We start from the raw sequence: 55,992 nt of genomic DNA, 5'->3' as shown, positions 1-55,992 counted from the left end.
GCTCGGGCGCGGCGCTGAAGCGGCGGTTGCCCTCGCGCAGCAGGTCCAGCGCCTGCGCGGGGTCGGTGATCCGCTCGGGACGGGCGGGTGCTGCGGCCCGCGAGACGCTGCCGGCGCACCCGGTGACGGCGGCGGTCCCGCCGAGGGCCGCGGCCCAGCGGAACAGGTGGCGGCGGCTGGTGCGCACCCCCGCGGTCGCGGGTCCCGTGGTCGCGGGCCCCGTGGTGGCCGTGGCCGTCGTCGTGGTGGTGGTCGTGGTCGGCGCGGAGCCGTGCGGTGTCACGTCGTTCCCCCCTGTCGGTACCGCGCGCCCCCCCGGCTGCGCGGTGGCGCGGTCCCCCCGGACCGCGCGGCCGGGACGCTAGCGGCGCGGTCGCGGTGGCCGCGGGGAGTTTCCCGGCGGACGCGTCGCGCCGGTGCGGGTCTGGACACCCCCGGTCGTGGCGAGGACGCTGGCCGGCGTGGCGGACCTCGCGCGGCAGCGGCTGGTCGTGGAACGGGTGGTGGACGCGCCGGCGCTGGTGGTGTGGCGGTTCCTGAACGCGCCGGCGGACCTGGCGACGTGGCTGGGGGAGCTGGAGGCGCCGCTGTCGGCCGGGCAGGAGGGCCGGTTGCGGCTGACGGTCGAGGAGGGCGCACCGGTCTCGGCGCTGCGGGTGGGTGCGTGCGACCCGCCGCGATCGGTCGCGGTGGTCGTGGACGAGTGGCCCCTGGAGCTGGAGGTGGCGCCGGAGGGGTCGGGGACCCGGGTGCGGTTGACGCACCTGCTGGGGCCGGACCTGCGGCCGGAGGACGTGCGCGGCGGCTGGGAGTTCTACCTGCGGCGCCTGGCGTGGGCGGCCACCGGCCGCGCAGGGCCGGAGCCGGTGGGAGGCGTCAGGCGCGAGCGGCTGACGTGCGCGCCACCGCCCGGCGGGTGCGCTCCAGGCCGTCCAGGAGGAGGTCGAGCGTGAACTCGAACTCGGCCCGGCTGTCGCACCAGCCCAGCACGTCGCCGTCGTGGGCGTGGACCTCGGCGGCGACCATGGCGGCGGTGTGCGGCAGGACGTCGCTCATCCGCGACAGCGCGGCCAGCGCCTGCGCGGACGCGGCGGCCGGGTCGTCCCCCGCCGGGCCCGCCGCCGCGGGGGTGAACAGCTCCTGCGTGAAGCCCAGGGCGGTGCTGCCGAGGGCGTGCAGCGCCCGGTGGGCCAGGGCGTAGGAGAAACCGCCCCCGACGAGGATCGCCAGGACGGCCTCGAACCACGCGAAGGCGCTGGGCGGGACCGCGGGCCGGGAGGTGAGCAGCCCGGGCGCCCAGGGGTGGCGCACCATGACCGCCCGGGCGCTGAGGCACCGGTGCCGCAGCGCGGCGCGCCACTGCCGCGGCGGGTCGCCGGCGCGGGTGAGCTCGGCGGCGGCCTCGTCCAGGACGGCTTCGACGAGACCGTCGAGCAGGGCGTCCTTGCCGCGCACGTGGTGGTAGATCGACATGGCTTCGACGCCGAGGTCGCCGGCCACGCGGCGCATCGTCACGGCGGCGAGGCCGTCGGCGTCGGCGACGGCGAGCGCCGCGGTGAGGACCCGCTGCCTGCTGAGGGTGCCGCGGGCGGTGGGTGCGCTCACCGGTGGGTCCTCCCCGCTCGTGCTCGTGCTGCCGGCGGCGGTGCGGTCGCCGTGCCCCTTCCCCCGGGGGCCCTGACAGCGTACGGTTTCCTTACAACGTAAGGTTGTCGGGAGGAGCCCGCCGTGACCGGTCCGTCTCGTCCGTCCACCCCCGCGCCGCCGCACCCCGGGGAGGTGACCCCGGTGGGCGCCGGTCGCGCGGGACCGGGAGGTGCCGGGGAGGGCTACGCGCCGCCGTGGTCGACGCGCACCGCCCGCACCACCGGGGTCCTGTACCTGACGATGGCTCTGGCCGGGGTGCCGGCCTTCCTGCTGCTGCGCCCGCTGCTGTTCAGCCCGGGCGACCCCGGCGCGACGCTGTCGGCGGTGGTCCAGCACGAGGGGCTGGCACGGCTGGCGGTGGTCCTGGAGCTGGGGCTGGTGGTGACGCAGTCGCTGACCGCCCTGTGGTGGTGGCGCCTGTTCCGCGGGGTCGACCCGTTCGCCGCCGCGGCCACGGCCGTGTTCGGTCTGGTGAACGCGGTGGCGGTGCTGGTCAGCGCCGCCTTCCTCGCCACGGCGGTGCGCCTGGCCGGTGGTGGGGACGCCGGCCCGGTGCACCTGGCCTTCACCGCCAGCGACGCGCTGTGGGGGGTGGGCGCGGTGTTCTTCGGCCTGTGGCTGGTGCCGATGGGGGTGTGCGTGCTGCGAGCGCGCTGGCGCCCCGGGCCGCTGGGGCACCTGCTCGTGGCCGGCGGTGCGGGGTACGTGCTCAGCGTCGTCCTGGCGCAGGTGCTGCCCGGGGCGGCTGCGCTGTCGGGGGCCCTGACGGTTCCCGCGACCGTCGCGGAGTTCGCGGTCATCGCCCACCTGCTCGTGCTGGGCGGCCGTCCGGGCCGACCCGGGCGGCGGTGAGCCCGCTGGCGCCCGCACCCGCGGTCCGCCACGGTGTGCGCGGGGGCGGGGCAGCACCGCTCCGGCGACCGGAGGGGACGGGGACGTGCCGCGCTACGACCGCGACGAGGTGGCGCGCCGCGCCGGGTTCGGCGACTGGCGCGAGGCGGTGGCCGCGACGGCGGGCCTGAGCCAGCAGGAGGCCGCGCGGGTGCTGGGGGTCAGCCACCCCACGGTGCGGGCGTGGCGGGCGGCGGCGGGCGAGGCCGTCGCGGTGGCCCGCCCCACGGCCGAGCAGGCGCGGGAGGCGTTCCGCGCCGACCCCGCGGACGAGCGGCACGGCAGCGCCAACGGGTACCGCAACCTGGGCTGCCGCTGCCCGGCGTGCACGGCGGCGTGGTCGCGGTACCGGCGCGAGCGGGCGGCCGGCGGCTCCTGACGCGGGCGCAGGGTTCCACGGGCCGGTGAGTTCCGCGGGCCGGGCCGGTCACAGGGGCACCGACCCGAGGAGGACACCGTGGCCGTCCGTCTGCCGCTGGAACCCGTCACCGCCACCGCTGCCCCGCCCGTCGTGGACCGGGCCGCGTGGCCGGCCGCCTGCGAGGAGCTGCTGGTGGGCCCGGACGGGCCGGTGCCGTTCCTGGAGGTGCTGGAGGGGCGGCGGCAGCTGCTGGCGTACTTCCTCGTGCGGCACGACGGGCAGCCGCCGGAGGGCCAGTGCGAGGGGTGCACGTTCTTCGTCGCCGGCGTGCAGCGCCCGGAGCACCTGCACAGCCGCGCCGCGACCGCGGCGGTGCTGCGCTGACTGGACCGCACCGCGTACGGGCGCCAGGAGGAGCGGGAGGACTCTCCGCCCGGCTGGCCGCAGCCGTTCGACGTGCGCGGCGGGCAGTTCCGCACCGCCGGCCGCCCCACGGTGCAGTGGGCGTTCACCGACGTCCCGGCCGGCGCGGGTTCCGACGAGCACTGCACGGGCCACCGGTGAGCGGCGCGGCCCCGGACGCCCGGGGGGCGGGCGCGCAGGAAACCGCGGTGGTCGTCGCCGGATACCTCGTCGTGGACCCCGGTCGGCGCGACGACTACGTGGCCGGGTGCGCCGAGGTGGTGCGCCTGACCCGGGACGCGGACGGCTGCCTGGAGTTCGCCGTCGCGGCCGACCCGCTGCGGGTGGACCGCGTGCTGGTGCTGGAGCGGTGGGTCTCGCGGGCGGCCGCGGAGGCGTTCCGCGGCAGCGGCCCGGACGAGCAGCAGCGCGTCGCGGTCCGCGCGGCGTCCGTGGCCGAGTACGAGGTCGCCGCCGTGCGGCCGCTGACCTGAACCCGGGGGTCCGGGCAGGCCGTCAGCCGACGGCGCGGGCCAGCGGACCGCCCAGCCACCGGCGCACCTCGGCGCGCGAGCGCAACCGGACGACCGGCAGGTCGGGGCGGTCGCGGCGCAGGGCCGCCACGCGGGCGGCGGTACGGGGGTGGGTGCTCCAGGACCAGCGGACCACGTGCTCGGGGTCGGTCCAGAAGGTGCGCAGGGGTGGTTCGACGTTGCCGTTCCACAGCTCCTGCCGGCGCAGCCGTCGCACGAGGGTGCGGCGCACCACCTGGCGCAGGACGACGCGGCGCGGCGGGTCCAGGTGCACCAGCAGGTCGGCGCGCTCGGCCAGGTGCTGCAGGACCTGGTCGTACTGCCACTCGGTGACCCACGCCTCACCGGCGCTGAAGCGGTGCACGTCCTCGACGAAGGTGGGCCGCGGCACCCAGCCCGGTCCGTGGAACAGCGCGTCGATCTCCACGTGGGGCGCGCCGAGCAGCGCGGCCACCCGCGCGGCGGTGGTGGTCTTGCCCGCGCCGGAGGTGCCGGCGAGGAGGACCCGGCGGGGCCGGTGGGGCAGGGGGTCGTCGGGGCCGAGCAGCGGCACGGCCGTCACGGTAGCCGCGCCCGGCACGTGCGGGCGGCACGTGCGGGGACGCGGGTCACGCGCCGGGCCGCTGCATCCGCAGGCGCCGCTCGGGGGCGAGGGTGTAGTAGTCGCCCGGACCGCCCGCGCGCAGCAGCGGGTCGGCGGCCAGCAGGTCGAACACGCCGTCGACGAGGACCCGCTCGTCGAGGTGGACCAGGACGGCCTCGCCCAGGACCAGCCAGGTGTCGACCTCTCGGCCGGCGGCGTCCTTCAGGCGCACGACCTCGGTGAGGCGGCACTCGAACGCGGCGGGGCTGGCCGCCACCCGCGGCGGGGCCACCAGCGTGGAGGGGGCCGGTTCGAGGCCGGCGAGGGCGAACTCGTCGACGTCGGCGGGCACCGGCGCGGAGGTGGCGTTCATCTGCTCCGCGAGCGCCGCGGTGGCCAGGTTCCACACGAACTCGCCGGTCTCGCGGACGTTGGCGACGCTGTCCTTCCAGCCGGTGCTGGCGAAACCCACCACGGGCGGGGTGTAGTTGAAGAGGTTGAAGAAGCTGTACGGGGCGAGGTTGACGACCCCGGCCGCCGAGCGCGTGGACACCCAGCCGATGGGGCGCGGGGCCACGATGGAGTTCAGCGGGTCGTGGGCCAGGCCGTGCCCGTGGCGCGGTTCGTAGGAGTGCACGAGCGCGACCCTAGGCACCGGCGGGCGGGTCGGCGCGCTCACGCCCCGCCGGCGGCCTCGCGCCAGGCGGCGGTGACGGCGCGGCGCCGGTCGGGGTGGACGAGGACGTCGACGTCGTCGACCCACTGCTCCACACCGCCCACCCCGGCGGGCAGGCGCCGCACGGCCGGGTCCTGGACGGAGTCCAGCAGCAGGGGCACCAGGTCCGGGTGCACGCAGCGGTGGGGGCGGTCGTGGAACGGCAGCGTCGCGGCGGTCGGCGCCGGGGGAGCGGGCAGGCCCGTGCGGCGCTGCAGGTCCAGCAGCGCGTCCAGCGCGGTGCCCAGTGCCGCCTGCCGCTCCCGGCCGGTGCCGGCGCGCACGGCGTCCTCCAGCGCCGGGAGCACCGCCGCGGCGACGGGCAGGCGCGCGAACAGGGTCCCGGCCCACTTGGCGTACGGCGGCCAGCGCCGGTGCAGCAGGAACCCCAGGTGCACGGCGACGCGGACCAGGCGGGCGGTCAGCAGGCGCGAGCCGAGGTCGTCGCCGACGTCGGCGGTGCGCCCGACCAGGGGCAGTTCCTGGTCCAGGCGCTGCCAGTCGCACGCCAGCGCGTAGCGGTGCACGTCCTCCGGGTACGAGCGCAACCGCTCGCGCAGCCGGGTCAGGGCGCCCTCGTCGTCGCGGAACACCGGCCCGGCGGTGACCTCCAGCACGGCCTGCCCGGTCAGGGCCAGCCAGTCCAGCGGCCCGGTCGGCCCGTCCGGGCCCGTGCCCAGGTGGCGGGCGGCGAACTCCGCCAGGTTCGTCACGTCGACGCGGTGGCGCGGGCGCGGATCGCCGGTGAGCGCGAAGCGGACGGGGTGCCCGGCGAAGGTCGCGGGCAGTTCCTGCTCCAGGACCTCCTGGACGGGTCCCTCCCGCCCGGGCGGCACCAGCAGCGTCAGCCGCAGTCCCCAGTCGTGGTCGCGGCTGGTCGCGTCGTCCAGGCCGAGCACGTCCGAGCCGGTGCCCAGGCGCCCCGCCGCGCAGCCCAGGCCGGGCAGGTGCCGCTCCAGCAGGGGGTCCACGGCCTCGTGCCAGAAGCGACGCGCAAGGTCGGCCCCCGGCGGCGGGTGGCCGGCGGCGTCCATCAGCGGTTCCCGGTGCCGTCCTTGCGCTGGCCGCGCACCCACCAGGCGAGCAGGTAGTACGCGCTCAGACCTGCCATCAGCAGCACCAGCGCCCACCGCCACCACGGGGCGCCGCCGCCGGTCAGCAGGCTGGCCTGCAGCAGCGTCACCACCAGCCACAGCAGCCCGAAGGCGAGGGAGTGCCCCCGCGTGCGGGTGAGGTTCCACCAGTTCCGGCCCCGTCCGTCCACGCCGGTCAGCCGCGGCCGCGAGCGCGGGCCAGCAGGTCCTCCAGGCCACGCAGGTACTCCTCGAACGCGGTGCGCCCGACCTCGGTCAGGCGCACGGACGTCTGCCGGCGCACCGAGCGCTCCTTGCGGACCTCCACGTACCCGGCCTGCTCCAGGGCGCTCAGCTGCTTGGACAGCGCCGAGTCGCTGGTGCCGATGCTCTCGCGCAGGAAGGAGAACAGCACCCACTCCGCGGGCGCGAGCAGGGAGCAGATGTTCAGCCGCGCCGGGGTGTGCAGGAACTCGTCGATCGGGCGGGGCAGCGGCGCCCCGGCGGGGACCCCGGAGGTCTCGGGGGCCTCGGACGTCGTCCCGGTGCCGTGGGCCGGGTTCACGGGCGCAGGCTCGCGGCCAGGCGCGCCTGCACCGGGCGCACCAGCAGGACGACGACCAGGCAGGCGCCGATCGCGCCGACGGTGTTGGGCAGCGGCCAGTCCAGGGCGCGGGCCGGGAACTGGAACAGCACGTACGCGGCGAACGCGACCAGCGCGCTGGCGGCCACCGCCAGCTGCCAGCGGCGCGAGGCGGGCGTGGGCCGCAGGCGCACCCCGGTGCGCCACGCCGCGCCCACCCCCATGAGCATCAGGACGACCCACAGCCAGATCATGTCGGCGTCGGTGAGGACGCCGAGGGCCAGCACGGCGGAGCACACGCTCCAGGTGGCGCGGGCCGACCAGCCGCGCGTACCGGCCTCGATGGTCTGCCGGCGGCGCTGGGCGGCCTGCTCCAGCGCGGTCTCCGCTTCGCGTGCGTCCACGGTCCTCGTCCTCCTCCGTCGTCCTCAGGGCGTCTTGCCTGACAGGAAAGTAGCTCGGACTTTCCCGTCAGGCAAGTGCGCGGGAGGGGCGGTTCACCACCGCGGGGACGCGTGCTCCGCCACCTCCGGCGGCTGCCCGAGCGCCGCGAGCTCGCTCACGCCGGTGAAGACCGAGCGGACCCAGTGGGTGCCCTCGTGCTCCCAGCTCCACAGGCTCGTCGTCCCCACCTCCGCGGAGGTGACGGGCACGTGCAGGCTGCTGAGCAGGCCCGCGAAGCTCAGGTGCACGCCGTCCAGGTCGGCGGCCAGCGCGCTCCACGTCGGCGCCGGGCCGTTGTCCACCTCGCCGCTGTCGGCCAGGTGCGGGTCGGAGCCGGGGTGGGTGGCCGGGTCGCCGCAACGGGCGACGAGGGCGTGCCAGTCGCCGGGCGCGTGCACCTCGGCCACCCGCGCGTGCTCGGCCACCCGCAGGCGCTGCTGGCGCACCGGGTACCCCGGCTGCCAGTCGCTGCCGCCGTGGGCCAGGACGGCGTGCGCGCCCGAGCGGACCGGCGCCCCCAGCGGCACGGGCAGCTCGGTCGAGGTGATCAGCACGTGCTCACCGCGCTGCGCGTACGTCTCCCACGCGCTCAGCGGCCCCCGCGGCACCGGCACCGCGAGGGGGTCGGGCGCCCGGTCGTCGCGCCCGCGCAGGTGCAGCTGCGCCTCGCGCCGCAGCGGGGCGTCCCACCAGGCGTTGCGCTCGTCGCCCAGCACCCGGCGCACGAGGGGGCGCAGGTCCTGCACGGCTTCCACCGCGCGGGCGCGCACGCGCGCCGCCTCGCCCGTCCACGGCTCCAGCTCACCCACCGCGGTGGCCGCCACGGTGCTGGCGGTGGCCGGGTCGGCCAGGTCGTCCGCGTCCAGCCCGTCGAACCCGGCGACGACGAAGAACGCGGCCGCCAGCGGGGCGCGCAGGAACTCCTCCAGGCGGTCGGCCAGGTCGCTCACGCGGGCAGTGTGCCGCGGGCGCGCCGACGGGCGCTCTCGAGTTCTCGTGCAAGCGTTCTCACGCGCCGGGCGTCAGTTCGCGCGCCAGCGCCGCGAGCTCGTCCAGCACCAGGCGCACCACGGGGCGTTCGGCCTTGTCCGGGCGCACGAGGGCCTCCACGAGCCGGCCGGCGCGCACCCCGGTCAGCGGTACCAGGCGCACCCCGGGGTGGTGCCCGCAGGTGAACCGGGGCAGCAGCGCCAGCCCGTGCCCGGCTGCGACCAGGGCCAGCACGACGTGGAAGTCGTTGACCCGCTGGACGATCCGCGCCGGCCCGTCGCGGCCGGCGACCGCGTCCAGGACGGGTGCCACGGGGAAACCCTCGCGCACCGCGATCCACTCCTGGCCGACGAGGTCGCCCGGGTCCAGGCCGCTGCGCCCGGCCAGCGGGTGGCCCACCGCGAGCGCCACGTCGAGCGGTTCGCGCAGCAGGGGGGTGGTGCTCACCTGCGCGGGGTGGGCGGTCCAGGCCGGTGCGGTCTCGGGGCGGTGGGCGACGACGACGTCGAGGCGGTCGGTCAGCGGGGCGAACGCGTCCAGGGCGACGTCCTCGTCGGAGCACTCCACCCGCACACCGGGGAACCCCGCCACGCGGGTCAGCAGGCCGGGGAACAGCAGTTCGGCGCCGCTGGCGAACGCCGAGACCCGCACCAGCCCCGTCGGCCGCTGCTGGGAGTCGCGCGCGGCGGTGCGGGCGCGCTCGAGGGCGGCGGCCACCTCGACGGCCGCGTCGGCCAGCGCCTCACCGGCCGGTGTCAGGCGCAGGCGCCGGCCCCCGCGCTCGGTCAGGGGCGTGCCGGCGGCCCGGGTCAGCGCGGCCAGGCGCTGGGAGACCGCCGACGGGCTGACGTGCAGCACGGCGGCGGCGCGGGTGACCCCGCCCTGGCTGCGGACGGCCGCCAGGGCCGCGAGCGCGTCGACGTCCACCCGCCCAGCCTCCCACCGTTCAGCGCTGCTGAAAGGACGGTGCTGGAAGTGGTGATGGACTGCACGGTCGTCGGGGCGGGACGCTGCGCGGGTGCCCGCTCGTGACCGCGCCCTCGCCTGCCTCGTCGCCGTGCTGTGGGGGCTGAACTTCCCCGCCACCGAGCTCGCCCTCGCGCACTTCCCGCCGCTGCTGCTGGTGGCGCTGCGCTTCGCCCTGCTGGCCGTGCCCACCGTCCTGCTCGTGCCGCGCCCGCGGGTGCCGGTGCGCTGGCTGCTCGGGTACGGGCTGGGTTTCGGGGTGCTGCAGTTCCTGTTCCTGTACACCGCGATGGACGCCGGGATGCCGCCGGGCCTGGCCTCGATCGTCCTGCAGTCCTCCGCGCCGTTCACGGTGCTGCTGGGGGCGTTCCTGCTGCGCGAGAGGCTGTCCGGCCGGCAGGCGGCCGGTGTCCTCGTGGCGGTGGCCGGGCTGGGCGGCATCGCGCTGCACCGCGCCGCCGCCGACGGGGGAGCGCCGGTGGCCGCGGTGCTGCTCACCCTGGCCGGGGGTCTGGGGTGGGCGCTGGGCAACCTGTCCAGCCGGCTGGCGCGACCGCCGCGCCCCCTGCACCTGGTGCTGTGGATGAGCGTGGTGCCCCCGGTGCCGGTGGCGGCGGCCTCGCTGGCGCTGGAGGGGCCCGAGCGGGTCCTCACCGCGCTGACCACGGCCACCTCGTCCACCACCGGCTGGCTGGCCCTGGCGGGCCTGGCGTACGTCGTCGTCCTGGCCACCCTGCTCGGCTCCGGCCTGTGGACGTCGCTGCTGGCCCGGCACCCTTCCGGCGTCGTGGCGCCGTTCTCCATGCTCGTGCCCGTCGCGGGTGTCTCCTCCTCCTGGCTGCTGCTGGGGGACCGCACCCCCGCCGTGGAGATCGCGCTGGGCGCCGTCGTCGTCGCGGGCGTGCTCGTCGGAGCGGGCGGGGGATCCTCCGCGGTGCCGCGACGGCCGGAGCGGCCCGCGGTGCCGCGCCGGCGGACCCCCGGCGCCGCGCGACCGCTGGGGCCTAGCCTGCGACCGTGACCTCCTCGTGGGACGAGTCCCGCCGGGCCTTCGGGGACGCGGCGGCGTGGTTCGTGCGCACCGCCGCCCTCGTCGCCGGCCGCTGGGACGCGCCGGGTCTGGGGGAGTGGGACGTGCGCGCCCTCGTCGGCCACACCAGCCGCTCCCTGTCGACCGTCGAGGCGTACCTGGCGCGACCGGCCCCCGTCGTCGAGGTCGGGTCCGCGGCGGAGTACTTCCGGGCGGTCAGCGCGGCGGCCGCCGCCCCCGGCGTCGCCCAGCGCGGGCGCGAGGCCGGTGAGGCGCTGGGCGCGGACCCCGCGAGCGCCGTGGCCGGGCTGGCCGCGCGCGTGCTCGACCTCGTCGCCGCCCGCACCGGTGAGGAGGTCGTGACGACCTTCGCGGGCGGCATGCGGCTGGCGGACTACCTGCCCACGCGCACCGTCGAGCTGAGCGTGCACACCGCCGACCTGGCCGCCGCGCTGGACCTGCCGGCGGACGCGGTGGGGGACGTGCCCGCGAGCGCGGCGAGGCAGGCGCTGCACCTGGTCGCCGACCTGGCCGTCGAGCGGGGCCTGGCCGGTGCGCTGCTGCGCGTGGCGACCGGGCGCCCGGCGCCGATCAGCGGCCTGTCGGTGCTGTAGCCCACGCCGTTCAGCGACCCGCGCCGCTCAGCGGGCGAAGGCGCGGAAGGGGTTGCGCCGGCACAGCCGGTCGACCGTGCCCTCGTCCACCCCGGCGCCGCGCAGCGCCGGCAGGAAGGACTCCGTCAGGTGCGTGAACGGGCGCGGTTCGCCCCCGCCGGGCAGGGCCGGGTCGAACCAGCCGGCGTCGTGGGAGATCAGCAGCTGGTCGCCGTACCCCGCCTCCAGGGTCGTCAGCACCAGGTCCAGGGTGGTGCCGTCGGGGCCCTGGCCGACGTCGTCGAACTCGATCCACGCGCCCCGCTCGAGCACGGCCCGCCGCACACCGGCGTCGTGGATGGTCTGCGTGTGGATGGACAGGAACCGGTCCGGCGACATCCCCTCCGCGAGGGCGATCTCCAGCTGCCGCAGCAGGACCGCGCCACCGGTGGTGTGGGTGCCCACGAGCGCGCCGGTGCGGGCCGAGGCCCGCGCGGCGGCCCGCAGGACCCGTTCCTCCACCGGGCGCAGCTCCTCCTCGTCGGCGGAGACCTTGATGAACGCGGCCGGCACCCGGGAGTCGTCGACACCCTCGACGAGCTCGCGCACCATCCAGTCCTCCAGGGCGGCGTCGTCCGCCTCGTACACCCACCGCGGCACCCAGGGTTCGCGGTAGACGCCCGTGGCCAGGGCGACCGGCACGCCCGTGGCCCGGCTGACGTCGCCGATGAGGTCGGCCCGGCGCCCGAGCCCGGGCGGTGTGCACTCCACGAGCGCCGTGACACCGGCGGCGGCCGCGGCGGTGAGCAGGGGAGCGGCGAGGGCGGAGAACTCCTCCGGCGACGCCTGCGCGAAACCCGGGACGTCGGCGGCGCGGAAGTCGACGAACAGGTGCTCGTGCGGCAGGACCAGTCCCAGGTCGTCCGCGGCCAGCGCCCCCAGCGTCGTGCGCAGCGTCGGTGTCGTCGCGGGCTCGCGGTCGTCCACGGTCGTCTCCGGGGGTCGCTGGTGCGGGAAGAACGGCGTCAGCCGCGCACGCTAGCGCCCACCGCGCCCGGGACGGCGACCCGCGTGCCGGCCCGCCGCGGGGGCTCGCGCGAGCCGGTGCCGCGCGGGAGGCTGCCGGGGTGCTGCAGGCGTGCGTGAACGGTCCCCGCCGGCCGGGTGAGCACCCGGCCCTGCCGGTGGCACCGGAGGAGCTGGCCCGCGACGTGGCCGCCGTCGCCGCCGCGGGCGCCGACGCGGTGCACCTGCACGTCAAGGACGCCGCCGGCGCGGACACCCTCGGGGCCGCGGCGATGGCCGAGGTGCTCGCGGCGGTGCGCGCGGCGGCACCAGCCGTGCCGGTCGGGGTGACCACCGGCGCCTGGGCCGTGCCCGACCCGGCGCGCCGCACCGCCGCGGTCCGCTCCTGGCGGGGCTCGGTGCTGCTGCCGGACTTCGCCTCGGTCAACTGGCACGAGGACGGCGCCGACGACGTCGCCGGCACGCTGCTGGACCTGGGCGTCGGCGTCGAGGCCGGCCTGTGGCACCCCGCGGGAGCCGGGGCGTGGCTGGCGTCGCCGCACCGGGACCGGTGCCTGCGGGTGCTGCTGGAACTGCCCGACGGGCCCGACGAGCGCGAGGTGCAGCCACGGGCCGAGGAGCTGCTGCGCCTCGTGCGACGCGCCCAGCGCGACGGGGGCCGGGAGGTACCGGTCCTGCTGCACGGGGAGGGCACGAGCACCTGGGCAGCGCTGCGCCTGGCCGGAGGCCGGGGCCTGGCGACCCGGATCGGGCTGGAGGACGTGCTGGTGCTGCCCGACGGCTCACCGGCCGCCGGCAACGCGGCACTGGTCCGCGCTGCCCGGGACCTGCTGCGGTCACCGGCGTGAGCACCGCGCGGACGAGGGCGACCGAGCGGGTCCTGGCGCGGGTGGACCACGTGCACGGCTGGGACTACCGCGTCCAGCGGGCGCTGGCCGGTGGGTTCCAGTCCGGCGCCACCCTGGTGCGCGATCCCCGCCGGGGTCCGGCGGTGCTGAAGTGGAGCGCCGATCCGGGCCGGGCACCGGACGTGCTGGCCGCCGGGCAGCTCCTCGGGCCGCTGCGCGCGGCCGGGTGGCCGACCCCGGCGTGGCTGGCCAGCGGCCGCACCCCGCAGGGCTGGCCCTACCAGCTGCAGGAGGTGCTGCCCGGCGCGCCGGCCGAGCGCATCACCCGCTCCTGGCTGGACGAGGTCCTGCCCCTGCTGGACTCCCACGCCGGGGCGGCGCCACCCGGTGGGTGCGCGTGGTCGCGCACCGACCGCGCCGTCGTCTTCGAGGACGCCCACGGGCACCTGTCCACCGTCGCGGGTTCCTCCGGTGAGGGTGCGGCGTTCGCCGCCGCGGTCGCCGCGATGAGCCGGGACCTGCACGGCGTCGTGCTGCCGGAGGACGACCTGGTCCACGGGGACCTCAGCGAGGGCAACGTGCTGCTGGTGGACGGGCGCCTGAGCGGTGTGGTCGACGTGGAGGCGCTGGGGCACGGCAGCCGCCTGCACGACCTGGCGACCCTGACAGTGCACTCGGCGCTGCGGGGAGAGGACTCCTGCACCGCGCGGCTGCTGGAGGCAGCGTGCGAGGTAGCGGACCCGGGGCAGTTCGAGCTCAGCCTGATCGCTGTCGCCGCGGCCGAGCTGGCCTTCGGGGTGCGCCACTGGGCGCCCGTGGACGCGGCGGCCGCCGGCCGGACCTGCACGGAGGTGCTGCGCACCGTCTGCGACACCTGACGGGCGGGCGCGGAGGAGCGGCGCAGCTCCAGGGCGGTGCACCTCCGGAGGGGCTCAGGAACGTCCCCAGAAGGCCGTGGGATCGCCCGTGGGGCCGAACCCGGCCGCGGCCACGGCGGCCGCGACGTCGCGGAAGTTCCGCGCGAGCGCACCGGGGCTGTGGGCGTCACTGCCGAAGGAGACCGCTCCGCCGCCGGCCTCGCGCCACCAGGTGACGACGCGCAGGTCCATCGGCAGCGAGGTGTTCACCTCCAGCGCGCGGCCCGAGGCGGCCAGGACGGTGAGGGTGTCGCGCACCTGCTCCTCGATCCGGTCCCAGGGCAGGGGACCGGCGTCGGCCGGCCAGGACCGCAGCGGGTAGTCGATGTGCCCCAGGACCTCGAACGGGGCGTCGCCGGCCGCCATCGCCCGCACCTCGGCCAGGTACGCCGCGACGACGTCGAGCGCCGCGCGCTGGGTGTAGCCCACGTCGACCTCGACGTGCTCACCGGGGGTCCGCAGGTCGTCCAGGGCGTGGACCGACCCGACGACCCGGTCGAAGCCGTGACGCAGCAGGTCGCGGACGGCGCCGGGGTGCCAGTGCCCCTCCGACAGCTCGATGCCGCAGCGGACCAGCAGGTCGGGGAACAGGGCGCGGCACCGTTCGACCGAGGCCCGGTAGGCCTCGACGTCGAGCGGGGCGCCCAGGAAGCGACCGTGCCCGTCGATGCTGCCGCGCACGCCCTCCGGCGGTGTCCACCCGCCCGGCGGCAGGGCCCACGCGGTCAGGTCGACGTGCTCGGCGAAGGAGACGGCCGGGAGGCCGAGTGCCAGGGCCCGCCGGCACGTGGCCTCCATGTCGCCGTCGACGGCGTCCCAGGAGAACTCCGAGTGCACGTGCTCGTCGGACGGCAGGTCGGCGGACGGGTGTCGCACACCCCGCATCGTCGCTGCGACAGGGAAGCCTGTCACCACCGGCTCCGTCCCGGCCGCGTCGAAGATCGCCACGACCTGCGGGGAGTGGAGGGGGTGTCCGCGACAGCGCAGACCGCGCGTGTCCTCCCCGCTGACGGCGGTGCGTGGCCGGAGGCTCGACGCGTGTCCCGCTCGCTGCGCTCGTTCCTCCCGGCGGCTCTGGCGTCGTCCGCGGCCCTGCCCGTGGTGGTCGTCCTGGTCGCCGAGCTGGCGCAGTGGCACGCCTCCCGCTGCGACTGGCCCCGCGACCCTGGGTGCGGTGCCCGGCCGGTGCCAGGTCCGCACGTGGTGCTGGTGCTCGGTTGTCCCAGCCGCCCCGGTGGGCGGTTGCACGCGCTGCAGCGCTGGCGCACCGACATCGCGGTGCGCTCGATGCACCCGGAGCACGGCCGGTTGCTGTTCACCGGCGGGCGCACCGGCGCCCCGGGTGAACCCAGCGAGGCGCGCGTCATGGCCTGCTACGCCCAGGAGGCCCTCGGGGTGCCGGCGCAGCGCATCGAGGTCGAGGAGGCCGCGCGCAGCACCTGGCAGAACGTGCAGCACTGCCTGGACCGGCTCGAGCAGGCGGGCAGCATCACGATCGCCTCGACGGCCACCCACGCGCGCAGGGCGCGGGGCTACCTGGCCCAACAGCGCCCGGACCTGGCGCAGCGGCTGGTGCCGGCCGACGACTACCACTTCGGTGAGCGCTGCGGGTGGAAGGTCACCACCCTCGCCCACGCGCTGGCGCGCACCGCCCGCCGTGCGATCGACGGTGCGGCACTCCTAGGGTCCACGGGTGCGCGAACTGGCGACGGAACGGCTGCTGCTGCGGAGTTTCAGACCGGACGACCTGGAGGCGGTGCACGCCTACGCTGGTGATCCGGAGGTGTGCCGCTACACCGACTGGGGACCCAACACCCCGGCGCAGTCGCAGGCCTTCATCGACGAGATGTGCGCGGCCCCCGCGGTGGAGCACCCGGACTCGATGACCTGGGCGGTCACCCTCGCCGGTGACGTGGTCGGAGCGTGCTCGGTGACGATCACCAGCGCCGAGCACCGGCGTGGAGCGATGGGCTACGTCCTGGCCCGGGCGCACTGGGTCAGGGCTACGCCAGCGAGGCGGCCGCGGCGGTGCTGCGCTTCGCCCGGGAGGACCTGGGGCTGGAGCGGGTGGAGGCCACATGCCGGCCGGGCAACGTCGCCTCCCAGCGGGTGCTGCGCAGGATCGGCATGCAGCAGGAGGGGCTGCTGCGCTCCCACGTGCTGATCCGCGGCCATCGTGAGGACAGCTTGCTGTTCGCCGCGGTCGACTGAGGTGCACGCGGTCTGCGCAGCACTCCGCGCACGACTGGGGTCGAGACGGCGATCGCCGCGGACCTGTTCGCGCGAGCCGCTGCGCTGGGACGGGGTCAGGTGCGGGAAGACACGTGTCCGTGCTCACCCGGCTCGTCCCAGTTCCGCGACCGTGACCTGCAGTGGGACAGATCGCGTGAGACGGCCGGCGGCCTGCTCGTCCCGTCCGACCTGTCCTTGTCGAAGATCACTCCGACTTGCCGAGGGAGTGGAGCAAGGTATCCACGACCGCGCGGATCGTGGGATGACCGCGTGTCCACGACAGCGGGATGACCGCGCGGTTGGCGGTGTAGCTGGGCGTCTGTCTGACAGCGGGTCCGGTGGGCGTTCTCAGGAGTAGCCGCCGTTGCTCTTCATCAACTGACCGGTGATCCAGCCACCTTGCTCCGAGCACAGGAAGGCCACCAAGTCACCGGTGTCCTGTGGGGTGCCGTTGCGGCCCAGCAGGGTCTGGCGGGCGCCGGCGGCGCGGATCTCGTCGTTCATCCATCCGGTGTCCACCGCGCCGGGGTTGATGACGTTGGCGCGCACCCCCAGGTGGGCCAGTTCGTGAGCGGCGGCCAGGGTGATGCGGTCCAACGCGGCCTTGCTGGCGCCGTAGGGGATGTGTCCCACGGTGTGGTCGCCGGTGATGGCGATGATGCGCCGGCGCGCGTCGTGGCTGTCGTCCTGTTCCTTCGCCCGCAAGGCGTACTCACGGATGAGCAGCCAGATCGCGCGGGTGTTGACGGCGAAGTGGCGGTCGAAGCTGTCCACGGTGGTGGTGAGCAGGTCGGTGGCCACGGACTCGCAATGGGCCATGACCAGGACCTGCACGGGCCCGAGAGTGGTGTTGACCTGGTCGAAGACGGCGGCGGCGCTGTCGGGGTCGGCCAGGTCGGCTTCGATGGCCAGGGTCCGTACCCCGCGCTGACGAAGGTCGGCGCTGATGGGCTTCGGTGGCGCCGGGTTCAGCACCCCAGGGCATCGCGGCGTCGTAGGGGGAGTAGTAGGTGAAGGCGATGTCGAAGCCGGTGGCGGCCAGGGCGCGGGCGATGCCGGCGCCGATGCCGATGCTGCGTCCGACGCCGGTGACTAGCGCGACGGGGCGCCGATTGGTGCCGGGCGCGGGAGGGGCGGTGACCATGAGGGCTCCGGACGGTCGTCGGTGATCGTGGTCTGTAGTCGATCACTGCGTCTGGAGAGGAGCAAGGCACGTGCTGGGTGGGTGGGCTGCGTTGATGGTGATGGTGACGTCAACCGCACGGAAGTCGGCACGACCGCGGTATCGGTCCTGTCGGTAGCTGACCAACACCTGCGCCGGTTCGTCGGTGTCGTCCACCAGGCGGTGACGCCGGTGCGCCTCGGATCTCGAGCCGCACCGGCCGGGACGAGCAGCTGGGACGTTGGGACGAGATGACTGGGACGAGGAACACGTCTAGTGGGATCGGGACACGTTGACTGGGACAGGACAACACGTGAGGGGACCGGTCCGACGCGCTGCCGACTGCCTAAATGTCATAATGTGCATTATCGGCGGCACGTGGACGTGGCTCGACGGGCCCGCCGAGGCCTCTGACGTCCCGCGGGTCGACCCGCGGATCGGCGCGGTCGCCGCAGTCCACCACGTCGATGCGCGACCGCGACGACCGACGCGCACGCCGGCACGACGACGTCGCCGACGCGTCGGCCCGTCCGCCCTGACGTCTCGCCGGCGACGACCGCGCCGGTGCGGGACGCGCGTTCCTCCAGCGCCGCCACGAGCGATCACCGCGCCGGTGGTACGCCGGACGGCCGTCCACGGCGTCCCGCAGGTACCGGCCGTCGGATCCCCGGGCGTCGATCCGCCCGTCGCAGCGCTCCGACGCGTCGGCGCGGGCGACGGCGAGGAACCACGACGAGCACGAGGAACCGCGCAGGACCCCCGGAAACCACGCCCGGAACGGGTCGGTCACGACGCCCGGGCCCCGCTCCGCGAGTTCCGCATAACAGCGATTATGCGGGAAACCTCGCGAGCCCGCGGAACTCCCCCGGCCCGTTGTCAGCTGACAACCGTTGCAGCGCAACACATCTGCTTGCACCGCGGGCGATCTTCGCCTACGCTGGTGGTGTGACTCCCCCGACGCCGGACGACGGGGTGCGGAACGGGACCACTCCCCTGGCGGACGCCGTCGCGGCGTACGAGGAGGCCCGCCTGCCCCGCAAGGACTCCCCCCACACCCTGGCCGCCCGCCGCCGCGACGTGGCCGCCATCGCTCAGCGCCTGGCCCCAGCTGCGGCCTGCTCCCCCGCCGACCTGGTGCTGGGGCACCTGAGCGTCCGGGCGGTCCGCGCGGCGTTCGCCGACTTCGCCGTGGACCACGCCCGCAGCTCCATCGCCCGCTGCTGGTCGACGTGGAACGGGTTGTGCGACTTCCTCGTCGCCGAGGAACTGCTGGCGGGAAACCCGATGGCGGGCGTGCACCGCCCCCGGCCGGCCTCCACGAACCCCAAACCCCTGCGGGGCGAGGGAACCCCGGAGGTGCTGCTGGCGGCGGTGGCCACCGGCCCGTCCACCGCGCGCGACCCGTGGCCCGAGCGGGACCTGGCCGTGGTGGCCACCCTGCTGGTCACCGGGGTGCGCAGCGCGGAACTGCTGGGCCTGCGCGTGGGCGACCTCGTCGGCGCCCGCGGCGAGCAGCGCCTGCACGTGCGCGGCAAGGGCGAGCGGGAACGCAGCGTCCCCGTGGAGACCGCCCTGACCGACGTCGTCGACGTCTACCTGCGCACCAGGGCCCAGCGCCTGCCCCGCCCCCGCGCCCTGCCCGCCGACGCGCCCCTGTTCGTGGACGCCCGCGGCCGGGCCCTGACCCGCGACCAGCTGCAGTACCTCGTGCGGCGCGCCTACCGGCACGCCGGTGTCCACGACCGCGTCGCCCGCGGCGCCCTCGTGCACGCCCTGCGGCACACCTTCGCCACCCGCGTCGTGGCCGCCGGCGGCAGTGCCGTGGAGGTGATGCGCCTGCTGGGCCACCGCAGCCTGGTCACCTCCCAGCAGTACCTGGACGCCACCGCCCACGAGCTGCGCACCGCCGCGGCAGGCAACGCCTCCTACGCGGCGCTGCGGGCGCTCTCCCCGGCACCCTGACAGCCCTGACCCGCCGACCGGACCGGCGCGAACGCGTGCGGCGGGGACCGCTGAGCTCGCCGGTCCCCGGCTCGACCGTCGGGTCGGCGGCGCGGACGTCGACGAGCTGCTGCGCCTGGACTCCGCCCCGCCGGTGTTCACCTTCCGCGATCCGCAGCAGAACCTGCTCGTGGTCGTCGAGGACGAACCCGGCGCGTGAGCCGCGCTCTCAGGCGGTGGCGACGAACCGCTGCAGCACCCGCACCCCGAAGCGCAGCGCGTCCACCGGCACCCGCTCGTCGATCCCGTGGAACATGCCCGCGAAGTCCAGGCCGGCCGGCAGGCGCAGCGGCGCGAACCCGTACCCGCGGATCCCCAGCCGGGAGAACGACTTGTTGTCGGTGCCGCCGGACAGGCAGTACGGCAGCACCGCCGCGCCGGGGTCCTCCAGCTCCAGCGCCTGCCGCATCCGCTCCACCAGCGGGGCGCCGAACGGCGTCTCCAGCGCGGTGTCCAGGTGCAGCGCCTCCACGTCCACGCGCGTGCCGGCCAGCTCGCGCACCGTCTCCAGCAGCGCGTCCTGCCGGCCGGGCAGGAACCGGCAGTCCACCAGCGCCGTCGCCGTGCCCGGGATGACGTTGTGCTTGTACCCGGCCTCCAGGACCGTGGGGTTCGCCGTGTTCTGCAGGGTCGCGCCGACCCAGCGCGCGGTGGTGCCCAGCTGCTGCAGCAGCGCCGAGGGGTCGTCCTCGTCGAAGGCCACCCCGGTGATCTCCGAGACGCCCTCGAGGAACTGCCGCACCGTCGCCGTGTACTCGATCGGCCAGGTGTGCGCGCCGATGCGCGCCACCGCCTCGCACAGGCGCGTCACCGCGTTGTCGGTGCCCACCTGCGAGCCGTGCCCGGCGCGCCCGTGCGCCACCAGCCGCAGCCACGCGATGCCCTTCTCCGCCGTCTGCAGCAGGTAGGCGCGCCGGCCGGCCAGGTCCACGGAGAAGCCGCCGACCTCGCTGACGGCCTCGCTGACGCCCTCGAACAGCTCCGGCCGGTTGTCGACCAGCCAGCTGGCCCCCTGCACGCCGCCGGCCTCCTCGTCGGCCAGGAACGCCACCACCAGGTCGCGCGGCGGGCGCTGGCCCGTGCGGGCCAGCTCGCGCACCACCGCCAGCAGCATCGCGTCCATGTCCTTCATGTCGACCGCCCCGCGCCCCCACAGGCAGTCGTCGACCAGCTCACCGCTGAACGGCGGCACCGACCAGTCCTGCGCCCGCGCCGGCACCACGTCCAGGTGCCCGTGCAGCAGCAGCGCGCCCCGCGCCGCCGTGCCCGCCGGGTCCCCCGGGATGCGCACCACCACGTTGCCGCGGCCGGGGAAGCCCTCCACGTACTCCGGGTCCAGGCCCACCTCGTGCAGCAGGCCGGCCACGTGCTCGCCCGCCGCCCGCTCACCGGGCCCGGAGCCGTCGCCGAAGTTGGAGGTGTCGATGCGCAGCAGGTCCCGGCACAGGCCGACGACCTCCTCCTGCGCGGCCGCGGACGGCTCGACGGTCATCGGGGCGGGCTGCTCGGCGTCCACGGCGCCCACCGTAGGTGACCGGCCCGGCCACCGCCCGGAGCGCCCGCGGCGTCCGCCCGGTAGCGTCCGGCGCCGTGGACGACATCGACGCCGCCCCCGACGAGGTGGACGAGGCGCCCGGTCTCGACGCCGCGGACGCCGCGGACGCGGGCCGGCGGGCCGCCCTGACCGACAGCGTCCACGACGCCCTGCTGGAGCTGCTGATGAGCCGCGGCGTCGAGCCCGGCTCGCCGCTGCGCACCCAGACGCTGGCCTACCGCCTCGGCGTCTCGGCCACCCCCGTGCGCGAGGCCCTGGCCCGCCTGGAGGGCACCGGCCTGGTCGTGCGCTCGGCCCGCCGCGGCTACCGCGCCGCCCCGCTGCTGTCCGAGCGCGAGCTCGACCAGCTCGTCGACGTGCGGGTCCTCGTGGAGCCCGGCATCGCCGCCCACGCCTGCGCCCGCGCCGCCGCAGACGCCGACGGCGCCTTCGTCGCCCGCCTGCGCGCGGCCGTCGAGGCCCAGCGCGCGGCCCCCACCGGCCCCGGCTACCCCGTCTTCAAGGAGTACCTGCGCGCCGACTGGGCCTTCCACGAGCTGCTCGCCGAGGGCACCGCCAACCCCTTCATGGTCCGCACCCTGGACGCCGTGCGCGGCTTCGTGCAGCGCCTGCACCAGGTCGAGGAGGAGGTCCCCGACGCCGCCGAGAGCGTCGCCGAGCACGAGGCCGTCGTGGCCGCCGTGGCCGCCGGGGACCCCGCCGCGGCCGCCGAGGCCATGCGCCGGCACCTGGAGCGGGTGCGCTCGCGGGCCGCCCCCGGACCCGGCGCGCCCGGGCCCGGCGCCCCGGGGGCACCCGCGCAGGTGGCGGCCCGTTGACAGGAGGACGTCCCGGAGGGACCCTGAGCGACGGTTCTGAGCAGATTTTCTATACAATCAGCCGCGACCACCCGACACGACCTCGATGGAGCGATCAGTGAGCACGAGCGACGACGCCGCAGGCCTCACCAGCACGACGGGCACCAGCGTGTTCGACGGCTACCCCGACGTCCTCACCCGCGAGAACTGGCCGATCACCGTCCCGATGATGCCGCACCCCCACGTGCTGGCCGACGGGACGACGGTCCAGGAGCAGAGCGCGGAGGGCTGGGCCGAGACCCTGGAGGTCATGGTCGACGCCGGCTACACCAGCATCGACCCCACCGACACCTGGATCCGCATCGCCGACCTGTCGCCCGAGCGGCTGCAGGAGTTCGCCCGCACCGTGCGCGGCGCCGGCCTGAGCATCCCCGCCTTCTCCACCTCCCGCCGCAGCGTGATGGACCCCGAGCACTGGCAGGAGAACCTCGCGTACTCCCACCGGGCCATCGACGCCTGCGCCGCCATCGGCATCCCGCTGGTCAACTTCGGCTTCATGCGCGCCTTCACCCCCGCGCAGGCCAAGGCGCTGTGGTTCTGGCTCGAGCCCGGCTACGCCGACGACCCCTCGCCCGAGGCCCGCGCCACCGCCGTCGCCCGGATCAAGGAGCTCGCCGTGCACGCGCAGGAGGTGGGCGTGCAGATCTCCCTGGAGATGTACGAGGACACCTACCTGGGCACCGCCGACTCCATGGTCCGCTTCGTGCACGAGGTCGGCATGGAGAACGTGGGCCTGAACCCCGACTGGGGCAACATCGTCCGCCTGCACCGCCCGGTCGAGAGCTGGGAGGAGATCGCCGCCAAGACCCTCCCGCTGACCAACTACTGGCACCTGAAGAACTACTACCGCGACGAGGAGCCCACCACCGGCTCCGTGCGCACGCACCCCGCCCCGCTGGAGTTCGGCACCATCAACTACCGCAAGGCCATCAAGCTCGCCGTCGACTCCGGCTTCCGCGGCACCTTCTGCGTGGAGCACTACGGCGGCGACAGCATCAGCGTCGGTGCCACCAACCGCGAGTACATCCGCCGCGTCCTGCCCAAGCAGACCGCCTGGGCGCCGTTCCGCGCCCTCTGAGCGATCGAAGGAGACCGTTCGACATGACGAAGATCTTCGGGGACCCGTCCTCGTTCGTGGACGACGCGACGGCCGGTTTCACCGACCTGTACGCGCAGTACGTGCAGCCCGTGCCGCACGGCGTCGTCCGCTCCACCGCTACCCCCGAGGGCAAGGTCGCCGTGGTCGTCGGCGGCGGCTCCGGGCACTACCCCGCCTTCGCCGGCTACGTCGGCCCCGGCCTGGCCGACGGCGCCGTGTGCGGCAACGTGTTCGCCTCCCCCTCCACCCGCTGGGTCTACGACGTGGCCAAGGCCGCCAACCGCGGCGGCGGCGTCGTCCTCGGCTTCGGCAACTACGCCGGCGACATCCTCAACTTCGGCCTGGCCGCCGAGCGGCTGCGCGCCGAGGGCATCCCCGCCGAGCTCGTCGTCGTCACCGACGACGTCGCCTCCGAGGGCCAGGGCGCCAACGGCCAGCGGCGCGGCATCGCCGGCGACGTCGTCGCCTTCAAGATCGCCGGCGCGGCCGCCGAGGCCGGCTACGACTTCGACGGCGTCGTGCGCGCCGCCAACCGCGCCAACGACCTGACCCGCTCCATGGGCATCGCCTTCGCCGGCTGCACCCTGCCCGGCGAGACCGAGCCCCTGTTCACCGTGACCAAGGGCCACATGGGCGTCGGCCTGGGCATCCACGGCGAGCCCGGCATCTCCGAGGAGCCCATCGGCACCCCCGACGAGATCGCCGAGCTGCTCGTCCAGCGCGTCCTGGACGGCAAGCCCGAGGACGCCCCCGACAGCGGGCGCATCACCGTCCTCGTCAACGGTCTGGGCTCCACCAAGTACGAGGAGCTGTTCCTCCTCTACGGCCCCATCGCCCAGCGCCTGCGCGCCGCCGGCTACGAGATCGTCGCCCCGCAGGTCGGCGAGCTCGTCACCTCCCTGGACATGGCCGGCGCCTCGCTGACCGTGACCTGGCTGGACGAGGAGCTGGAGACCCTCTGGACCGCGCCGGCCCAGTGCCCGGCGATGTCCGTGGGCCCGGTCATCGAGACCACCCCCGCCCCCCGCTACGAGGTGCCCGAGGACGAGGTCGCCGACTACTCCGGCACCCCCGAGGCCGCCGCCGCGGCCGGCCAGAAGGTCGCCGCGATCGTCGAGACCGTGCGCGACGTCCTCAAGGACGCCGAGGCCGAGCTCGGCCGCATCGACGCCGTCGCCGGCGACGGCGACCACGGCACCGGCATGGTCAACGGCTCCGTGGCCGCCGCCGAGGCCGCCCGCCGCGCCGCCGACGCCGGGGCCGGCGCCGGCGCCACCCTCAGCGCCGCCGGCGGCGCCTGGGCCGACCGCGCCGGCGGTACCTCCGGCGTCATCTGGGGCGTGCTCCTGCACGCCTTCGCCGACGCCCTCGGCGACGAGGACGCCCCCAGCGCCCAGCAGGTCGCCGCCGGCGCCACCGCCTCCGTCGAGGCCGTCCAGCGCCTGGCCGGGGCCCGCGTGGGCAACAAGACCATGGTCGACGCGCAGGTCCCCTTCGCCGAGGCGCTCGCCGCCCGCGTCGAGGCCGGCGACGACCTGAAGACCGCGTGGACCGCGGCCGCCCAGGCGGCCACCGAGGCCGCCGAGGCCACCAAGGACCTGCGCCCGCAGATCGGGCGGGCCCGGCCCCTGGCCGAGCGCTCCCTGGGCCACCCCGACGCCGGGGCCGTCTCCCTGGCGCTGGTGGCCCGCACCGTCGCCGACCAGCTCTGAGACCAGCCCGACCCACCGATCCCCGAGGAGGGACACCATGAGCGAGAACCCCACCCCCACCTGGCGCGTCGTGCTCGCCGCCGACGACGCCGGCCTGCCCTACAAGGAGGCCATCAAGGCCGACCTGGAGAAGGACCCCCGCGTCAGCGAGGTCATCGACGTCGGCGTCAAGGGCGACGAGGGCACCGCCTACCCGCACGTGGCCGTCGCCGGCGCCCGCAAGATCGCCGCCGGCGAGGCCGACCGCGGCATCTTCGTCTGCGGCACCGGCATGGGCGTGGCCATCTCCGCGAACAAGGTCGCCGGCATCCGCGCCTCCGTGGCGCACGACTCCTTCTCCGTGGAGCGCCTCGTGCTCTCCAACGACGCGCAGGTGCTGGCCCTGGGCCAGCGCGTCATCGGCCTGGAGCTCGCCCGCCGCCTGGCCAAGGAGTTCCTCGGCTACGTCTTCGACCCCTCCAGCGCCTCCGCCGCCAAGGTCGACGCCATCAAGGGGTACGAGACCGACGCCGACGCGGACGCCTCCTCCGCCTGCTGATCACTCCTGTCGGAACCCCTTCCTAGGATGCGGACCATGACGACGCGCCCACGGCCCCTGGTCGGCGTGAGCCTGAAGATGTACTTCTCGCTCGCCCGCACCCGCAGCTACCTCGCCGACGTCGCCGACCTCGGCCCGGTCGTGGCGGACAGCGGCGTGGACGTGTTCGTCGTGCCCGACTTCCTCAACGTCACCACCGCCGTGGACCTCCTGCGGGGCACCCCGGTCGCCGTCGGCGCCCAGGACGTCTCGTGGGAGGACTACGGCGCCCTGACCGGCGAGGTCTCCCCCGCGGCCCTGGCCGACGCCGGGGTGCGGTTCGTGGAGATCGGCCACGCGGAGCGGCGGCGCATGTTCGCCGAGGACGACATCGTGACCGCCCGCAAGGCCGCCGCCGTGGCCCGCAACGGCCTCGTCCCCCTCGTGTGCATCGGTGAGAACGTGGCCGTCGACGTCGAGGACGCCGCCCGCAGCGCGATCGCGCAGGTCCTGGCCGCGCTCGAGGACGTCCCCGCGGACGCCGAGGTCGCGATCGGCTACGAGCCCAACTGGGCCATCGGCCAGCCCGAGCCGGCTCCGCCGGAGCACGTCGTCGGCGTCACCACCCGTCTGCGCGATGCCCTGGCCCACCGCAGCGGCACGACGCGCGTCCTCTACGGCGGCAGCGCCGGCCCCGGCCTGTTCACCAAGGTCGCCGAGGGCGTGGACGGCCTGTTCCTGGGCCGCTTCGCCCACGACGTCCACAACTTCCGGGCCGTGATCGAGGAGATCGCGGACCACCGCGGCACGCGCTCCACCTGAGCGCGCCCCGCACCGGCACCGCAGCACCACCAGCAGCAGCACGTCAACGACGACCCCGACGATCGGAGCACTCCCCGTGGCCACCGCACCCCGCACCGACAGGATCACCCGCGTCGCCCAGGTGGGCACCGGGTACATGGGCGGCGGCATCGCCCAGTCGCTGGCGCTCGCCGGCGCCGACGTCTGGCTGGCCGACGCCGACGCCGAGTCGACCCGGCGCAACTACGACCGCCTGCTCAACGAGTCCCGCCTGTTCGAGGGCCAGGGGCTGTTCGCGCCCGGCAGCACCGAGGTCCTCGAGCAGCGCTTCCACCCGGCGGAGTCCATCGAGGAGGCCGTCGCCGACGTCGACTTCGTCGAGGAGGCCGTCTTCGAGGACCCGCAGGTCAAGAAGGACGTCCTCTCGCGCGTGGAGAAGGCCTCCGCGCCCGGCACGATCATCGGCACCAACACCTCGACCATCCCGGTCAAGGTGCTCGCCGAGGCCTTCGAGGACCCCTCGCTGTTCCTCACGGTCCACTTCTCCAACCCGGCGCCGTTCATCCCCGGCGTGGAGCTGGTGACCGGCGAGGCCACGAACCCGGCCGTCCTGCCGATCATCGACGAGCTGCTCACCCGCGCCGGCCGTCGCGGCGCCCAGGTCAAGGACGTGCCCGGCTTCGTCCTGAACCGCCTGCAGTACGTCCTGCTCAAGGAGGCCATGACGGTCGTCGAGGAGGGCGTGGCCACCCCCGCGGACGTCGACACCATCGTCTCCACCACCTTCGGCTTCCGCCTGCCGTTCTTCGGGCCGTTCGCGATCGCCGACATGGCGGGCCTGGACGTGTACGCCAAGGGCTTCAAGGTCCTGGAGGACCACTTCGGCGAGCGGCTGTCCGCGCCCGGCAACCTCCTCGAGCTCGTCGCCGCCGGCAAGTACGGCACCAAGACCGGTTCGGGGTTCCTCGAGCTCGAGCCGGAGAAGCTGGCCGCGCTCATCGACTACCGCAACAAGGCCTACAAGAAGATGCAGGAGCTGCTCGACGAGCTGGGGCCCTCCCCCATCGCCGAGTGACGACCCGCGAGCTGCGCTGAAGCTGCGCCGAGACGAGGGAGGGGCGCGTGTCCCGGGAACGGTCCACCCGGCAACCGTTGGCCGACAAGGTCCACGACATCCTGCTGGAGGAGTTCCTGGCCGGGACGCGCGCCCCCGGTGAGCCGCTGAACATCGCCGTCCTCACGCGCGAGCTCGACGTGAGCCAGACCCCCCTGCGGGAGGCCCTGGCGCGCCTGGAGCACACCGGCCTGGTGCGCCGCGAGGCCCTCAAGGGCTACCAGGTCGCCCCCCTGCCCACCGACGACGAACGGCGCCAGCTGCTCGAGGCGAGGATCGTCCTCGAACCGGCCCTCGCGGCCGGGGCTGCGCGCCGCTCGTCGGCGGACCTGCTGCGCGAGCTGGAGCGCACCACCGCCGTGCTCGAGGTCGCCGCCCGGCAGCGGCGCGAGGACAGCGCCGCGGTGCGCGAGTGGCAGGTCGCCGACGAGCGCTTCCACGCCCTCCTGGCCGAGCGCTGCGGCAACGTCCACCTCGCCGCCGCGTTCGCCGCCCTGTCCGGGCAGATGCAGCGCGCCCGCTTCGCCGCGGCCCGCTCCCCCCTCGACCCCGGGCCCAGCGCCGCCGAGCACCGGCGGATCCTCGACGCCGTCACCGACGACGACCCCCGCCGGGCGGAGACGGCGATGCGCGAGCACCTGACCGCGGTTCTGGGGCGTTCGGGGCTGTAGTCGTCGGGCATCGGTGAGGTTACGACAAGGCCTATAGTATGTGAACACAGATGGCGAAGACCGTAGGACCGTGGTCACCTGATCCGGTGAGAGCCGTCCTCCTCGCCGTCGCCGGTCAGGTCGGCGCGTCCGCCCTCCTCGTGGTTGGGGTTCCGGTCCGCTGGGCCGTCCCTGCCGTCGTCCTGGGCGCGGCCGTCGTCGCGGCCGTGGCCGTGCCTCCGCTGCGCGGGCGGCGCACCACCCCGGCGGACGCGGTGACGCTGACGCGCCTGGCGCTGGCGGGCACGGTCGCCGCCGGGACTCTCGTCGCCCTGGCCGAGGGCGGTGACGCGCGCTCGTGGACGCTCACGGCGCTGCTCGTGCCCGCGGCCGCGCTGGACGCCCTCGACGGGTTCGTAGCCCGCCGCACCGGCACCTCCACCGACCACGGCGCCGAGCTGGACATGCAGTCCGACGCGGCCCTCCTGCTGGTCCTCTCGGTGCTGGCCGCCACCGTCGTCGGCCCCTGGGTCCTCCTGCTCGGTCTCATGCGCTACGGCTACGCCGCCCTGGCCCGCGTGCGGCCGGCGCTGCGCGCACCGCTGCCGCACAGCCAGTTCCGCCGCGTCGTGGCCGGGGCGCAGGCCGCCGCGCTGGCCGTCGCCCTCGTCCCCGCGGTCCCCGTCGTCCTCGCCGCCGCGGTCCTCGGGACCGCCCTGGCGGCCCTGACCGCCTCCTTCGTGCGCGACGGCGTCGGCGCGGAGCTCGCTCAGCGGGCCCGGTCGCTGCCGACGACCTCCTCGCCGGCGCTGACCCAGGCGGCCATCCCCCCGGCCAGGTGAGTCACGTCGCGCCGGCCCTGCTCCCGCACCCGGCGCAGGGCGGTCGCGGACCGCTGGCCGGCCGCGCAGTGCAGCACCACCGGCCCGTCCGGCAGCGCGGCGGCGTCCAGCGACGCCAGCGGCACGAGCAGCGCCCCGGGGATCGCCGCCGCCGCGTGCTCCTCCGCCTCGCGCACGTCGACCACCGACGGGGGTCGCGGCCCGGCCAGCGCGGCGGCCAGCTGCGCCACCGTCGTCTCCGGCAGCTCGTCCTCACCGGCCGGGACGGCCGCCGGCCCCTCCGCGCCCCCCCGCTCCCCCGGGGCCGTCCCGGTGGTCGCCGGGGGCGCGGACCGGGGCCGCACCTCCAGCGACCGCCACGAGCCCGCCAGGGCGTCCAGGACGAGCACGCGCCCCACCGCCGGGTGCCCGGCCCCCGTGACGAGCTTGACCGCCTCGGTGACCATCACGGCTCCCACGGCGGCGCACACGCCGCCCAGGACGCCCGCCTCGCCGCAGGAGGGCACCGTGCCGGGCGGGGGCGGCACCGGGAAGACGTCGCGGTAGACCGGCCCCCGGCCGGGCCAGAAGACCGCGGCCTGCCCGTCGAAGCGCAGGACCGCGCCCCACACCCACGGCGTGCCGGTGCGCACGCAGGCGTCGTTGACGACGTAGCGGGTGGCGAAGGTGTCCGAGCCGTCCAGGACGAGGTCGTAGCCGGCGACGAGGGCGTCGGCGTTGGCGGGTGTCATCCGCTCGCGGTGCCGCACCACCCGCACCAGCGGGTTGGCGGCCGCGAGGGCGTCCGCGGCGCTGTCCACCTTCGCCCGTCCCACGTCGGCGCTGCCGTGGACGACCTGCCGGTGCAGGTTGGACTCCTCCACCACGTCGTCGTCGACGACGCCGAGCGTGCCGACGCCCGCCGCGGCCAGGTACAGCAGCGCCGGTGACCCCAGCCCGCCGGCGCCCACCACGAGCACCCGGGCGGCCTTCAGCCGCCGCTGCCCCACCTCCCCCACCTCGGGCAGCAGGAGCTGCCGGGCGTAGCGGCGGCGTTCCGCCGCGGTCAGCGCGGGCGCCGGGTCGACCAGGGGTGGCAGGTGCACCCGGGGAGTGTCCCCCGGGCCGCTGCGGGAGGTCAGCCCGTCCCGTCGAGGCGGTCCAGCGACCGCTGCAGAGCGGTCGCGCCAGAGGCGTTTTCGCCTTGTGCTATAGTATGCGAAGAGACAGAGGTGCTGCGCGCGGCCGCCCTCCCGTCGACCTCCAGCAGCAGCGCGCCGGCGGCCTCGAGGACGCCCAGGACCGCGGGCGTCGTCAGCTGCTCGAGCGACCCCGCCGGGCCGTCCAGCACCACGCACCCGACCACGCGGGAGGACTCCCCCGCGTCGTCCACGACGGGCACCGCCACGACGACCTCGTGCAGGCCGCGCAGCCGCCCCCACGCCTCGTCACCGAGGGAGCCCCTGCCCTCCTGCGGGGTCGCGGCCAGGTCGACGGCCACGACGCGACCCTCGGCGACGCTGCGCCCCAGCACCCCCTGCCCCACCGCCCACGCCGTGCCGGACGCGCCCGGGCGGCGGCGGGCCCGCACCCGGTGCAGCCGCACCAGCCGGTCCCCGCGCACCCGGTAGGCCGCGGTGGCCAGCTCGCGGGCGTCGCGGCCGGTCAGGTCGACCACCGCCCACAGCGCGCCGCTGAGCAGCCGGTCCAGCACCTCCCGCCGCGCCCCGCGCCGCCGCGAGCGCACGCCCGCGACCGCCGACCACGTCGTGGAGGCGACGGCGAGGACCGCGGCCAGGACGACGAGGAGGACGACGGTGGCGGTGGGCGGGTCCCAGGCGTCGGTGCGCTCGATGCCGAGGCCGACGGAGACGGCGGCGGCCAGGACGGCCAGGGCCACGTCCCCGGCGGGGCGCAGCCAGCCGGGACTCACGGGGTGCCCAGGGGCTGGGTCGCGCTGGTCTCGTCGGGCGTGGTGGTGCCGCGCAGGCGGCCGACGGCCCGCATGAGGTGGTAGGTGGCGATGGCGGCGGCGGTGCCCAGCGCGATGCCCTCGAACTGCAGGCCGCCGTCGGTGACGACGGTGTAGTTGGCGATGCCGACGACGAGGGAGACGGCCGCGGTGGTGAGGTTGGCCGGCTCGGAGAAGTCGACGCGGTGCTGGACCCAGATGCGGGCGCCGAGGACGCCGATCATCCCGTACAGCAGGGTGGCGGCGCCGCCGAGCACGCCGGCGGGGACGGTGGCGACGAGGGCGCCGAACTTGGGCGAGAGGCTGAGCAGGAGGGCGGCGCCGGCGGCGACCCAGTAGGCGGCCGTGGAGTAGACCTTGGTGGCGGCCATGACGCCGATGTTCTCGGCGTAGGTGGTGGTGCCGGAGCCGCCGCCGGTGCCGGCCAGGGTGGTGGCCAGGCCGTCGGCGAGCAGGGCGCGGCCGGTGAGGGGGCCGGTGTCGCGGCCGGTCATGGCGGCCACGGAGCGCACGTGGCCGACGTTCTCGGCGACGAGCACGAAGACGACGGGCAGGAAGAGCGCCAGGACGCTCGCGTCGAAGGCGGGGGCGGTGAACTCCGGCCAGCCGATCCAGGCGGCCTCGGCGACGGGGGTGGTGTCGACCTCGCCGCGCAAGGCGGCCACGCCGTAGCCGACGACGACGCCGAGGAGGATCGCCAGGCGCCCGAGCAGCCCGCGGAAGAGGACCGTGGCCAGGACGATCGCGGCCAGGGTGGCCAGGGCGGTGCCGGGCGAGGCGCGGAAGCCCGAGCAGGTGCCGTCCTCGCCGCAGCTGCCCCACGCGGCGGGGGCGAGGTTGAGGCCGATGAGGGCGACGATGCTGCCGGTGACGACGGGCGGCATGAGGGCGTCGATCCAGCGGGCGCCGGTGAGGTGGACGACGGCGCCGACGAGGGCGAGCAGGGCACCGGTGAGCAGGACCCCTCCGGCGGCGACGGCCGGTCCCGCGGTGGCGGAGGCGGCGAGGATCGGCGCGATGAAGGCGAAGGAGGAGCCCAGGTAGCTGGGCAGCCGGTTGCCGGTCAGCAGCAGGAACAGGACCGTGCCCACCGCGGAGAAGAAGAGCGTCGCGGAGGCCGGGAAGCCGGTCAGCGCCGGCACGAGGACGGTGGAGCCGAACATGGCCACGACGTGCTGGGCGCCGATGCCGGTGGTGCGCCACCAGCTGAGCCGCTCGTCGGGGGCGACGACCTCGCCGGGGGCGACGTGGCGGCCGTCGCCGTGCAGGCGCCAGCCGAGGCGGGGCGCCGGGCGCTGCGCGGTCGGGGAACTGTCGGGGGTGGGAGGGGTCTGGTGCTCGGTGCCCATGCCGGTACGTCGTGCCTCTCGCGCGGTGGTGGGGTGCTCGCGGGGCGCCGCCGCCGGGGCGGGCGCTCGCCCGCCGCAGACTAGGGTCTGCGGGCGTGGGGGTGAGCCGGTGATCGCGAGGCTGGGCGCCGGGCCGGGTGCCCGGGTGGGCGCCGGGGTGGGCGCGTGGTGAGGGGCCGCCGGCTGCCGCGCCCGGCACCGGGGCGCCGCACCGGCCCGCGCGCGGAGATCGAGCGGGCGCGCGACCTGGTGCACGACGGCGCGATCCCGGCCGCGACCTTCGGGCGGCGCAGCCTGGTGGACAGCGGGGTCTACCGGGACGGGCGGCGGGTGGCCTCGCCCGGGTCGCTGGGCGAGACGTTCGCGCTGCTGCGCGCGGAGGACACCGCGCAGGAGGGCTCGTTCGCGTGGATGGGCCTGTACCGGCCGGCGGAGGACGAGCTGGAGTCGCTGGCGGCCGAGTTCGGCCTGCACGAGCTGGCGGTGGAGGACGCGGTGCTGGCGCACCAGCGCCCCAAGCTGGAGCGGTACGGGGACACCCTGTTCGTGGTGCTGCGCGCAGCCCGGTACGTGGACGAGCGCGAGGAGGTGGAGTTCGGGGAGCTGCACGTCTTCATCGGCCCGGACTTCGTCATCACCGTGCGGCACGCCGAGTCGCCGGACCTGGCGCTGGTGCGGCGGCGGATGGAGGAGCAGCCGCAGCTGCTGGCGCTGGGCACCGAGGCGGTGCTGTACGCGGTGCTGGACGTGGTGGTCGACGGGTTCGCGCCGGTGCTGCGGGGGCTGGAGCAGGACGTCGACGAGATCGAGAGCCAGGTGTTCGGGGGCGACCCGGCGGTGTCGCGGCGCATCTACGAGCTGTCCCGGGAGGTCGTGGACTTCCAGCGGGCGGTGGCGCCGCTGACGCAGATGCTGGCGGGGCTGAGCGCGGGGTTCGCCAAGTACCGGGTGGACGAGGAGCTGCAGCGCCACCTGCGGGATGTGGCCGACCACGTGACGGTGGCGACCGAGCGCATCGAGGGCTTCCGGGTGATGCTGCGCGACATCCTCACGGTCAACGCGACGCTGGTGGCGCAGCGGCAGAACGAGGAGATGCGCTCGCTGACGGAGGCCAGCTACGCCCAGAGCGAGGAGGTGAAGAAGATCTCCGCGTGGGCGGCGATCCTCTTCGCCCCCACGGTGGTGGGCGGCGTGTACGGCATGAACTTCGAGGTGATGCCGGAGCTGGGGTGGGCGTGGGGCTACCCGTTCGCGCTCGCCCTCATGCTGGGCGTCAGCGTCCTGCTGTTCACGCTGTTCCGACGGCGGGGCTGGTTGTGAGCCCGGCCCGGGGCGGCGGGCCCCGGCTGGAGCCGCTGCGGCTGCCCGAGCTGGCGGTGGGGCTGCCCGGGGACCTGGGCCCGCGCGCGCAGCCGGAGGCGCTGGAGTTCGCGGACCTGCACGTGGACGTGCTCGACGTGGCCGGCGGTGCGGTGCGCGAGTGCCGGCTGCGCGGGGTGCGTGCCCGGGAGGCGCGGTGGCGCTCGGCGCGCTGGCGGGACGTGGAGGTCGCCGACCTGGACGTGCCGGTGGTCTCCGGCGCGGGGACGGACTGGGCCGGGGTGCGGCTGGAGCGCTCGCGGCTGGGGTCGGCGGAGCTGTACGACGCGACGTGGCGCTCGGTGGAGCTGGTGGACTGCCGGCTGGGGTACGTGAACCTGCGCGGGGCGGACCTGGCCGACGTGGTGCTGCGCGGGTGCAGCGTGGAGGAGCTGGACCTGGCGGGGGCGAGCGCGGCGCGGGTGGCGCTGCCGGGCTGCCGGGTGGGAGCGCTGGACGTGCAGGGGGCGCGGCTGGCGGACGTGGACCTGCGCGGGGTGCGGCTGTCGGCGCTGGCGGGGGTGGGCAGTCTGCGCGGGGCGGTGGTGGACCCGGATCAGCTGCTGCTGCTGGCGCCGCTGCTGGCCGCGGACCTGGGCCTTGAGGTGCGCGAGGGCCTGGAGGGCGGGGGGCTCGGGGGCGCCGGCGGCGACGGCTCCTGAGCGGCGGTGGAGGCGCGCACGACGAGCTCGGGGTCGAAGACGACGCGGCGGGCCGGGCGGCCGGCGACCTGCTCCAGCAGCAGCTGCACGGCGGTGCGGCCCAGCTGGGCGCGCGGCTGGCGCACCGAGGTCAGCGGCACGCTGGCGGTGGCGGCGAAGTCGATGTCGTCGTAGCCGACGACGGCCAGCTCGGCGGGCACGGCGACGCGGCGGCGCACGCACTCGTTGAGGGCGCCGAGGGCGAGCAGGTCGTTGGCGCAGGAGACGGCGCTGGGCCGCTCGCCGGCGGGGCGCGCCAGCAGCCGGGCGGCGGCCTCGGCGCCGGCGCGCACGGACAGCTCGGGGACCTCGAGGACCTCCGGCGCGGGCAGGCCGGCGCCGGCCAGCGCCTCGCGCAGCCCGGCCAGGCGGTCGGCGACCTGCCGCAGGCCGAGGGGGCCGCCGACGAAGGCGACCCGCCGGTGCCCCAGGTCCGCCAGGTGCCGCCCGGCCACGCGGCCGCCGAGGCGGTCGTCGACGGAGACGGACCAGCCGCCCTCGCCGGTGGCGCCGCGGTCGACGAGGACGACGGCGGTGCCCTGCCGGCGCAGCGCCTCCAGCAGCGGGGCGCGGTCGTCGTCGTCGTCCTCGACGGGGCTCAGCAGCAGCCCGAGGGGGCGCTGCTGGGCCAGGCGGCGCAGGTGCCCGGCCTCGCGGTGGGTGGAGCCGCCGCTGTTGCAGACGACGACGAGGGCGTCGTGCTCCTCGGCCAGGGCCTCCGCGCCGGTGACGACGTCGGTGAAGAAGGGGTTGGCCACGTCGAGGACGACGACGGCCACGGTGCGGCTGACGCCGGCGCGCAGCTGGCGGGCGGACTCGTTGCGCACGAAGCCCAGCTCGTCGATGGCGCGCAGCACGCGCTCGCGCAGCGCCTCGGAGACGACCTCGGGGCGGTTGAGGACGTTGCTGACGGTCCCCAGCGACACCCCGGCGCGCTCCGCCACCTGCTTCACCGTCGCCATGGCGGCACCCTGCCACCTCCCCCGCCCGACATGCTTGTGAAACGTGTCAAGGCCGGTCTAGAGTCGCCGCACCCCCCGATGGAGCGGAGTACAGCATGGACAGGCAGCAGGCGGCGCTGGAGGCGCTGCGGCAGCAGACGATCGAGCTGCCCTCGTGGGCGTTCGGCAACTCCGGGACCCGGTTCAAGGTCTTCGGCACGCCCGGCACCCCCCGCGACCCCTTCGAGAAGGTCAGCGACGCCGCCCAGGTGCACCGGTACACCGGGATCGCCCCGCGCGTGTCGCTGCACATCCCGTGGGACCTCGTCGACGACTACGGGAAGCTGGCCGCGCACGCCGCCGACCACGGCCTGACGATCGGGATGGTCAACGCCAACCTCTTCCAGGACGACGACTACAAGCTCGGCTCGCTGACGCACCCGGACGAGCGGGTGCGCGCCAAGGCCGTGGCCCACCACGCCGAGTGCGTGGACGTCATGCGCGCCACCGGCTCGAAGGAGCTGAAGCTGTGGCTGCCCGACGGCACCAACTACCCCGGTCAGGACGACCTGCGCGAGCGCCAGGAGCGCCTGGCCGACTCGCTGCAGCAGGTGTACGCGCTGCTGGACGAGGACATGCGCCTGGTGCTGGAGTACAAGTTCTTCGAGCCGGCCTTCTACGCCACCGACGTCCCGGACTGGGGCACCTCGCTGCTGCACTGCCTGGCCCTGGGTGAGCGCGCGAAGGTCGTCCTGGACACCGGCCACCACGCGCCGGGCACGAACATCGAGTTCGTCGTGGTGCAGCTGCTGCGCGCCGGGCGCCTGGGCGCCTTCGACTTCAACTCGCGCTTCTACGCCGACGACGACCTCATGGCCGGTGCCGCGGACCCGTTCCAGCTGTTCCGGATCATGTACGAGATCGTGCGCTCGGACGCGCTGGCGCCGGCCCCGGCGTGGGACCCGGCGGGCCCGGGGGTGAACTTCATGCTCGACCAGTGCCACAACGTCGAGGAGAAGGTCGGCGGGCAGATCCGCTCGGTGACCAACGTGCAGCAGGCCACCGCCAAGGCGCTGCTGGTCGACCGCGAGGCGCTGCGCGCGGCGCAGCGGGCCGGGGACGTCCTCGGCGCGCACGACGTCCTCATGGACGCCTACCACACCGACGTGCGCCCGCTGCTGGCGCAGCTGCGCGAGTCGCTGGGCCTGACCGGCCAGGACCCGGTGGCCGCGTTCCGGACCTCCGGGTACGCCGAGCGCGTGGCCGCCGAGCGCGTCGGCGGCCGGCAGGCCGGGTGGGGGGCGTGAGCGCGGTGACCGGCCCCACCAGCACCACGGACACGACGACGGGCGCGGTCGGGCAGCTGCTCGCGCGCTCGCACGCCCTGGGCGCCGACCCCCGCTTCACCAACTACGCCGGCGGAAACACCTCCGCCAAGGTCACCGGCACCGACCCGGTGACCGGGCGGGAGGTGGAGCTGCTGTGGGTCAAGGGCTCCGGCGGTGACCTGGGCACCCTGACCGAGCAGGGCCTGGCGGTCCTGCGCCTGGACCGGGTGCGCGCCCTGCGCGGGACGTACCCGGGGGTGGAGCGCGAGGACGAGGTGGTCGCCGCGTTCGACTTCTGCCTGCACGGCAAGGGGGGCGCGGCACCCTCCATCGACACCGCCATGCACGCCCTGGTGGACGCCGCGCACGTGGACCACCTGCACCCCGACGCCGGCATCGCCGTCGCCTGCGCCGCCGACGGCGAGGAGCTGACCCGGCGGATCTACGGCGGGAAGGTCGTGTGGGTGCCCTGGCGCCGGCCCGGCTTCCAGCTGGGCCTGGACGTCGCCGCGATCCACGAGCAGCACCCGGACGCCGTCGGCTGCGTCCTGGGCGGGCACGGCATCACCGCCTGGGGGGACACCTCCGAGGAGGCCGAGGCGAACTCCCGCTGGATCATCGAGACCGCCGAGGCGCACATCGCCGAGCACTCCCGCCCCGAGCCGTTCGGGCCCGTGCTCGACGGCTACGCCGCCCTGCCCGCCGCCGAGCGGCGCGCGCGGGCCGCGGCGCTGGCGCCCGTGGTCCGCGGCATCGCCAGCCACGACGCCCCGCAGGTCGGGCACTTCACCGACGCGGACGTCGTCCTGGACTTCCTGTCCCGCGAGGAGCACCCCCGCCTGGCCGCGCTGGGCACCTCCTGCCCGGACCACTTCCTGCGCACCAAGGTCCGGCCCCTGGTGGTGGACCTGCCCGCGAGCGCCCCCCTGGAGGAGGTCACCGCGCGCCTGCACGAGCTGCACGAGGCCTACCGCGCGGACTACCGCGCCTACTACGAGCGGCACGCCACCGCGGACTCCCCCGCGATGCGCGGCGCCGACCCGCTGATCGTGCTGGTGCCCGGGGTGGGCATGTTCTCCTACGGCCGGGACGCGCAGACGGCCCGCGTGGCCGGGGAGTTCTACGTCAACGCGATCAACGTGATGCGCGGGGCGGAGGGCCTGTCCTCGTACGCGCCCATCCCCGAGAGCGAGAAGTTCCGCATCGAGTACTGGGCGCTGGAGGAGGCCAAGCTGGCGCGGATGCCGAAGCCCAGGCCGCTGGCCACCCGGATCGCGCTGGTCACCGGGGCGGCCTCCGGCATCGGCAAGGCCATCGCCGTCCGGCTGGCCGCCGAGGGCGCCTGCGTCGTCGTGGCCGACCTGGACCTGGCGAAGGCGCGGGAGGCGGCCGCGGAGATCGCGGGCGCGAAGGGGGCCGACGTCGCGGTGGGCGTGGCCGCGGACGTGTCGGACCCGGCGGCCGTGGCCGCCGCGGTCGAGGAGGCCGTGCTGGCCTTCGGGGGGCTGGACCTGGTCGTCAACAACGCGGGCCTGTCGATCTCCAAGCCGCTGCTGGAGACGACCGAGCGGGACTGGGACCTGCAGCACGACGTCATGGCCAAGGGGTCCTTCCTCGTCTCGCAGGCCGCGGCGAAGGTCCTCATCGCCCAGGGCATGGGCGGGGACGTCGTCTACATCGCCTCCAAGAACTCCGTGTTCGCCGGCCCGAACAACATCGCCTACTCGGCGGTCAAGGCCGACCAGGCCCACCAGGTGCGGCTGCTGGCCGCCGAGCTGGGCCAGTACGGGGTGAAGGTCAACGGCGTCAACCCCGACGGGGTGGTGCGCGGTTCGGGCATCTTCGCCGGCGGGTGGGGTGCCCAGCGCGCGGCGACGTACGGGGTGCCGGAGGAGGAGCTGGGCAAGTACTACGCCCAGCGCACCCTGCTCAAGCGCGAGGTGCTGCCCGAGCACGTGGCCGCCGCGGTGTTCGTGCTGACCGCCGGGGAGCTGTCGCACACCACCGGCCTGCACGTGCCCGTGGACGCGGGCGTGGCCGCCGCGTTCCTGCGGTGAGCGGGCAGGAGGCGTTCGCGGCCGTCGACCTGGGCGCCACGAGCGGCCGGGTCCTGCTCGGTCACCTCGAGGACGCCGACGGGGGCCCGGTCCTGGCCGCGCGGCAGGTCGCGCGCTTCGGCAACGACCCGGTGGAGCTGCCCGACGGGCTGCGCTGGAACGTGCTGGAGCTGTACCGGCAGGTCCTGGCCGGCCTGGCGGCGGCCGAGCGCCTGGCGCCGGGCGCGGTCCGCAGCGTGGGGGTGGACTCCTGGGCGGTGGACTACGGGCTGCTGTCCGGGCGGCGCCTGCTGGGGGTGCCGTTCCACTACCGCGACGCCCGCACCGCCGCCGGGGTGGCCGCCGTGCACGAGCGCGTCGGCGCCGCGGAGCTGTTCGCGCGCAACGGGCTGCAGCACCTGCCGTTCAACACCCTGTTCCAGCTGGCCGCCGAGGGCCCGCTGCTCCAGGTGGCCGACACGGTGCTGCTGGTGCCGGACCTGCTCGGCTTCTGGCTGACCGGGGCCGCCGTGGCCGAGCGCACCAACGCCTCCACCACGGGTCTGCTGGGCGCGCGCGAGCGCACGTGGGACGTGGACCTGGCCCGGACGCTGGGGCTCGACCCGCGGCTGCTGCCGCCGCTGGTCGACCCCGGCACCCGGGTGGGCCGGCTGCGCCCGGAGGCCGCCCGGGTCGTGGGCCGCGCGCTGGACGTGGTGGCCGTGGGCTCGCACGACACGGCCTCCGCGGTGGTCGCGGTCCCGGCCGCGGGCGAGGGCTTCGCCTACGTCTCCTGCGGCACGTGGGGGCTGGTCGGGCTGGAGCTGGACGCCCCCGTGCTCACCGAGGACGCCCGCCGGGCCGGGTTCACCAACGAGGGCGGCGTGGACGGGCGCACCCGGTTCCTGCGCAACGTCATGGGGCTGTGGCTGCTGAGCGAGTCGCTGCGGCACTGGGAGCCGGCCGCCACCGACACCGAGCGCTCGGCCCTGCTGGGCGAGCTGCTGGAGGCCGCCGCCCGCGTCGAGGGGCCGGTCGCGGTGTTCGACGTGGACGATCCGGTGTTCATGCCCCCCGGTGACGTGCCCGGCCGCGTGCGCGACTGGTGCCGAGAGCACGGCCAGCCGGTGCCGGGGTCCCGGCCGGAGCTGGTGCGCAGCGTCGTGGAGAGCCTGGCCGTGGCGTTCGCCGCCGCGGTGGCCGACGCCGAGCGCCTGGCCGGGCACGAGGTGCGCGTGGTCCACCTGGTGGGCGGCGGCGCGCTGAACACCCTGCTGTGCCGGGCGACCGCCGACCGCTGCGGCCTGCCCGTGCTGGCCGGTCCGGTGGAGGCCACCGCGACGGGCAACCTGCTCGTCCAGGCCCGCGCCGCCGGCCGGCTGGGTCCCGACCTGGAGGACCTGCGGGCCGTGGCCCGCCGCTCCTGCCACGTCGTCCGCCACGAACCCCGAGCGAGGATGGCCCGATGAACCGCCCGATCGAGCGTCAGGTGCCCAACGCCCGCGAGGTCCTGGAGCTGCTCAGCTTCAAGCGGCCCGAGCTGAACGGCCGCAAGCGCCGCCTGGAGGCGGCGCTGACGATCGAGGACCTGCGCGCCATCGCCAAGCGCCGCACCCCCCGGGCGGCCTTCGACTACACCGACGGCTCCGCCGAGGGCGAGGTGTCGATCGCCCGCGCGCGCCAGGCGTTCTCCGACGTGGAGTTCCACCCCTCGATCCTGCGCGACGTGTCGGAGGTCGACACGTCCACGACGGTCTTCGGAGGGCCCTCGGCGCTGCCGTTCGGCATCGCCCCCACGGGCTTCACCCGGCTCATGCAGACCGAGGGCGAGAGCGCCGGGGCGGCCGCGGCCGGGGCGGCGGGCATCCCGTTCACCCTGTCCACGCTGGGCACCACCTCCATCGAGGGCGTGAAGGCGGCCAACCCGACCGGGCGCAACTGGTTCCAGCTGTACGTGATGCGCCAGCGCGACATCTCCTTCGGCCTCGTGGAGCGAGCCGCGCGGGCCGGGTTCGACACGCTGATGTTCACCGTGGACACCCCCGTCGCCGGGGCGCGGCTGCGCGACAAGCGCAACGGCTTCTCCATCCCGCCGCAGCTGACGGCCTCGACCGTGCTGGACACCCTGGCGCGGCCGTGGTGGTGGTTCGACTTCCTGACCACCGCCAAGCTGGAGTTCGCCTCCCTCACCGAGACCGGCGGCACCGTCGGGGAGCTGCTGGACTACGCGATGGACCCCTCGATCTCCTACGACGACCTGGCCGAGATCCGCTCCCTGTGGCCGGGCAAGCTGGTCGTCAAGGGCGTGCAGAACGTCGAGGACTCCCGCAGGCTCGCCGACCTCGGCGTGGACGGGATCGTCTTGTCCAACCACGGGGGCCGTCAGCTGGACCGCGCGCCGATCCCCTTCCACCTGCTGCCCGACGTGGTGCGCGAGGTCGGGCGGGACACCGAGGTCGCCATCGACACCGGCATCATGAACGGCGCCGACGTCGTCGCCTCCATCGCGATGGGCGCCAGGTTCACGCTCATCGGGCGCGCCTACCTGTACGGCCTCATGGCCGGTGGGCGCCAGGGCGTGGACCGGACGATCCAGATCCTCACCGAGCAGGTCGTGCGGACGATGAAGCTGCTGCAGGTGCGCTCCCTGGCGGAGCTGACGCCGGCCCACGTCACCCAGCTGGAGCGGCTGGCCCCCCGCGCCCGGTCCTGAGCGCGCGACGTCCGGGCCGGTGGGTGCGGACGTCGCACCGTCGGGGCACCCCGTCCGGGGTGTCCTGACGTCGAGAGCTGTGCTCCCGCTTCTGACGGTCCGCTCGCCGCCATAGCCTATAGTATGTGAAAACCCACTTGATGGAGCGCCGGCGGCTCGTCGTGGTGACGCCGACGGGAACGGGCGGCGAACACCGGCGCCGTCCCCGTCCACGACGCCCCCGGGCGCGGACCGGGCTCTAGCGTGACGGTGTGAGCCTCCACGTCACCGCGCGCGCCGGCGCGAGCACCCGGCGCGGGCCGCTGCTCACCGCCCTGGTGGCGGTCCCCGCCCTGCTGGCCCCGGCGCTCGCGTGGGCGCTGGCCGCGACGTCCGCGGGGGCGGTGCGCGCCGGGGAGACGGCGGCGCTGGGCCCCGAGCACACCCCGGACCTGCCCGGTGGGGGCGAGCTGTCGCTGGCCGCGCACGACGTGCGCCTGGCGGCCCTGGTCGCGCTGTGGTGCGCCCTGGCGCTGCTCCTGGCGCCTGCCGCGGGCACCCGCGCCCGCCCGCGCGGGTCCGTGGCGGCGTGGGTGGGCGGCGGGCTGGCGCTCGCGGTCGCCAACGCGCTCCTGGGCCCCGTCGTGGACGGCCGCTCCCCCGCGCTGGCCGCCGGCCTGCTGCTGGCCGCGGCGGCCCTCGGGGCCCTCGCCGCGGCGGGCGCCGGTGCCGCGCTGCCCGGGGGGCCGCGCGCCGCGCGCGCCGCGGGCACGGCCCGCCCCGACGGCACCGGGCACCGGTGGTGGTGGCTGACGGCCGCCGGGGCGCTGGCCGCGGCCACCGCTCCCCTGCTGGCGCTGCAGGGCCTGTCGACGCCGGCGTGGTCGCCGTACGTGCCCGCCGGGCTGCGGGCCTCGGCGACGCTCGTGACCGCGGCGCTGCTGCTGACCGCCGCCGCCTGCGCCGCCACCCGCCCGTCCGGGCGCACCGCGGGGACGCCCGCGCCGGCACCGGGGGTCCGGGCCGCCTGCGTGCTGGTGCCGGTGGCGGTCGCGGCGCTGCTGCTGCTGGACCCGGTGGCGCTGCGGCTGCGCGAGCAGGCGTGGGTGGCCGGGCCGGCGCTGGTCGCCGCGCTGGCGCCGCTGGTGCTGCTGACCGGTCCGGGCCGGCGCGAGCCGTCGCGGCGCCGGGTGCGCACCAGCGCCGTGGTGCTGGCCGGCCTGGCCGCGGCAGCGGTGCCGGCCCTGCCGGCGCTCGGCCTCGTCGTGGTGGTCGGCGGGTTCGGCGGGCTGCTGGTCACCGGGCCCGCGGGCGCGGTCGTCGGCTACGACGGCCTGCCGCTGACCGGCGGCGGGGTGCTGCTGGCCGCCGGGGCGCTGGCCGTGCTGGCGGGGCTGACGGCGGACCCGGCGGCCCGCCGCTGACCACCCGTCGCCGGACCTCCGGCACCGGCTCCCGAGCGCCGGAGCGGTGGGCGGGGGGCAGCGGTGGGCGGGCGTCAGCGGCGGGCCGTGGTCCCGCGCAGCGCCAGGCCGGCGCCGACCGCGAGGACACCGGCCGCGGCGACGGGCCAGAACGCCCGCGCGGGGTCGCCGGTCACGACGTCCCCGGCCAGGGCGCCGGCCAGCGCCGCCGCCGCGGACAGCCCCAGCACGAGCGCGGTGGCCAGCAGCGTCATCGTCGAGGCGACCGCGCGCGCGGGGGCGACCTGCTCGCCGCGGGTGTAGCCGCTGACCAGCAGCAGGCCCGCGCCGACGCCGACGACCAGCGCGGAGACCGCCGCGGTGCCGGGCCCGGGTGCCGTGGCCAGGCCCGCGGCGCCCAGGAGCAGGACGGCGCCGCCGGCCGCCACGCGCGCGGCCAGTCCGGCGCGCGGCGTCGCGCGCGCCAGGACGAGGCTGGCGACGGCGCTGCCGATGCCCGTGCACGCGTACACGAGCCCCGTCAGCTCGGGGGTGCCGCGCTGGGCGTGCACGGCGGTCAGGCCCGTCTGGGTCGCGCCGAAGGCCGCGCCCACCGCCAGGCAGGCGAGCGCCGGCGCGACGAGCCGCACCAGGGGCAGCCGCTCCCCCGCCGCCCGCTCCCCGCGCGGGCGGCGGGTGGCCGCGGTGCGCCGGGGCCAGGTGGCGCGGTCGGTCCACAGCTGCGCGGCGAAGGCGCCCTGGCCGGCGACGGCGACCGCGGCGAGGACCCACAGGGCCGGCAGCGGGCCGAGCAGCGCGACCAGCAGGCCCGCGGCCACGGGCCCGACGACGAAGCCGACCTCGTCGGCGGCGACCTCGTACCCCAGCGCGCGGTGCACCAGGTCGGGGCCGGCGCCGCGGCGGGCCAGGTGCGACCAGCGGGAGCGGGCGATGGAGCCGACCTGCGGGTTGGCGGCGCCGACGACGGCGGCGCACAGCAGCACCGCGGCGGTGGGCGAGCCCGGCGCGGTGACGGCGAGCAGGCACAGCAGGGCGGTGACCTGGACGGCGGTGGCCGCGACCACGACGGGCAGCGGTCCCCAGCGGTCCACGGCGCGCCCCACGAGCGGCGCGCCGAGGGCGGTGCCCACGCCGACGGCCGCGACGGTGAGACCGCCGAGCCCGATGCCGAGGCCCGAGGAGGTCACGACCATCAGCAGGCCGAGCTGGATCATCGAGGACGGGACCCGGCCGAGCAGGGCCGTGACGAGGAAGGCCGGGCCGCCGGCGGCGACGAGCGAGGGCCCGGCGGCGTGGGCAGCGGGTGGCGTGACGGGGGGTGCGACGGGGGATGCGACGGGGGATGCGACGGGGGATGCGACGGGGGATGCGACGGGGGATGCGACGGGAGGTGTCATGGCGCGTCCGTGCGCGAGACGGCGGTTCATCGGGGTTCTCCGGGGACGACGGGCGCCCGTGCGCCCCACCCCACACACGGGAACCTTCCCCTGAACGCCGTCGACGCTAGCACCGCGGGGGCGCCGCGGCGCGGTGGCGCCGGCGGGCGCACGGGCCGCCGCGGTGACCGGTCGCCGGCTGGACGGGTCCTCCCCCGCGCCGCCGCACGGGGCGGCCAGCCCCACAGCGCTAGCCTATAGTATGTGAAAATTACCGGACAGAGGCCCGGCACAACGAAGGCCCCGACCGTGAACGGTCGGGGCCTTCGTCGTCGCTGTCTCACCGAGTGTCCGAGGGGGGACTTGAACCCCCACCCTCTGTACGAGGACTAGCACCTCAAGCTAGCGCGTCTGCCTATTCCGCCACCCGGACAGGTGGTCCGACGCTGGCCGTCACGGCCCTCGTGGACGGGGAAGACCGTAGCACGGCAGCCGCAGCGCCCCGCACGCGGCGGTGGCGCCGTCCCCGCGCCGGCGGCCCGCGCCGCGCTCCCGCCGGGCTGCGCGGGAACCGCGCCCCGGACGCCGCTCGTCGTACCCGGGACGGTGATCGGGACGCCGGGAGGCGCCGGCGCGGGCGGAGGCTAACCTGGCTCCCTCGCCGCTGACGACGTCGCGGCCACGCACACGGACTGGGGAAGCCCTTGAACGACCAGACGCACGGGGACCCGCTCGGGAACTCCTCCTTCCGGCCCGCGAACGCGGCGCTGCTGTCCGTGGCCCACCTCGAGGCGCCCGTCGTCGTCCCCTCCTCGCACTTCGACGACGTGCTGGCCCCCACGCTGGAGCGGCTGCGGCTGCGCCCGGGGCTGCTGGAGAAGGTCGCCGGGGTGCGCGAGCGCCGCTGGTGGTCCCCCGGCCAGGACGCCGCGGAGGCGGCGGCCGAGACCGGCGCCAAGGCGCTGAGCGAGGCGGGGGTGGACGCCAAGGACGTCGGGCTGCTGATCTCCACGACGGTCACCCGCCCGCACCTGGAGCCGGCGGTGGCCACCTCGGTGCACCACCAGATGGACCTGCCGCCCTCGGCGCTGAACTTCGACATCACCAACGCGTGCCTGGGCTGGGTCAACGCCCTGCAGGTGGCCTCGGCGATGATCGACGCGGGCGCGGTGCGCTACGCGGTCGTGCTGGGCGCGGAGGACGTGCGCAGCATGCACCGGGGCACGATCGAGCGGCTGCAGGGCGGTGAGGTGACCCGCCGCGACTTCCTGGACCAGTTCGCGACGATGACGCTGGGCTGCGGGGCGGCCGCGGCGGTCCTGGGCCGCGCGGACGAGCACCCGGAGGCGCACCGGGTGCTGGGCGGCACGGCGCGGGCGGGCACCGCCCACCACGAGCTGTGCATCGGGGACATGAACCACATGCGCACCGACGCCAAGCTGATGCTCACCGAGGGCATCGAGATCGTCGCCGACGCCTTCGCGGGCGGGGACCAGCAGTGGGGCTGGTCGGGCGCGGACCGCTTCGTCATCCACCAGATCTCCCGCGTGCACACCGACACGGTCGTGCAGCGCCTGGGCCTGGACCCGGACAAGGTGCCCATGACGTTCCCCACCTGGGGCAACGTGGGCCCGATCTCCCTGCCGATGACCCTGTCGAAGACGGCGCCGGAGCTGGCCGCCGGTGACCGGGTGATCGCCATGGGCGTGGGCTCCGGTCTGAACAGCGCCATGATCGAGATCGCCTGGTGAACGCTCCCGCAGGTCCCGCCGCGAAGCCGGCGGGGCTGCCGCCCGCCGGCCTGCCCGGCTGGCGCCCGGAGTGGTCGCGGCTGGTCAGCGCCCCGGACGCCTCCGGCGCCGAGCGCACCTGGCACGTCCTGGACACCGCGCCCGACGCCGCGCCCGGGGAGGTGCTGGGCACGCTGCTGTGCGTGCACGGCAACCCCACGTGGTCCTACCTGTGGCGCCACCTGGCGCAGCGGGCCTCGCGGCAGGGGTTCGGCTGGCGGGTGGTGGCGCTGGACCACCTGGAGATGGGCTTCTCCGAGCGCACCGGGGTGCGCCGCGGGCTGGCCGACCGGATCGCCGAGCTGGACGCGGTGGTCGCGGCCCTGGACCTCAGCGGTGACGTCGTGGCCGTCGGGCACGACTGGGGCGGGGTCGTGGCCACCGGCTGGGCCGCGCGCGAGCACGCGCGCGGCGGCCGGCACGCCGCGCGGCGCCTGGCCGGTCTGGTCGTGATGAACACCGCCGCCTCCCACCCCGTCGACGCGCCCCCGCCCGGGCCGCTGACCCTGGCGACGCTGCCGGGCGTGCTGCCGCTGGTGACCAGCCGCACCGACGCGTTCCTGCGCACCACGCTGGCGCTGTGCCGCCCGCCGCTGCCGGCGGACGTGCGCGCCGCGTACCGGGCCCCCTACCGCACCCGCGCCGACCGGGCGGGTGTGGAGGCGTTCGTCGCCGACGTACCCACCGGCCCCGAGCACCCGGTGCGCCCGGCGTTCGAGGAGGTCAGCGCCGGCGCCGACCGGCTGGGCGCCTCCGGCCTGCCCGCGCTGGTGCTGTGGGGCCCGCGCGACCCCGTCTTCGGCGAGCGGTACCTGCGCGACTGGCGCGCGCGCCTGCCCGGCGCGGACGTGCACCGCTTCGCCGGCGCCGGGCACCTGCTGCCCGAGGACGCCGACGTGGCGGGGGTGGTGCTGCGCTGGCTGGACGAGCGCGTGCACCCGGCCGGCCCGGCCCGCCCGGCCGGCCCAGCCGCCCCGCAGGACGCCCAGGAGCAGGCGCCGGAGCGCCCCGAGCACCGTCCGCTGTGGGCGCGCACCGCCGAGCGGGCCGCCGCCGAGCCGGACGCGCCGGCCGTCGTGGAGGTCGGCGAGCGCGAGGGCTCCGGCCCCCCGCCGGTGCGGCGCATCCCCTGGTCGCTGCTGCAGCGGCGCACCACCGAGCTGGCGGCCGGGTTCGCCGAGCTGGGCGTGCGCCCGGGGCAGCGGGTCTCCCTGCTGGTGCCGCCGGGGGCGGACCTGACGGCCGTGCTGTACGCGGTGCTGCGCATCGGCGCGGTGGCCGTGGTCGCCGACGCCGGGCTGGGCGTGCGCGGTCTGACCCGCGCGGTGACCGGCGCCGGGGTCGACGTCGTGGTGGGCGTGCCCAAGGCGCTGGCCGCCGCGCGCGTGCTGCGCTGGCCGGGCCGCCGGATCGCCGCCACCCCGCGCGGGGTGCGGGTGGACGAGGCGGCGCTGCGGCTGCTGGGCGTGGAGACGACCGTGCTGGAGGTCGCCGAGCGCGGCCGGCGCGCGCTGGCCGCCGGCGCGCAGCTGCCGCCGGAGCCGGCCCCCGAGGCCGAGGCGCTGGTGCTGTTCACCTCCGGCTCCACCGGCCCGGCCAAGGGCGTGGTCTACACGCACCGGCAGACGGCGATGCTGGCGCGGGCGCTGGGCGCGGCGATCCGCACCGACCCCGCCCACGGGCTGGTCTCGGCGTTCGCGCCGTTCGCGCTGCTGGGTCCCGCGCTGGGCGCCACCTGCGTGGTCCCCGCGATGGACGTGACGAGGCCCGCGACCCTGACCGCGAGCGCCCTGGCCGACGCGGTGGCCGCCAGCGGGTCCACCTCGGCGTTCCTGTCCCCCGCCGCGCTGGTCAACGTGCTGGCCACGGCCGACGGGCTGGACGAGGCGGGCCGGGCGGCGCTGGCGCGGGTGGAGACGCTGCTGAGCGCGGGGGCGCCGGTGCCGGTGCCGCTGCTGCAGCGGGCGCGGGAGCTGATGCCGCTGGCCGACCCGCGCTCGCCGTACGGGGCCACCGAGGTGCTGCCGGCGACCGACGTGGGCCTGTCGGACCTGCTGGAGGCCGGTGCCGGGGACGGCACGTGCGTGGGCCGGCCGGTGCCGGGTGTGGTGGTGGGCATCGCGCCGCTGGACGCCGACGGCGCCGCGGCCGAGGACGTGGTGACCACCCCGGGGGTGACCGGGGAGGTCGTCGTGGGCGGTGAGCACGTCAAGGACCGCTACGACCAGCTGTGGGACACCCACGCGGCCAGCGTGCGGGTGCGCCCCTCGAGCGCGCTGGCGGCGGCCAACCCCTCGGGGCGCTGGCACCGCACCGGCGACGTGGGGAACCTGGACGAGCGGGGCCGGCTGTGGGTGCAGGGCCGCCTGGCGCACGTGGTGGTCACCGCCGACGAGGTGATCACCCCCGTCGGGCTGGAGCAGCGCGCCGAGACCGTCGAGGGGATCGCCCGCGCGGCGCTGGTGGGGGTGGGCCCGCGGCACGCGCGCCGGCTGGCGGTGGTCGCCGAGGCCGACCCGCCGGTGCGGCGCACCACCGCGGCCGGGCCCGCGGTGGCGCGGGCGGTGCGCGCGGCGACCGGCCGCGACGTGGTCGCGGTGCTGCTGGTGCCGGCGCTGCCCACCGACGTGCGGCACAACTCCAAGATCGACCGGGTGCGGGTGACGGCGTGGGCCGGGCGGGTCCTGGCCGGGCAGCGGGCGGGGAGGCTGGCGTGAGGGTGCTGGTGACCGGGGCCAGCGGGATGCTGGGCCGCGAGACCGCCCTGGCGCTGGCCCGCCGCGGGGAGCGGGTGCGGCTGCTGCAGCGGCGCAGCGCGGGGCTGGGCCTGGAGGAGGTCCGGGGCTCGGTGACCGACGTGGCGGCCGTGGCCCGCGCCGTGGAGGGCGTGGACGCCGTGGTGCACCTGGCGGCGAAGGTGTCGATCACCGGGGCGCACGAGGAGTTCGTCCAGACGAACGTGCGCGGCACGTACGGGCTGCTCGAGGCGGCCCGCGCGAGCGGGGTGCGCCGGTTCGTGCAGGTCAGCTCCCCCTCCGTCGCCCACGCCGGGCACGCGCTGGTGGGGGCGGGCACCGACCCGGCCGACCCGGCCGCCGCGCACGGCTCGTACGCGGTGACCAAGGCCGAGGCGGAGCTGCTGGCGCTGGCCGCGGACGCGCCCGGCTTCGCGGTGGTCGCGGTGCGCCCGCACATCGTCGTCGGCCCCGGCGACACGCAGCTGGTGCAGCGCATCGCCGACCGCGCCCGCGCCGGCCGGCTGCCGCTGCTGGACGACGGGGCAGCGCTCATCGACTGCACCTACGTGGACAACGCCGTGGACGCGCTGGTCGCGGCGCTGGACCGCGCCGAGGACGAGGGCGTGCACGGGCAGGCGTTCGTGGTGACCAACGGCCAGCCGCGCACCGTCTCGGAGTGGCTGGCGGCCATCTGCGAGGCCGCCGGGGTGCCGGCGCCGACCCGGCGGGTGCCCTCGGCGCTGGCCAAGGCCGCCGGGAGCGTCGTGGAGCGGGTGTGGACGCGCGCGCGGCTGCCCGAGGAGCCGCCGATGACGCGCTTCCTGGCCGAGCAGCTGTCGACCGCGCACTGGTTCGACCAGCGCCGCACCCGCGAGCTGCTGCGCTGGGAGCCGCAGGTGGACCTGGACGAGGGGTTCACGCGGCTGGCCGCCGGCTTCGGCCGCTGACCGGGCCGACCACGCCCCGACCGGCCGCTGGGCACAGCACCCGCGCAACCGTTAGCGTGAGCGGGTGATCACGCGCGGACGCCGGCCCGAGGACGCCCGGCCCGGTCCGGACGGGCGCCCGCCCTCCCGCCGCGACCTGGACCGGCTGCGCGAGGACGCGCTGCACGACCTGGAGCGCTTGCGCGGGCTGGACGTGGCCGCCCGTCCCGGTGAGCACGGCCTGCACCGCGCCGCGCGCGTGGAGGAGGCCGTCAAGGGCGTGGTCGGCTCCCGGCTGCGCCGGCGCGGCTACCAGACCCGTGTGATCGCCTACCCCTGCTACGGGGGCCCCGGGTGGGTGCGGGTGCTGGGCCGGGTGCTGCTGGGCCGGGAGGCGGAGCAGGCCGAGCGCGCCGCCGCCGAGCGGGCCGCGGTGCGCGGCTGGCGCAACTTCCTCACCGTCCCGGTCGGCGACCAGGAGGTGCGCGTGCGGGTGGGCGGGCACGAGCTGCACCTGCGCACCGACCGCGGCGGCTACCTCGACGAGGTGGTGCCCGTCGACCTGCCGCCCGGCGCCCACGAGCTGCACCTGAGCGTCGACGACGACGCGGCCGAGGACGGCGCGCCCGGCGACGACCCGGCCGGCACCACCGGCGCCGCCGACGGCGCCTCGGGCACCGCGACGATCACCGTGGTCGGCCCGGAGCCGACGATCGGCCTGCTCAGCGACATCGACGACACCGTGGTGGTCACCCGCCTGCCCCGCCCGCTCATCGCGGCGTGGAACAGCTTCGTGCTCTCGGAGAAGGCGCGGGTGCCGGTCAACGGGATGGCTGACCTGTACCGGCAGGTCGTCGCCGAGCACCCCGGCGCGCCCGTGCTGTACCTGTCCACGGGCGCGTGGAACGTCGCCCCGACCCTGACGCGCTTCCTGCGCCGCTCCGGCTACCCGACGGGGCCTCTGCTGCTGACCGACTGGGGGCCCACGAACACCGGCTGGTTCCGCGACGGCAGCGCCCACAAGCGCGAGACGCTCGCGCGGCTGGCGCGCGAGCTGCCGCAGGTGACGTGGCTGCTGGTGGGCGACGACGGACAGCACGACCCCGCCCTGTACGCCGAGTTCGCCGCGGCCGCGCCCGAGCGGGTGGCCGCGGTGGGCATCCGGCGCCTGACCCCGGCGGAGAAGATCCTCGCCGGCGGGGCGCCGCTGCAGCCCACCCGCGCCCCGGAGGACACCGACGTCACGTGGGTGACGGGCGACGACGGCTTCGAGCTGCTGCACCGCTGGTACCGCGCCGGGGTCCTCACCCTGGCCTGAGGCCACCGGGCCGCGACGTGCGTGAGGCCGGTCCCCCGAGGGGGGACCGGCCTCACGCGGTGGTGACGAGGGCGTCAGCTCACAGCTGCACGCGCCGGGGGTTGGCCACGGTCGTCAGCTCGCGCACGTCGCGGACGTCGACGACCTCGTGACCCTCGACCTGCGTCGTGGTGTCCATCTCGTACCTCCTGGCTCGGACCGACCCGGCCCGCCCGGGTGGGCGCGCCGGCTCCTGCTCGTCGAACCGCAGACGGCGTCGTCCTCTCGCCCGGGAGGGCGGCGGTCGTTCAGGCGCCGCGGTGGGACCGCTGCGCCCGAACGCATCCTAGGGAGGCGGTGCGCGCTCGTCCTCCCCGGGCGGGCCCGGACGGGGTCCGCGGGCGGGTGAGCTGCGTCACGCTGCGCGACGCCGGCCGGGGTCCCGTCGGGACCGGGCCGGGCGGCGGTGCGGACGCGGGGCGGTCAGCCGCCGGCGCGGCGCACGACGCCCTGCAGGGCGCTGATGGCCTCCGCGGAGGCGGAGGCGGCGGCGATGTTGGCCTCGCGCACGGCCTCGTACACCTCCTGGCGGTGCACCTGCACGTCCCGGGGAGCGTCGATGCCGACGCGCACCACGTCGCCGCGCACCTCCAGCACGCGCACGACGACCTCGTCACCGATGACGACGGACTCGCCCGCCTTGCGCGTCAGGACCAGCATGCGCTCAGCATAGGTGACGAGGCGTGTCGATCCATGCCGATCGCGTCACCACTCGGACGGCGCAGCGGGACGGGTCTCACCGGTCGTCGCGGCGGCGGGCCCCGGGCACCAGCGGGACGCCCCCGGGCTCGGCGTCACCGGCGGCCTCGGCCGCGGCCAGCTCGGCGGCCGCGGCCTCCTGAGCGCGCTCGTAGCCGGTGACGACGGCGCGCACGACCTTGCCGGCGACGGCGCTGACCAGCAGCGCCAGCGCCAGGTGCCACAGGGCGGTGTCCACGCTGCCGCGCCCGGACAGGGCCGCCACCACCGAGGGCGAGGCCAGCAGCAGCGCGGCGGCCAGCACGATCGCGGTCATCGGTCTCCTCGGCGGCGGTTGTCGATCTGGGTCCTCATGACGTGCTGGCGCAGCCGGTCGGCGGCGGGCACGGGCTCGACGAAGGCGAGCACGACGTCGTGGCGGTCGGCCACGTCGCGCGCCGGGGCGGCGCGCACCACCTCGGCCAGCTGGTCCACCGGACCGCCGGCCAGGTCGAAGAGCACGCGCACCCGGCGGCCGGGGGCCAGCCACGCCGGCTCGGCCAGCCGCAGGCACGCCCCGCCCTCGCTGAGGTCGACGAAGGCGGCCGTCAGCTCCGGCTCCACGGCCCCGGCGGGCTCGCCGGGCTCGGCGGGCCCGGCGGCCCCGGCGGGCCCGGCGGTCGGCGGGACGTCCGGCGTCGCCGCGGGCGGTTCCCCCCGCCCGTCGGCGGCGGCGCGCAGGACGCGGCGCAGCGCGGGCAGCGCCTGCAGCGGTGCGGCCTCCAGCGCCGGGCGGGCGGGTGCGCGGTGCGCGCCGGCCTCGTCCGGGAGCGGGACGGGCAGGACCCGCACGTGGCCGCTGGTGCGCACGCGCGCGTAGCGGCGCCGCTGCTCGGTGCGCACGTCGGAAGCCGGCTCCAGCTCCCAGCACGAGACGCGATGACGGACCACGCGCACGAGCACGGCGTCCACGACGCAGCGGCCGCGGTCGCTGGACCAGCTGACGGCGACCGGCAGACCGGGCACGGCCACGTGCAGGTCACCGGCGAAGGTGGGGGCGGCGACCACCAGGGCGCCGTCCACCTCGTCCTCGACGCGGGTGGGCAGCTCCAGCTCGCGGTCGCCGAGCTTCTCGGGCAGGTGCACGCGCACGTGCACCCGGCTGTTGAGGGCGGGCCACCCGGGCGGCGCGGTGCGCCGCCCGGGTGCCGCCCCCGCGGTGCGGGCCACGGGGTTCCGCCGGGTCGTGCCGGGTGTCAGCGGCCGGTGCCGAGGTCGGTCGCCGCGTCCAGCAGCAGACCGGCCCAGGCGCCGGAGGTGGCCGGGCGGCCGTCCAGGAAGCCGACGGGCACGTCGAGGGCCAGGACGTCCAGCGGGTCCGGGCTCTCGGCGGCGCGGTGCACGGCCAGGCGGCGCGCCGGGACGCCGGCGCCCTCCAGGGCCCGCAGCAGGGAGGTGACCGCGTGGGTGCGGCGGGTGGCGTCGACGCAGACGACGACGGCGGCGGCGCCGACCTCGGCGGCCAGGCGCGCGGCGCGCTCGGCGTCGGCGGCGGTCGGGCGGGCCGGCAGGGCCACGGTCAGCGGCGCCGACCAGCGGCGCGCCTGCTGCTGGCGGGCGGGCAGCTCGTCAGCGGTGACGGTGTCGTGCACCTCGGCGCGGCCCATGACCACGGGCGCCTCCGAGCCGACCTCGTCGGCGACGAGGATGCTGGCCGCGACGACCGCGTCCGCCTCACCGATGACGACGACCAGCTCACCGGCGCCGACCCGCAGCGGGCCGGGCACCTCGATGTCCCGCGCCAGGCGCAGGACGTCCGAGGAGTCCGCCGCGTCGCGGTACTGGGGACGCCGCGGCGCAGTGCGCTCACTGTAGGTAGTCATAGCCTCACGATACGTCGGTTCCATGTCACGCACCTCGTCGTCTCGCCGGGTCGAGCGCACCGGCTCGCGGTGGTCCTCGCGGTAGTCGTCGCGCACGTCGGCGCGCACGTCGGCGCGGTAGGTCTCGCGCACGTCGTCGCGGTAGCCGCCGCGCACGTCCTCGCGCGCCGGGGGCCGCACGTCGGCGCGCGCGTCACCGCGCGGGTCGCTGCGCAGGCCGGCCGGCACCTGCTCGCGCGCCACCTCGCGGCCGCGGTCGGCCACGAGGGAGGGACGCCACTCGGCGCGGGGCTCGAAGTAGCTGGCCTGGTTCTGCACGTCGGGGTCTCCTGCCGTCGGGGTGGCGCGGGTGGGGTCTTCGGTGGGGTGGCCGGAGCGCACCGGCCCGGCGTACGCCTCGCGCGGACCGCGCGGGTGCGCCTCGGCACCGGCGTGGGGGTCCTCGAACCGCTCCGGGGAGCGGTCCTCGAAACGGTCCTCGAAGCGGTCCTCGAGGCGCTCGTCCGCCGGCCCGGCGTCGGCGGCCGGGTCCCCGAACGGGTCGCCGTAGGCGTCCTCGACGGGGGCGGGGCGGCGCAGACCGGGGCGGCGCAGCCCCCGGTCGTCGGCGGCGTCGCGGCGCGCGACGGCCTCCGCCTCGGCGGCGGCGTCGTCGCTGGTGTACGGGTCAGGTCCCACGAAGTCCTCCCGGAGACGGGCGACGGGTGCCCCCGGACGGGCAGGCTCCCGCTCAGTGACCGACCGTACAACAGGGGTAACACCTCGTGCAGTGTCGTCAGCGGTGAGGTGACGCTGCACCGAGGCCATCGTGGCGGCGAAGTACCGGCCCTCGGTCGAGACCGGGCGGTGCGGGACGCCGTGGGCGCCGCGCGCGCCGGAACCGCCGCGGGCACCGGCGGCCAGCAGCGCGTCCAGGCGGCCCGCACCGTCACCGGCGTCGGCCGCGGCGAGCACGTCGCCGAGGCTGCGCGCGGGCGCCGGCTGGGGGGCCGGCTGGGGGGCCTGGACCGCGGCGCGGCGGACGCTGCGGTCGTAGGTGCCGTCGGCGGCGGCCGGGCGGGGCGCCTCCTGCGCGCGGGCGGCGCGCTCGGCGGCCTCCTGCTGACGGGCGGCGCGCTCGGCAGCCTCCTGCTGACGGGCCGCGCGCTCGGCGGCCTCGCGCTCGGCGGCCTCGCGCTCGGCGGCGTCGGGGACGACCTGCAGGGCGGGACGCTCGTGCTCGGCGCGGGCGGCGGCCAGCGCGGCGGCGAAGCCGTCGGCGGCCTGCTCGGCGGACTCGTCCGCGGGCTGGTGGGGGTGCTCGTCGCCAGGGGCGCCGGCGGGGGCCGGGAGCTGGTCCACGACCTCCTCGGCCACCTCGGCGGCCGGCTGCTCCCCCGCGGGGGCGGCGGACTGGGCCGTACGGGTGTCTGGCTGCACGACCTCTTCCTCGGCAGGTGCGGCCGATCCCTTGAGCCCCCGCCCGGGGGACGTCGCGGACGACGTCGGGGAGGACGTCGGGGAGGACGTCGGGGACGAGGGCGCAGCGGCGCGCGCCAGGTCGTCCTCGTCCACGAGACCCGCGGCGCGGGCGCCCTCCACGGCGCCGGCGGCGGTCAGCATGGCCAGCAGGCCCTGGCGGGCGGTCTCGAAGTCCTCCGCGCCCTCCCCCGCGGTCGCGGGCGCCCCGGCGGACGGGACGACGAGCCCGGGGGCCGCGGCGGCGTCGAGACCTGCGGCGGTGCCGGTGGACCCGGTGGACCCGGTCGCCTCGGCGGCCTCGGCGGCCTCGGCGGCGTCGGCGGCGTCGGCGGCGGCCAGCAGCGCGTCCAGGCCGTCGACGTCGGCCACGGCGGCCGGGTCGGCCGCGGTCGCCACGCCGGCGGGCGCGGGCTCGGCGGGCGCGGGCTCAGCGGGCTCAGCGGGCGCGGCGGGCTCAGCGGGCGCGGCGTGGCGGCCGGGCGCGGCGCCGCGGGTGCCCTCGAGGGCCCCGTGCCCGGCCGGCTCGCCGTGCTGATCGTGCTCGTCGTGCCCGTCGTGCCCGTCGTGCCCGTCGTGCTCGTGGTGCTCGCCGTCGCCGGGCATCTGGACCGTCACCTCGTAGTGCTCCTTCGTGAAGAAGCCGGCCACGCCGCCGCTGCGGACGCGTTCGGCGCGGACCACGCGGGCGGTCTCGCCGTGCAGGTCGCGGACCTGCGTCAGCAGGTCCTGGAGGTCAGAGCCCTCAAGAAGCAAGTGCATGGACACCGCTCACCGATCCAACGGTCTCGATCCGGGGGTGGTTGCTGACGTCGTCGTAGGACAGGACGTTCAGGCGGCCGACGGCGACCTTGAGCAGGCGCCGCAGCGGTGCGCGCAGCGGGGGCGCGCAGACGAGGACGGCCGAGATGCCCTGCTGCTCGGCGCGTTCCAGGCACGACTGGGAGGCGGTCACCAGGTGCTCCGCGGTGGCGGAGTCCAGGGCGAGGCTGGCCCCGTGCTCGCCGGGGCGCAGCGCCTCGGCCAGGGACTGCTCCAGCAGCGGGTCCAGGGTGATGACGTGCAGGACGCCGTCCTGCTCGTGCACCGCGGCGACGGCCGGGCCCAGGGCCGCGCGGGCGGCCTCGACGAGCCCGTCCAGGTCCGAGCCCTGCTTGCCCCTGAGGCTGAGCGCCTCGAAGATCCGGGCCAGGTCGCGGATGGGCACGCTCTCGTCGAGCAGGGCCTGCAGGACCCGCTGCACCTCCCCCAGCGTCAGGACGCTGGGGGTCAGCTCGTCGACGACGACGGGGTGGGTGCGCTTGAGGGCGTCCACCAGGGAGCGCACGTCCTCGCGGCCCAGCAGGCGCGGGGCGTGGCTGCGCACGAGCTCGCCGAGGTGGGTGATGAGGACGCTGGCGCGGTCGACGACGGTGGCGCCCATCAGCTGGGCCTGGTGGCGCAGCTCGGCGGGCACCCACTTGCCGGCCAGCCCGAAGACCGGCTCGACGGTGGCGCGGCCGGGCAGGCCGTCCAGGTTGTCGCCCAGCGCGAGGACCTGCCCGGGCGGGGCCTGCCCGCGGGCGACCTCGACCCCGGAGATGCGCACGGCGTAGGTGGACATCGGCAGGTCCAGGGAGTCGCGGGTGCGCACCGGCGGGACGACCAGGCCCAGCTCCAGGGCGATCTTGCGGCGCAGGGAGCGCACGCGCTCCAGCAGGTCGCCGCCGCCGGAGGTGTCGACGAGGTCGACCAGGTCGGGGGCCAGGACCACCTCGAGGGGGTCCACACGCATCTCGTCCAGCAGGGAGGCGGCGGCCTCGTCGGGGTTGACGGGGGCGGGCGCGGCCTCGGCCAGCGCCTGCTCGCGGGCGGCGCGCGC

Annotated in this window: 53 protein-coding genes, 1 tRNA gene and 2 pseudogenes (2 of these 56 running past the window's edge); 31 read left to right on the top strand and 25 right to left on the bottom strand. The window is 76.6% G+C overall.

Annotation, left to right across the window (positions count from 1 at the left end):
* On the bottom strand, positions 1-283 hold the start of the coding sequence (locus AB8M62_RS07200; RefSeq protein ID WP_369069092.1) for a carbonic anhydrase. 524 nt of this gene lie to the left of the window's left edge; 283 of the gene's 807 nt are visible here — the first part of the coding sequence; its start codon is at positions 281-283; its stop codon lies off the left edge, out of view.
* Between the two features lie 157 nt (positions 284-440).
* Here AB8M62_RS07200 and AB8M62_RS07195 point away from each other — a divergent pair, with 157 nt between their 5' ends.
* The gene (locus AB8M62_RS07195; RefSeq protein WP_369069090.1) at positions 441-953 is read left to right on the top strand and encodes an SRPBCC domain-containing protein; all 513 of its coding nucleotides are present in this window, start codon (positions 441-443) and stop codon (positions 951-953) included.
* On the opposite strand, the gene AB8M62_RS07190 is transcribed toward AB8M62_RS07195, so the two are convergent.
* The gene (locus AB8M62_RS07190; RefSeq protein WP_369069088.1) at positions 877-1,605 is read right to left on the bottom strand and encodes a TetR/AcrR family transcriptional regulator; all 729 of its coding nucleotides are present in this window, start codon (positions 1,603-1,605) and stop codon (positions 877-879) included. The two genes, AB8M62_RS07195 and AB8M62_RS07190, sit on opposite strands and share 77 nt — an antisense overlap.
* A gap of 183 nt (positions 1,606-1,788) precedes the next feature.
* Between AB8M62_RS07190 and AB8M62_RS07185 the strand changes: the two genes are divergently transcribed.
* From AB8M62_RS07185 to AB8M62_RS07170, 4 genes are all read left to right on the top strand, one after another.
* The gene (locus AB8M62_RS07185) at positions 1,789-2,499 is read left to right on the top strand and encodes a DUF4386 domain-containing protein (protein WP_369069087.1); all 711 of its coding nucleotides are present in this window, start codon (positions 1,789-1,791) and stop codon (positions 2,497-2,499) included.
* Positions 2,500-2,584: 85 nt separating this feature from the next.
* Positions 2,585-2,917, top strand: coding sequence for a helix-turn-helix domain-containing protein (locus AB8M62_RS07180; RefSeq protein WP_369069086.1), 333 nt, complete (start codon positions 2,585-2,587; stop codon positions 2,915-2,917).
* Positions 2,918-2,995: 78 nt separating this feature from the next.
* The gene (locus tag AB8M62_RS07175; protein ID WP_369069085.1) at positions 2,996-3,283 is read left to right on the top strand and encodes a DUF899 family protein; all 288 of its coding nucleotides are present in this window, start codon (positions 2,996-2,998) and stop codon (positions 3,281-3,283) included.
* Positions 3,284-3,510: 227 nt separating this feature from the next.
* The gene (locus tag AB8M62_RS07170; protein ID WP_369069084.1) at positions 3,511-3,795 is read left to right on the top strand and encodes a putative quinol monooxygenase; all 285 of its coding nucleotides are present in this window, start codon (positions 3,511-3,513) and stop codon (positions 3,793-3,795) included.
* 22 nt (positions 3,796-3,817) lie between these two features.
* Here AB8M62_RS07170 and AB8M62_RS07165 read toward each other — a convergent pair whose 3' ends face one another.
* The 8 genes from AB8M62_RS07165 to AB8M62_RS07130 form a co-directional block, all read right to left on the bottom strand.
* Positions 3,818-4,381 (bottom strand): P-loop NTPase family protein, encoded by a 564-nt coding sequence (locus AB8M62_RS07165; RefSeq protein ID WP_369069106.1) that lies wholly within the window; start codon positions 4,379-4,381, stop codon positions 3,818-3,820.
* A 61-nt stretch (positions 4,382-4,442) separates the two neighbouring features.
* Positions 4,443-5,054 carry a flavin reductase family protein gene (locus AB8M62_RS07160; RefSeq protein ID WP_369054620.1) on the bottom strand — a complete coding sequence of 204 codons (612 nt, stop codon included), beginning with the start codon at positions 5,052-5,054 and terminating at the stop codon, positions 4,443-4,445.
* Positions 5,055-5,092: 38 nt separating this feature from the next.
* A complete protein-coding gene (locus AB8M62_RS07155; RefSeq protein WP_369069083.1) occupies positions 5,093-6,166 on the bottom strand; it encodes a DUF4037 domain-containing protein in 1,074 nt (357 codons plus the stop codon).
* Positions 6,166-6,396 carry a hypothetical protein gene (locus tag AB8M62_RS07150; RefSeq protein ID WP_369069082.1) on the bottom strand — a complete coding sequence of 77 codons (231 nt, stop codon included), beginning with the start codon at positions 6,394-6,396 and terminating at the stop codon, positions 6,166-6,168. The genes AB8M62_RS07155 and AB8M62_RS07150 overlap by 1 nt, the downstream gene beginning before the upstream one ends.
* A gap of 5 nt (positions 6,397-6,401) precedes the next feature.
* Positions 6,402-6,770 (bottom strand): winged helix-turn-helix domain-containing protein, encoded by a 369-nt coding sequence (locus tag AB8M62_RS07145; protein WP_373694874.1) that lies wholly within the window; start codon positions 6,768-6,770, stop codon positions 6,402-6,404.
* Entirely contained in the window at positions 6,767-7,192 is a 426-nt protein-coding gene (locus tag AB8M62_RS07140; protein WP_369054615.1) for a hypothetical protein, read from the bottom strand. The genes AB8M62_RS07145 and AB8M62_RS07140 overlap by 4 nt, the downstream gene beginning before the upstream one ends.
* Positions 7,193-7,285: 93 nt before the next feature.
* On the bottom strand, positions 7,286-8,182 hold the full coding sequence (locus AB8M62_RS07135) for a hypothetical protein (protein WP_369069081.1): 897 nt from the start codon (positions 8,180-8,182) through the stop codon (positions 7,286-7,288).
* A gap of 58 nt (positions 8,183-8,240) precedes the next feature.
* Complete coding sequence (locus AB8M62_RS07130) at positions 8,241-9,149, bottom strand: LysR family transcriptional regulator (RefSeq protein ID WP_369054612.1); 909 nt, start codon at positions 9,147-9,149, stop codon at positions 8,241-8,243.
* Positions 9,150-9,240: 91 nt separating this feature from the next.
* Here AB8M62_RS07130 and AB8M62_RS07125 point away from each other — a divergent pair, with 91 nt between their 5' ends.
* Both AB8M62_RS07125 and AB8M62_RS07120 read left to right on the top strand, forming a co-directional pair.
* Positions 9,241-10,209 carry an EamA family transporter gene (locus tag AB8M62_RS07125; RefSeq protein WP_369069080.1) on the top strand — a complete coding sequence of 323 codons (969 nt, stop codon included), beginning with the start codon at positions 9,241-9,243 and terminating at the stop codon, positions 10,207-10,209.
* Complete coding sequence (locus AB8M62_RS07120; protein WP_369069079.1) at positions 10,206-10,832, top strand: maleylpyruvate isomerase N-terminal domain-containing protein; 627 nt, start codon at positions 10,206-10,208, stop codon at positions 10,830-10,832. The genes AB8M62_RS07125 and AB8M62_RS07120 overlap by 4 nt, the downstream gene beginning before the upstream one ends.
* A 27-nt stretch (positions 10,833-10,859) precedes the next feature.
* Here AB8M62_RS07120 and AB8M62_RS07115 read toward each other — a convergent pair whose 3' ends face one another.
* Entirely contained in the window at positions 10,860-11,798 is a 939-nt protein-coding gene (locus AB8M62_RS07115; RefSeq protein ID WP_369069078.1) for a phosphotriesterase family protein, read from the bottom strand.
* Positions 11,799-11,953: 155 nt separating this feature from the next.
* On the opposite strand from AB8M62_RS07115, the gene AB8M62_RS07110 reads away from it, so the two are divergent.
* A complete protein-coding gene (locus AB8M62_RS07110; RefSeq protein ID WP_369069077.1) occupies positions 11,954-12,685 on the top strand; it encodes a 3-keto-5-aminohexanoate cleavage protein in 732 nt (243 codons plus the stop codon).
* Complete coding sequence (locus tag AB8M62_RS07105; RefSeq protein WP_369069076.1) at positions 12,682-13,563, top strand: phosphotransferase; 882 nt, start codon at positions 12,682-12,684, stop codon at positions 13,561-13,563. Before AB8M62_RS07110 ends, AB8M62_RS07105 begins: the two co-directional genes overlap by 4 nt.
* 54 nt (positions 13,564-13,617) lie before the next feature.
* Here AB8M62_RS07105 and AB8M62_RS07100 read toward each other — a convergent pair whose 3' ends face one another.
* The gene (locus AB8M62_RS07100) at positions 13,618-14,478 is read right to left on the bottom strand and encodes a PHP domain-containing protein (RefSeq protein ID WP_369069075.1); all 861 of its coding nucleotides are present in this window, start codon (positions 14,476-14,478) and stop codon (positions 13,618-13,620) included.
* 162 nt (positions 14,479-14,640) lie between these two features.
* On the opposite strand from AB8M62_RS07100, the gene AB8M62_RS07095 reads away from it, so the two are divergent.
* Together AB8M62_RS07095 and AB8M62_RS07090 are read left to right on the top strand one after the other, a co-directional pair.
* Positions 14,641-15,378 (top strand): YdcF family protein, encoded by a 738-nt coding sequence (locus AB8M62_RS07095; RefSeq protein ID WP_369069074.1) that lies wholly within the window; start codon positions 14,641-14,643, stop codon positions 15,376-15,378.
* Positions 15,296-15,813, top strand: a pseudogene (locus AB8M62_RS07090) (GNAT family N-acetyltransferase). Before AB8M62_RS07095 ends, AB8M62_RS07090 begins: the two are co-directional and overlap by 83 nt.
* Before the next feature lie 369 nt (positions 15,814-16,182).
* Here AB8M62_RS07090 and AB8M62_RS07085 read toward each other — a convergent pair.
* A pseudogene (locus AB8M62_RS07085) lies at positions 16,183-16,978 on the bottom strand (SDR family oxidoreductase).
* Positions 16,979-17,941: 963 nt separating this feature from the next.
* Between AB8M62_RS07085 and AB8M62_RS07080 the strand changes: the two are divergent.
* Positions 17,942-18,958, top strand: coding sequence for a tyrosine-type recombinase/integrase (locus AB8M62_RS07080; protein WP_369069073.1), 1,017 nt, complete (start codon positions 17,942-17,944; stop codon positions 18,956-18,958).
* A gap of 208 nt (positions 18,959-19,166) precedes the next feature.
* On the opposite strand, the gene AB8M62_RS07075 is transcribed toward AB8M62_RS07080, so the two are convergent.
* Positions 19,167-20,489, bottom strand: coding sequence for a M20/M25/M40 family metallo-hydrolase (locus AB8M62_RS07075; protein WP_369069105.1), 1,323 nt, complete (start codon positions 20,487-20,489; stop codon positions 19,167-19,169).
* 98 nt (positions 20,490-20,587) lie between these two features.
* Between AB8M62_RS07075 and AB8M62_RS07070 the strand changes: the two genes are divergently transcribed.
* The 8 genes from AB8M62_RS07070 to AB8M62_RS07035 all read left to right on the top strand — a co-directional run bounded on the left by AB8M62_RS07070 (position 20,588) and on the right by AB8M62_RS07035 (position 28,144).
* Positions 20,588-21,370 (top strand): GntR family transcriptional regulator, encoded by a 783-nt coding sequence (locus AB8M62_RS07070; RefSeq protein ID WP_369069072.1) that lies wholly within the window; start codon positions 20,588-20,590, stop codon positions 21,368-21,370.
* A 205-nt stretch (positions 21,371-21,575) separates the two neighbouring features.
* On the top strand, positions 21,576-22,487 hold the full coding sequence (locus tag AB8M62_RS07065) for a sugar phosphate isomerase/epimerase family protein (protein WP_369069104.1): 912 nt from the start codon (positions 21,576-21,578) through the stop codon (positions 22,485-22,487).
* Positions 22,488-22,510: 23 nt separating this feature from the next.
* On the top strand, positions 22,511-24,220 hold the full coding sequence (locus AB8M62_RS07060) for a dihydroxyacetone kinase family protein (RefSeq protein ID WP_369069071.1): 1,710 nt from the start codon (positions 22,511-22,513) through the stop codon (positions 24,218-24,220).
* Positions 24,221-24,257: 37 nt separating this feature from the next.
* Positions 24,258-24,758 (top strand): ribose-5-phosphate isomerase, encoded by a 501-nt coding sequence (locus AB8M62_RS07055; RefSeq protein WP_369054601.1) that lies wholly within the window; start codon positions 24,258-24,260, stop codon positions 24,756-24,758.
* A gap of 36 nt (positions 24,759-24,794) precedes the next feature.
* Entirely contained in the window at positions 24,795-25,559 is a 765-nt protein-coding gene (locus AB8M62_RS07050) for a triose-phosphate isomerase family protein (RefSeq protein WP_369069070.1), read from the top strand.
* 76 nt (positions 25,560-25,635) lie between these two features.
* A complete protein-coding gene (locus AB8M62_RS07045) occupies positions 25,636-26,613 on the top strand; it encodes a 3-hydroxyacyl-CoA dehydrogenase family protein (protein WP_369069069.1) in 978 nt (325 codons plus the stop codon).
* Positions 26,614-26,690: 77 nt separating this feature from the next.
* Positions 26,691-27,323 carry a GntR family transcriptional regulator gene (locus AB8M62_RS07040; RefSeq protein ID WP_369069068.1) on the top strand — a complete coding sequence of 211 codons (633 nt, stop codon included), beginning with the start codon at positions 26,691-26,693 and terminating at the stop codon, positions 27,321-27,323.
* Positions 27,324-27,409: 86 nt separating this feature from the next.
* Positions 27,410-28,144 (top strand): CDP-alcohol phosphatidyltransferase family protein, encoded by a 735-nt coding sequence (locus tag AB8M62_RS07035; RefSeq protein ID WP_369069067.1) that lies wholly within the window; start codon positions 27,410-27,412, stop codon positions 28,142-28,144.
* Here the strand turns inward: AB8M62_RS07035 and moeB are convergent.
* The 3 genes from moeB to AB8M62_RS07020 are packed head-to-tail and all read right to left on the bottom strand — an operon-like array spanning position 28,072 to position 31,444.
* Positions 28,072-29,229, bottom strand: a complete 1,158-nt coding sequence (gene moeB / locus AB8M62_RS07030) for a molybdopterin-synthase adenylyltransferase MoeB (protein WP_369069066.1) — start codon at positions 29,227-29,229, stop codon at positions 28,072-28,074. The genes AB8M62_RS07035 and moeB overlap by 73 nt on opposite strands.
* Positions 29,230-29,261: 32 nt before the next feature.
* The gene (locus tag AB8M62_RS07025) at positions 29,262-30,056 is read right to left on the bottom strand and encodes a hypothetical protein (RefSeq protein ID WP_369069065.1); all 795 of its coding nucleotides are present in this window, start codon (positions 30,054-30,056) and stop codon (positions 29,262-29,264) included.
* On the bottom strand, positions 30,053-31,444 hold the full coding sequence (locus AB8M62_RS07020; protein WP_369069064.1) for a uracil-xanthine permease family protein: 1,392 nt from the start codon (positions 31,442-31,444) through the stop codon (positions 30,053-30,055). The genes AB8M62_RS07025 and AB8M62_RS07020 overlap by 4 nt, the downstream gene beginning before the upstream one ends.
* 168 nt (positions 31,445-31,612) lie before the next feature.
* Between AB8M62_RS07020 and AB8M62_RS07015 the strand changes: the two genes are divergently transcribed.
* Entirely contained in the window at positions 31,613-32,764 is a 1,152-nt protein-coding gene (locus AB8M62_RS07015; RefSeq protein ID WP_373694878.1) for a magnesium and cobalt transport protein CorA, read from the top strand.
* Positions 32,761-33,465: a pentapeptide repeat-containing protein gene (locus tag AB8M62_RS07010; protein ID WP_369054591.1), complete on the top strand. Its 705-nt coding sequence runs from the start codon at positions 32,761-32,763 to the stop codon at positions 33,463-33,465. Before AB8M62_RS07015 ends, AB8M62_RS07010 begins: the two co-directional genes overlap by 4 nt.
* Here AB8M62_RS07010 and AB8M62_RS07005 read toward each other — a convergent pair.
* On the bottom strand, positions 33,360-34,466 hold the full coding sequence (locus AB8M62_RS07005) for a LacI family DNA-binding transcriptional regulator (RefSeq protein ID WP_369069063.1): 1,107 nt from the start codon (positions 34,464-34,466) through the stop codon (positions 33,360-33,362). The two genes, AB8M62_RS07010 and AB8M62_RS07005, sit on opposite strands and share 106 nt — an antisense overlap.
* 95 nt (positions 34,467-34,561) lie before the next feature.
* Here AB8M62_RS07005 and rhaI point away from each other — a divergent pair, with 95 nt between their 5' ends.
* The 5 genes from rhaI to AB8M62_RS06980 all read left to right on the top strand — a co-directional run bounded on the left by rhaI (position 34,562) and on the right by AB8M62_RS06980 (position 41,925).
* The gene (gene rhaI / locus AB8M62_RS07000; protein WP_369069062.1) at positions 34,562-35,752 is read left to right on the top strand and encodes an L-rhamnose isomerase; all 1,191 of its coding nucleotides are present in this window, start codon (positions 34,562-34,564) and stop codon (positions 35,750-35,752) included.
* A 5-nt stretch (positions 35,753-35,757) separates the two neighbouring features.
* Positions 35,758-37,830 carry a bifunctional aldolase/short-chain dehydrogenase gene (locus tag AB8M62_RS06995; RefSeq protein WP_369069103.1) on the top strand — a complete coding sequence of 691 codons (2,073 nt, stop codon included), beginning with the start codon at positions 35,758-35,760 and terminating at the stop codon, positions 37,828-37,830.
* Entirely contained in the window at positions 37,827-39,278 is a 1,452-nt protein-coding gene (locus AB8M62_RS06990; RefSeq protein WP_369069061.1) for a rhamnulokinase, read from the top strand. The genes AB8M62_RS06995 and AB8M62_RS06990 overlap by 4 nt, the downstream gene beginning before the upstream one ends.
* Complete coding sequence (locus AB8M62_RS06985; RefSeq protein ID WP_369069060.1) at positions 39,275-40,522, top strand: alpha-hydroxy acid oxidase; 1,248 nt, start codon at positions 39,275-39,277, stop codon at positions 40,520-40,522. The genes AB8M62_RS06990 and AB8M62_RS06985 overlap by 4 nt, the downstream gene beginning before the upstream one ends.
* 251 nt (positions 40,523-40,773) lie before the next feature.
* Positions 40,774-41,925, top strand: a complete 1,152-nt coding sequence (locus AB8M62_RS06980) for a hypothetical protein (RefSeq protein WP_369069059.1) — start codon at positions 40,774-40,776, stop codon at positions 41,923-41,925.
* A gap of 74 nt (positions 41,926-41,999) precedes the next feature.
* Here the strand turns inward: AB8M62_RS06980 and AB8M62_RS06975 are convergent, their stop codons facing one another.
* The gene (locus tag AB8M62_RS06975) at positions 42,000-43,139 is read right to left on the bottom strand and encodes an MFS transporter (protein WP_369069058.1); all 1,140 of its coding nucleotides are present in this window, start codon (positions 43,137-43,139) and stop codon (positions 42,000-42,002) included.
* A 510-nt stretch (positions 43,140-43,649) separates the two neighbouring features.
* Positions 43,650-43,734 (bottom strand) — tRNA-Leu (locus AB8M62_RS06970).
* A gap of 271 nt (positions 43,735-44,005) precedes the next feature.
* On the opposite strand from AB8M62_RS06970, the gene AB8M62_RS06965 reads away from it, so the two are divergent.
* The 4 genes from AB8M62_RS06965 to AB8M62_RS06950 all read left to right on the top strand — a co-directional run bounded on the left by AB8M62_RS06965 (position 44,006) and on the right by AB8M62_RS06950 (position 50,073).
* On the top strand, positions 44,006-45,052 hold the full coding sequence (locus AB8M62_RS06965; RefSeq protein ID WP_369054578.1) for a 3-oxoacyl-ACP synthase III: 1,047 nt from the start codon (positions 44,006-44,008) through the stop codon (positions 45,050-45,052).
* Positions 45,049-47,808: an alpha/beta fold hydrolase gene (locus tag AB8M62_RS06960; RefSeq protein WP_369069057.1), complete on the top strand. Its 2,760-nt coding sequence runs from the start codon at positions 45,049-45,051 to the stop codon at positions 47,806-47,808. The genes AB8M62_RS06965 and AB8M62_RS06960 overlap by 4 nt, the downstream gene beginning before the upstream one ends.
* Complete coding sequence (locus AB8M62_RS06955) at positions 47,805-48,776, top strand: NAD-dependent epimerase/dehydratase family protein (RefSeq protein WP_369069056.1); 972 nt, start codon at positions 47,805-47,807, stop codon at positions 48,774-48,776. Before AB8M62_RS06960 ends, AB8M62_RS06955 begins: the two co-directional genes overlap by 4 nt.
* 187 nt (positions 48,777-48,963) lie before the next feature.
* Positions 48,964-50,073 carry an App1 family protein phosphatidate phosphatase gene (locus AB8M62_RS06950; RefSeq protein WP_373694877.1) on the top strand — a complete coding sequence of 370 codons (1,110 nt, stop codon included), beginning with the start codon at positions 48,964-48,966 and terminating at the stop codon, positions 50,071-50,073.
* 462 nt (positions 50,074-50,535) lie between these two features.
* Here AB8M62_RS06950 and csrA read toward each other — a convergent pair whose 3' ends face one another.
* From csrA to flhA, 5 genes are all read right to left on the bottom strand, one after another.
* Complete coding sequence (gene csrA / locus AB8M62_RS06945) at positions 50,536-50,772, bottom strand: carbon storage regulator CsrA (protein WP_369054573.1); 237 nt, start codon at positions 50,770-50,772, stop codon at positions 50,536-50,538.
* 76 nt (positions 50,773-50,848) lie between these two features.
* A complete protein-coding gene (locus tag AB8M62_RS06940) occupies positions 50,849-51,127 on the bottom strand; it encodes a hypothetical protein (protein WP_369069054.1) in 279 nt (92 codons plus the stop codon).
* Entirely contained in the window at positions 51,124-52,020 is an 897-nt protein-coding gene (locus AB8M62_RS06935; protein ID WP_369069052.1) for a PilZ domain-containing protein, read from the bottom strand. Before AB8M62_RS06935 ends, AB8M62_RS06940 begins: the two co-directional genes overlap by 4 nt.
* 26 nt (positions 52,021-52,046) lie before the next feature.
* On the bottom strand, positions 52,047-54,893 hold the full coding sequence (locus AB8M62_RS06930; protein WP_369069051.1) for a hypothetical protein: 2,847 nt from the start codon (positions 54,891-54,893) through the stop codon (positions 52,047-52,049).
* Positions 54,877-55,992, bottom strand: partial view of a flagellar biosynthesis protein FlhA gene (gene flhA / locus AB8M62_RS06925; protein ID WP_369069050.1) — the 3' portion only. It continues 939 nt past the right edge of the window; the window shows 1,116 of its 2,055 coding nt (coding positions 940-2,055); its start codon lies beyond the right edge, outside the window; the stop codon is at positions 54,877-54,879. The genes AB8M62_RS06930 and flhA overlap by 17 nt, the downstream gene beginning before the upstream one ends.

Source organism: Kineococcus terrestris, from assembly GCF_041020755.1.
Taxonomy (GTDB): domain Bacteria; phylum Actinomycetota; class Actinomycetes; order Actinomycetales; family Kineococcaceae; genus Kineococcus; species Kineococcus terrestris.
Note: the sequence above shows the minus strand (reverse complement) of the source record. Positions and strands in the feature narration are given on the sequence as shown.

Coding starts and splice junctions, on each gene's coding strand:
- AB8M62_RS07155 (WP_369069083.1), bottom strand. CDS start 6,166: ATGGACGCCGCCGGCCACCCGCCGCCGGGGGCCGACCTTGCGCGTCGC.
- rhaI (WP_369069062.1), top strand. CDS start 34,562: ATGGACAGGCAGCAGGCGGCGCTGGAGGCGCTGCGGCAGCAGACGATC.
- AB8M62_RS06940 (WP_369069054.1), bottom strand. CDS start 51,127: ATGACCGCGATCGTGCTGGCCGCCGCGCTGCTGCTGGCCTCGCCCTCG.
- csrA (WP_369054573.1), bottom strand. CDS start 50,772: ATGCTGGTCCTGACGCGCAAGGCGGGCGAGTCCGTCGTCATCGGTGAC.
- AB8M62_RS06985 (WP_369069060.1), top strand. CDS start 39,275: ATGAACCGCCCGATCGAGCGTCAGGTGCCCAACGCCCGCGAGGTCCTG.
- AB8M62_RS07055 (WP_369054601.1), top strand. CDS start 24,258: ATGAGCGAGAACCCCACCCCCACCTGGCGCGTCGTGCTCGCCGCCGAC.
- AB8M62_RS06975 (WP_369069058.1), bottom strand. CDS start 43,139: ATGATCCAGCTCGGCCTGCTGATGGTCGTGACCTCCTCGGGCCTCGGC.
- AB8M62_RS07005 (WP_369069063.1), bottom strand. CDS start 34,466: ATGGCGACGGTGAAGCAGGTGGCGGAGCGCGCCGGGGTGTCGCTGGGG.
- AB8M62_RS07050 (WP_369069070.1), top strand. CDS start 24,795: ATGACGACGCGCCCACGGCCCCTGGTCGGCGTGAGCCTGAAGATGTAC.
- AB8M62_RS06930 (WP_369069051.1), bottom strand. CDS start 54,893: ATGCACTTGCTTCTTGAGGGCTCTGACCTCCAGGACCTGCTGACGCAG.
- AB8M62_RS07060 (WP_369069071.1), top strand. CDS start 22,511: ATGACGAAGATCTTCGGGGACCCGTCCTCGTTCGTGGACGACGCGACG.
- AB8M62_RS07075 (WP_369069105.1), bottom strand. CDS start 20,489: ATGACCGTCGAGCCGTCCGCGGCCGCGCAGGAGGAGGTCGTCGGCCTG.
- AB8M62_RS07065 (WP_369069104.1), top strand. CDS start 21,576: ATGATGCCGCACCCCCACGTGCTGGCCGACGGGACGACGGTCCAGGAG.
- AB8M62_RS07020 (WP_369069064.1), bottom strand. CDS start 31,444: ATGGGCACCGAGCACCAGACCCCTCCCACCCCCGACAGTTCCCCGACC.